Below are 57,671 nucleotides of genomic sequence, written 5' to 3' on the forward strand. Positions count from 1 at the left end.
GCGTCGACCTCGGCACGCCGGGCCGGCGCCAGGCGACCGTCGGCGTAGGCGTGCAGATCGGCTTCGGTGATCGGTAGGATGCTCATTTCACGACTCTCAATGGAACGACGGGCGCGCGGCCGTCCATCAACGCGCGCAATTTCTCGCGCGCGCGAGACAGGCGCGACATCACGGTGCCGACCGGGACGCCGAGCAGGCGCGCCACGTCTTCGTAGCGCATGTCCTCGAGCCCGACCAGCAGCAGGATTTCGCGCTGCTCTTCGGGCAGCAGGCGCAGCGCGGCGTCCAGGTCGCGCAGTTCGAGGCCGGCGCTCACGTGTTCCTGCGCGGCCGGCAACGGCGTGTCGTCGTCCAGCGGTTCGGTGTCCAGGGCGCCGCGCCGGGCCTGGTCGACGCGCAGGTTGTGCATGATCGAGAACAGCCAGGCGCGCATATCGCTGCCGCGCCGCCAGCCGGACAGGGCGGTCCAGCCGCGTTCGACCGTATCCTGCACCAGGTCGTCGGCGGCGGCGCGATCGCCGACCAACGCGCGGGCATAGCGCCGCAGGCGCGGCAGGCAGGCCAGCAGGTGGTCGGCGGGATCGTCCGGCACGAAGGACATCGGCGCGCCGGCTCAGTAGCCGCCGGCCGCCAGTTTAGGGTCGACCTGCCAGGTTTCGTTCACCAGCTTGCCGTCGCGGTAGGTCAGTACGTATCGCACCTTGACTTGGACCTTGGCGTCGAATTGCACGGCAGCCGTCACGGTAGCGCCTTTCGGATTAGCCGACTCGCTCGCGTTCAGGACGGTAACGCGCGCAGGGCCGGCGGCGGCATTGAATTTGTCCCATACCGCGCCGATGGATGCAGTCCCGTCGTAGCTGCCGTCGAGCGGCCCGCCCACCCAGATCAGCCGCGCGTTGTCGGCATAATCGCGCAGGATGGCAGCGCGGTCCGCGGCGCCGATTGCGGTGAAATGCGCTTGCGCGGCGTCCAGCGCCGGGCCGGCCATGGCATGTGCGGCGGTGCCTGTACAGGCGATTGCGAAGATGATGTGCTTGATGGTCATATGGGCTTCCAGTCAGAATATCGCTAAAAAAGGCCGCGAGAAACATGTTCTCGTATGGATAAACGAGTCCGGTCGTGTTTTTATTCCGTTCTCGCGCAACTTTTTTTCGTATATTGCCGATGCAGGCGTGGAACGAAGCAGCTTAGCTCACGCTCTGCGCTGGCGTGCGCCGATGCAGCGTCCGGCTGACGCGATAGCCGATAATTTCATCTTGATCCTCGTGCCGATCTGTTTACGATGCCGCTGCGATTAGGGACCTGCTCATAATCGATACCTTCATCACGGACAAGACCGGCATGCTCACCGTGGGCAGCCCAACGTCTCATTCGGGTATGGCTGCCCCCGATGGCAGCGCGCAGGACGTACCGCGCATCGCGGCCAGCGTTACCGGAATAGCGAGCATCCGCTGGCCCACGCGATCGTCGTCGCGACATGAAAACGTGGCTCGACGCTGTAAAAGCCGGCTCGCTTTGAATCATCCAGCGGCGATGGCGCGCGGATTTGTGGAAGACAGCTGTAAGGGCCGGCTATCCAGCGTGAATCAGCGACGACTACTCGGACGCTTCACATCTGTTCGCCGGGAGGCGACGTTGACGCTAGCCAAGCGGCGAGTACGACAAACGCCAGCAGTACGACAGCTTCTACCCAAAGAATACGCTTGGAACGCGCTGGGAACCAGGAGCGCTGCACGGTAGCGCACCACCCCGGCGCGCAACCCGAGGATGGCGCCCAGCGCCGCCGCCATCCCTACGGCCATCAGCCTGATCGGGCCGGATTGTGCGACGCTTATGTAGCTTCCGAACACGAGCAATGGAACTGCAAATATGCCTCCGCCGGCGCCTATGAGCGACAGGATCATGCCGACTGCCAGGCCGAGCGACAACGGAATCAACATAATGACGCCTCAGGCCGCGCGCAGCCTGGAATATTTATATAAATAAATAGATTGTTTGTGCTTGAAGAGGATGAGAACGACAGGAAGGCCATCGGACGGCGCCGTCAACCACCGCGCCGCTCGTGATCCCTAAGCCCGGCGCAATCAAGTGCTGATGCTCTGCATTCATTTCGTCCAAGTGCCTTGACACGAGCCGCGCTCCGTCGCCGGCAATGGAGATGTGGATGCCACGTCGAAAACGCGCCAGTTCCATGTCCTTACTAAGGCCGATCAGCGAAAGGCTGGGTGGATGAACGGGGAGGGGGCACTTCGGGCGTCATTCGGGACGAAGAATGACAGGTTATGCCGTAAAGCCTCTTTCGATCGGCTTTCAAGGGGGGGCCGGCTTGTCGAGTGAAAGTTGTCGCAGCTTTAGCCGGCATTACGGAAGAGTGACGAGACCGCGTAAGACAGGCGCCCCAAATATCTGACATTATAGAAGTAATGTCAGAAGATTGGAGCGGGGCGCTCGTATTCATACGTTTTACGTAGTATTAAACTACAGTATGGAGATCGAGAAATGGGCGAGCACAATATTGATATGGAATCGCTACACGCTGACGTCGACGCACTTCGTGAACGCTTTCCAAAGACCACTGATCTTTACCGCGAGGCGTGCGCCGTCATGTTCTTTAGGTACGGTATGACCCCAACGACAACAGCGTGAATCGCCCCGGCTTTCGTGGAGGCCGGTTAGTGTGGGTCAGGCCGGGATGGCTTGACCGCTCAACTGCTTGTAATAGTTTGCCTCAGCTTCGGCCGGCGGTATATAGCCCAGCGGTTCAAGGAGCCTGTGGTGGTTAAACCAGGATACCCATTCCAGCGTGGCCAGCTCGACGGCTTCTCGTGTTTTCCAGGGGACGCGGCGGTGGATCAGCTCAGCCGGACCTGTCAGAAATTCTGTGTGCGGGGCCAGAATTCGTAATTAGATAATTGCGTTCGTAAAGCGCTCGCCGAACATGATGGCGAACTGGTTGGCAGCCTGCTTCCAGGTACGCTGCGGCATCTTCCAATCTTTCTCGATATTGCGCAAGGCCAGAAACAACAATTTGGTCGCAGCTTCATCGCTGGGGAAGTGGCCACGATTCTTGACGATCTTCCGAAGGCGCATATGCAGGCTTTCGATGGCGTTGGTCGTGTAGATAATCGTGCGCACTTCCGGCGGGTAGGCAAAGAACGGAATCACCTGCTGCCATTGGCGCCGCCACATGGCAGCCACGGTCTGGAACTTGGTACCCCATGGGCCTGCCGCAAACGCGTCCAGCGCCGCTTCGGCCAGGTCGGCGTTGGCGGCGTGGTAGATCGGCTTGAGCGCCGCTGCCAACTCCTTACGGTCCTTCCACGCCGCAAGCGTCGTCGAATTGCGGATCAGGTGCACGATGCAGGTCTGGATCTGCGCCTGCGGATAAACGGCTTCAATGGCTTCCGGGAAGCCACGCAGGCCGTCGACGACGGCGATCAGGATATCGTCCAGTCCACGGTTCTTGAGTTCGTTGAAAACCTTCAGCCAGAACTTGGCACCTTCGGTCTGTTCGATCCATAGGCCCAGAACTTCTTTGCAGCCATCGGCACGAATGCCCAAGGCCAGGTACACGGCCTTGTTCTTGACCGTGCCTTCGTCCCGAATCTTCAGGCGCAATGCGTCGAAATACACGATCGGATACATCGCTTCGAGCGGCCGTTGCTGCCACTGCGCGACCTCTTCGAGCACCTCGTCGGTGATGGTTGAAATCAGGTCCGGCGATACCTCGGTGCCGTACAACTCCAGCAAGTGCGCCTGGATTTCGCGCACGCTCATCCCGCGCGCGTACATGCTGATCACGTGATCATCAAAACCGGACATTCGGCGCTGATGTTTAGCCACCAACTTGGGCTCGAAGCTCGACAGGCGATCGCGTGGAATGTCCAGATTGAGCTCGCCGCCTGGCGTGAGCACCTTCTTCGGGCTGCTGCCGTTGCGGTGGTTTTTGCTGCCTTGCTCTTCGTTGGCCAGATGGTGATTCAGCTCGGCCGACAGCATGCGTTCGGCCAGCATCTTCTTGAGCTGCCCGGCCAGGCCCGCCTCGCCAAGGATCGATTCGGCATCCTTGTTCTCAACCTGGGCCAACAACTGGTCGATCAGCTCGACAGGGAACGGGTACGCTGCTTTTTGTTTCTTGGGCTTCTTGGTGGTCATCACTTCGGTCATGGAACAGTCCTTTCGGCATTATTTCATGACCCCGTTCCACACAGAAATTCTGACAGGCTCGCTCAGCCTTGTAAAGCCCATTGATCGTCTCGGCCAAAGCGTTATCGTAGCTATCTCCTTTGCTGCCCACAGACGGCTCAATGCCGGCTTCTGCCAGACGTTCGCTGTATTTTATCGATACGTATTGAGAGCCCCTGTCGCTGTGGTGGACCAGCTCGTTTCGTTCGGGCTGACGCGCGTACAGCGCCTGTTCCAAGGCATCGAGCACGAAGTCGGTCCGCATCGAGCTGCTGACCCGCCAGCCGACGATGCGCCGGGCAAAGACGTCGATGACGAAGGCCACGTACACGAAGCCCTGCCAAGTCGAGACGTACGTGAAATCGCTGACCCACAGCTGGTTCGGCCGCTGTGCCTTGAACTGGCGGTTGACCCGGTCGAGCGGACACGGCGCCTTGGCATCGGCAACCGTCGTGCGCACGACCTTGCCACGCATCACGCCGCGCAGGCCGGCCTTGCGCATCAGGCGCTCCACGGTGCAGCGGGCCACGTCGGTTCCCTCACGCCGAAGTTGGCGCCAAACCTTATCAGCCCCGTAGACCTGCATGTTCGCCTGCCAAACCCGCTCGATATCGACGCTCAGCACGTCGTCGCGCTGAACGCGTGCACAGCGCAATGCCGGGTTGCGCTGCCGGGCTGCGTGGCGCTAGTAGCCCGACGGCGCGACCTGCATCACCCTGCAGATCGGCTCGACGCCGTAGACATGGCGGTGGCGGTCGATGAACGCTCTCACGACTTGAAGTGGCGGCCGAGCTCCGCCTGGGCGAAAAAAGCACTCGCCAGACGCAGGATCTCGTTTGCCTTGCGCAGTTCGCGCACCTCTCGCTCAAGCGCCTTGACGCGCTCCTCTTCCGCGGTAGTTGGGCCAGGACGCTGGCCGGTATCACGCTCCTGCTGGCGTACCCAGCGGCGCAGCGTCTCTGGCGTACAGCCGATCTTGGCCGCGATCGACGTGATCGCGGCCCACTGTGACTCGTACTGGCTGCCGGCTTCGCTGACCATGCGCACGGCACGCTCGATGACCTCGGAGGGATACTTGGGTTGTTTCTTCATGACTCCATTCTCTCAAACAATGGAGCCTCTACAAAACCCGGGGCGATTCAATCACTCCTTCCGTTGTAACTGAGTGAGTGCTTTCGATCGCCCAGATTTCCAGCCAGACACTGCCAAAAACTGCGAAGAAAATTGCTCCAATTGCACGCAAGGCTCGAGTGGAGCCTATTGTCATTTCCGTCATTCTATTCGCTCCTAGTGTGCAGTGGCTGTTTTCGGCCTATTTATTTTTCAAACATGACGGTCCGCTTGTGGCCGAAATCGGCCGGTCGAGTCAGCATAGCAGGTTGCCCGGTTGAAAATCCCGCGGTGGCCGCGACAGGCTAGTACCGACCCAGAGTGGACCTAAGGAAAAACAAAATCTGATTCCCACTCTGGCATGCCGATAGAACGTGTCCTTAGAACGATGCCACGAATCGTTTCTATAAAAGCAGTTCGGTTCGATGCTAGCTTGTGCAACTCGGCAGCTCGTTGCGCTAATGCCTTCTCCCATCCGTACTGCATACGATGCGTGGGCACTGACTCGAACGCTGCCCTAGCGCCCGCAATGTCGCCGCCGATGGCCAGCACCACCGCGTAGTAGTAGTCATCCCAAGCTCTCCGACGACCGCTAATTCGGTAATACGAAGCTGCTCCTTCTAGGGTTGCGAACTGCGTGCGCAGCTTTTCGACTTCATCTTTAGCCCGTAGCGCCAGTCCATGCGCATCTTGCTCAAAGCTTTCGCTTCCAGTGGCATCAATGAACGGCACATCGACCCGGCTACCAATATTGAAGGCGCCCACACTTCCCTCGTAGAGAAGCCAATTGATTCCAACGTTCAGATAGCTGCCCTTTGACCATGAGCTTGGCTGAAACTCCACTTGAATGGTCCACCATCCATGATCATCAATCCAGACCCGTGATTTTCCTTGCCGTACCAGACCGAGTGGCTTGAGCACTTGGCGAGCTTGTGAGGTTATCACTGCGTTGTGGTCAGTTGGCATCGTTCGATCCGTTTCATTCTTATCCAAGCCCATGCACCGACGGCCGCTTTTGGCCGATCCACGCCCTCTGGCCAAGCATAGCAGGTTGTCAACGTGGAAAAGTCACGTATAGTCACGAAGGACGGGAATCGACCCTAAGCGGACGTTGATTGACACAGAGTTAGCTCCATCGCTTCAAAACTCGATAGCAATAAAAAGGCATTACCACCCTTAGTTGCCCGTTAGGAAGCAGAGAAACCGCTACCCGGTTTGAATCCCAGCGCATCCAAGCAGATGTGTTCTGGGTATAGAACCGGATGCCGTTGCGATCGAAATATCGAGTAAATTTGAGAGATTTCAAGAAGGAATGAAGTGCATCGCGCGAAAGATCATCCACCACTCCATACACTGGCAAGCAAATCAAAATTGATGGCAACATGCCAGCAAGTCCACATAGTGTCATCGACCGCACCGTGTTGGAATCTACGTGTGCCCACGTCAACAATGCTTTGCTTAAACCCAGGATTCCAACGACCATGCTCGAAACGATTGCCCAGTCACGCTTCGAGGCTAGCGCCGCAAAGCCGACAAACTGCTTGTAAAAAAAACTGGTCTTTACCATGACTTAAAGTTGGGGTTACTGTTAAACGGAAGCAGCTTTGCTGCTCGACGATATGCACCGATCCACTGGCCGGCCCTTATCGATAGCAGATGGTCGGGCCAGCATAGCAGATTGCCAGGGTGAAAATCTCTTGCACTGTCACGAACGTCCGCTACCGACCCAAAGCGGACGGACTGTTTCGATATCAGCTAATCTGCCGCTCACCATGCAACGCTCCAACACATACGTTACGCGAATCGGAAAGCTATGTGAAGCGCAATATGGGCTGAAACGCACGGTCGAAACGTCTAGAAATCGGCGTCGTTTCCCTATCCTTGTCGCAATCTATGCGGAATTTTCGGCGTCTTGACCGGCAGCTCGCGACCCGTAGCGGACACTGCAAAAACGTCCTACCGTGCTTTCGGAAACTACGAACCCTTCAGAAAAAGTGCCATTAACAGCTGAACTACCAGCTGAAGAAGCAGAAGATTGGACAGTCGCTCTCGAGCAGGCCCAGTAAGCAGATGCTTCGTAGCGAAACCTTGATGGAAAAACGAGGCCACGGACCAAATCACTAGCGCAACGATTGGATTTATCAAATGAACTGCTGAGCTACCTACCTGTCCCAGCTATCCGGACGGTTGTCTTGCCCCCAGTGGATTGCTACTTGACCTCCGCTATCCGTCTGATAGATTTCGAAGGCGGCAATAGAGAATATTGCAACTACTAAAAGCCCGTTAAACAAAGTGGCACGTCGATCACTCATAAGCGTTTGTTCATCTGTCATTCGTTATGTCTGCTTCTGGACGAATCCGGCCGGTCGGCCAAGCTTAGCTTAGCAGGTTGCCAGGTTGAAAATCCAGTGGTGGCCGCGACGGGCCAATACCCACTCGAAGCGGACCTTGCCGCTTTTTTTACGTGGTGTAATTAGCAATGTTAAAGTTTCGTTAACTATTCTTTTGATTCGTCTTGCAAGAACCCGAAAGGGCTGGGGATGGTGAAATGTACGTAACACGACCGTCGCAGAGGGAATATGTGACTCGAACAGGAAGAGCATTGCCGCCAATTCGGGCTGTGTGCAAGAGCTTATGTTCGGGTGTATCGCTGTACAACCTAAGTTCCGCTATCGCTGCTTCGCCAGTCGGCGTAGTAATCTCGATTGTTGCGCCGACCATGAACAATGTGTGAACTCGGCCGTTAGAAGGCAATATTCGAGAGGCGGTTTCTATACCGAATTCGTTTTGAACGGAAATTTGATAAGAGGCTGAGGCAACCAGTGGTTTAGAGGTTGAACATGCTGAGAGGGCAATCAAAATAGGCAAAACGAGCATGCGCATAATATCTCCTAAGGAAGTAATTGATGAATCGCCACGAGTTTTCTAGACACTCATCAGCTACCAAGAAGCCATAGTGGCCGCGCCGGCCGATATCGACCCGAAGTGAACTTACGTGTTTAGACTCGTGGGATCATGTACCCACCCGTAGCTGGCCGCTCTTCAAGGCCAGGAACGTTTTGCGTACACTGTTTCAATCTGATCTTTCGCCGACAATTCAATGACCCAAGCGCTGCACAGCCAAGCCCGCACTACTCACCTGATTCGCGAGGAAATTAGGAACTCGACGCTACCGCAAGCCGAACTGGCCAGGCTGTACAACGTTACGCGCCAGACTATCCGGAAGTGGCAAAACCGCGATTCGCCGGAAGACAAGTCGCACGCTCCGGTCAAGATGTACACCACACTTTCACCTGAACAGGAACTCATCGTGGTAGAGCTGCGCAAGACGCTGCTGTTACCGACCGACGACCTACTGGCGATCACGCGTGAATTCGTTAATCCTGCCGTTTCCCGCGCTGGTTTGGGACGCTGCCTGCGTCGTTATGGGGTCTCGGACCTGCGCGACCTGGTCGAGCAGGAAAACGCTGCGCCGGTCACGAAAAAGACCTTCAAGGATTACGAGCCAGGCTTCGTACACATCGATATCAAGTATCTGCCTCAAATGCCCGACGAAACGTCACGGCGTTACCTGTTCGTCGCCATCGACCGTGCCACGCGCTGGGTCTACATCGGCCTGTACGCCGACCAAACCGACAGCAGCAGCGTCGATTTCCTGGCGAAGGTGCAGCAGGCCTGTCCCGTCAAGATCATCAAGCTGCTGACCGACAACGGCAGCCAGTTCACGGATCGCTTCACCGCTGGCAGCAAGAAAAAGGAACCCAGCGGCACGCACGCGTTCGACCGGCTGTGCAAACAGCTTGGCATCGAGCACCGCCTTATTCCGCCTTGTCACCCGCAGACCAATGGCATGGTCGAGCGCTTCAACGGCCGTATCAGCGACATCGTCAATCAAACACGTTTCGGCTCAGCCGCCGAACTGGAATCGACGCTGCGTAATTACGTCAAGATTTACAACCACTGCATTCCGCAGCGAGCCCTCGACCATAAAACACCTGTTCAAGCACTCAAAGACTGGCACGAAAAACGCCCCGAATTGTTCAGGAAACGCGTGTATAACCAGGCGGGTCTTGACACTTACGCAAAGCAGGCAGCGACCTGCAGAAGGTGGACGTGGTACAGGTATTGATCGAGGCCATCGACTGCGCCAACGTCTTTGAAAGCTGCAGCGTGCTGCTGCGCAAGGGCGAAGAGCTGGGCATCATGGCGCGTGCATTGGCCGCGACGATCTGCCGTCGCTCCTGATCGTGCGAGAGGGATTCGGATTGAAGCCGATGGATATCCATAGCGGCTTCGTGTATCGGCGATGAATCACTGAGGCAATCACCTGGGCATTTCTGTCATGGCTGGCCGGTGGCGGATGTGTGCGGCGCCGCTTCGGGCGTTAGCACGACTTCGACGTAATTCTCTTTGTCCAGGAAGCGCTGCGCCGTACGCCGCACATCGGCCACCGTCAGTTTGTCGACCTCGTCCAGGATGGTCAGTAGGCGCGCCGGGTCGGTGCCGTCCAGCAGCGATGCCTGCAAGTTCTGCAGCCAGTAGGTGTTTTCTTGCTGCCATTGACGGTAGCCCTGGCGCCAGTTCGCCTTGACCTTGTCAAGTTCTGCCTGGGAAGAGCCATCGGCCCTGAGCTTGTCGATCTCTGCGAACAGTGCGGTGGTCAACTGTTCGATGTTGTCGGGACCAGTTGTCAACCTAGTGGCGATCTCGTAGTGCTGGTAAGGAATGCGCTGTAGCGAGGCATTGAACTGGCCGCCGTAAATCAATCCGAGTTTCTCTCGCAAGACGCTATTGACGCGCAAGTTCAAGACTTCCTTCAAGGCGTCCATGCGCAGCGCTTCGGCCGGTGACCAGTCAGCCGGACCGCTGAAAGTAAGGGCCACCACGCTCTTGGGGTCCTTGCCGGCCGCCAGCGTTTTCCGTACGACGCCTCTGGAGGGACGCAGGCCGACATCGCGGTAGTCCGTCGCTACGTCGGTGACGGGCAAGGTACCCAGGTAGGCGCCGACCAGCGGCTTGATTGCATCAATCTCGAAGTCCCCAACGATGACGAAGGTCAAGCCCTTGGCGCTGGCGAAGCGCTGGCCATCCATGGCCAACGTCCGGTCCAGGCTGATGCGGGCGATTTCCCGGGATGTCGGTGTACGTTCCTCATACGCATGACCGGCATAGAGCGCGTCGGTGATGGCATCCTCGAAGCGCCCTTCGGGCGTAGCCGCTGCGGCACGGGTCGCCTCCGTGACATTGTCGATGAAGTTCTTGTACATCGTTTCGTCACGGCGGGCGCCGGCAAAGCGCAACGAGACCATCTGGAACATTGTCTCCAGGTCGTCCGGATCGCTGCCAGAACCACCCGCGATGTCGTCCGTATAGCGGTTGATTCCTGCGAACACATCGGCGTTACGGCCCGCCAGGATTTTTTGCAGGTCGAACGGTCTGTAATTCTTTATGCCCATCGACCGTACCGCGGCGCCGGCGAATTTCGCGCCCAGGACATCCGAGGCGTCGAACAGCGTGCGTCCGCCGTAACGTTGGGCGCCGAGTAGCACTTGGTCCTTACGGAAATTGGATGGCTTCAGGATGACCTTGACGCCGTTCGACAGCGTTAGACGTGTCAGTCCGAGTCGCTGGTCGCGTGTTTCTGCAACGATCACGCCTGGCTTAGCCGGACGGTCCATTAGCCGTGACCCCAGGACCTGTTCATCGCGGTTCGCAAAAGTTGCTTTGCCGGTAGCGGCCGAGGCGGCCTCGGCCAGCAACTGCGGCACAGTTGGCGCGGGAGCGGACCGGGTTTCGCCGACGAAGGCGATCAGCTTGGCGGCATCCGCCGGAAAGGCCTTGGCAGCGGCGGCATTGACGTCGGCCACGCCGATCGTCGGCAGGATGTCCTGCACCAAGCGGTATTCGGCCTCGATGCCCGGAATTGTCCCGCCGATCAGGAAGTGCTGCAAGTACTCCGTAGCATACTGCGCGGAATCAGTTGTGCCTCGTTGGTTGTAGGCCTGCTCGTAAGTCTTCAACACCACCTTGCGCGAGCGCTCAAGTTCCGCTGTTGTGAAACCGGATTGGCGTATGCGCTGCTGTTCTTCCTGAAGCGCTGCCAGCGCCGGCTTGGCGCCGCCTGCGCCGAGTTGGGCGCCGAGCAAAAATTGCTTATTGCGTCCCATAAGCTGCATTTCGCCACCCCATGCGCCGATAAACGGCGGGTTCTCCTGTTGCGTGCGCTGGACGAGGCGCATATTCAACAGGACCGAAAACAGCTTGTCGACCGTTTTGGTGCGAAAGCTGCCATAAGTTCCAGGATCTGCTTCGCTGCGCACCGGATAGTACAGGTTCAGGGAGTTGGCGGGAATGTCATTGTCGGCGAAGACGAAGGCGTCGTCGGTTGTCCGCGCCGCGATGGCCGCATAGGTGCGCGGCCGTTCTTGCGCTGGATTGGTCAGGCTTGAGAAATGCGCTTTGATGAGCGATTCGGCCTCGGCCGGATCGATGTCGCCAACCACTACCAAGGCCATCAGGTTGGGACGGTACCAGTCGCGGTAGAAACGCCGTAGTGCCTCCGGCCTGGCGTGGCGGATCGTCTCTTCCTGCCCGATTGGCAGGCGCCGGGCATAGCGCGAACCGTTGAACTGCTGCGGCAGCAGCGCCTTGAACGCGCGCTCCTGTGCATTCTTGTGCACCCGCGCTTCCTCGAGGACGATGGGGCGCTCCTTGTCGATGTCCTCGTCCTTCAACGTGACGCCATGGGCCCAGTCCTCCAGCACGGTGAATGCAGTGTCGATATTTTCCTTACTGTCGGTGGGCACAGGCAGCATGTAAACCGTTTCGTCGAAACTCGTGAATGCGTTCAGGTCAGCGCCGAATTTGACGCCGATAGATTGCAGGTAAGAGACCAGTTCCTGCTTCTTGAAATGCGTGGAGCCATTGAATGCCAGGTGTTCGACCATGTGCGCCAGGCCCTGCTGGTCGTCGTCTTCGAGTACCGACCCCGCCTTGACCACCAACCGCAGTTCGACGCGGTGTGCGGGCTTGCCGTTGCGCTGGATATAGTAAGTCAGACCGTTCGCCAGTTTGCCCACCTTGACTTGCGAACCGATCGGCACCGGTGCTTGCAAATCGAGGGCGGCGTGGACGGGGAGGGAAGACGCGAAGATCGCGGCGAACAGGGCATTACGCAGACGCACTGGCATGTAATCGACTTCGAGATGATGATTGGATCTGTATCCTAGCCGAAGTACCTGCCTGAAAATCATCGGATTGTCACCGACGGCAACAAAATTCGACCGTCAAATCGCCGAGCTGCAGATCTATGCTGCTAATCCTCAATCGGTTCATCCGATTACGTACGCCTACGACAGTGCCGGTGGTCATACACATACCGTAATTGCCTGTGATTTGGGGAATTACGAACTGCGCTGATTTGTGCCATAAAGCCATGGCACATTGCACGATCTTGTTGCTACCTGGACAAGTCGCTCCGGCGCCCTTAGACCGTGATGGTTGTGGCGAACTTTATTAGCGCGCGAAATCCGCAGGTCTAAAACTAGTTCAAAAATCCGACAAATTTTCTACCAAAGCCTTCGGTTCGGTTGGTTTACTCAAGGGTGGCCAAGTAAAGTGGTTTTCGCAACGCATCTTCGTTTTCGGATTCTATCCACATTTTCTGTGGAAAACGTGTCGTTACATAAGCTGGAAACGGCTCTCCAGGCTGCTCTCGCTGGTATGCCAATGAAATAGGCAAAGTGTCGCGTCAAGCTAGCTTCTACTTGCACTGCATAACCGGGATGCTTTTATTTGCAGAACGGCATGCTACCTAGACTGCTTTTTCGCAAAATACTTGGCGCCTTCCTCAACCACACGCCTGGTCTTGGCCTGTACGTAGATGGCGGTGGTGGCACTGTCCTTGTGGCCAAGTACGGACTGGGCGACATCGAGAGGCATGCCATCGGCCACGGCCAGAGTTCCGAATGTGTGCCGTAGAGCATGGGGTGACGCTTTTGATAGGGCAGCCAGATCCTCGAGACTGAACCCTCTCTCTACAGTATGGTCGAGGCGCAAACGCTTGATCGCGCTCTGAAACAGTTTATATAGGCCGTCCGTCGTGTACCCAGCGTCCTTGTGGTTGGCATGTCGTTCCTGGGCCGCATCGTGTGCCGGCACAACGACTGGCGCAATCAAGTATCCCGCCGCGCCTTCCGCATCGAAATCCCGTTGTCGGTCTTGCCAGTGCTTGCGCAGGGCGTCGACGGTGCGGCTGCTTACCGGAACGACGCGATAGGCATCACGTTTGCCGAGGACCGTCAGCTCGTAGACGTCAGCACTCCAATTACTACGTCGCAGGGCGCTGCGCTGTGCACCCGCCGCTTCGGCCCGGCGTACTCCCGAATCACCCAACAGCAGCATCATGGCCAGCGCAATCCGGTCCTGGATGTTAGACGGGTCGTTGCTACGTACGTTCAAGCGCTCAATGACGTCGTCCCAGAGAGGCTGAGAAAGTGCCTTTTCGACCTGGATCGGATTGACCGCGGTCGGTACCTTGGGAAAATCCACGGCCGACCAAGGGTCACCGGCCAGGTAGCGCACCCCAACCAGGTATTCGAAGGCGATCTTGATCACGAGGACAGCTTGCTTTTGTGATGCTGGCGACAGGGTGTTGGTTGAAAACGGCCGCCACCTTGCCGAGTTCCGTGGCGCCTTGACGCCCACGAAGCGCACGCTCGGCGTCTTCAAAAAATCCTTGTACTGCTCACAGTCCGGTACAAGCACAGACGATAGCGGCTTGCCCAGTTCAAGGATGCACCAGAACAAGAACCGCTCGAGCTCCTTGGTGTAGGCACGCAGGGTGTGGGGGCGGTCGCGGAAGCGGTATAAATAATTGTTGATGGCTTCGAGGTCGTTGGCGGCGCCGATGTAATTAAAACGGGTATCGCGGTTGATGCCCTCGGATCCATCGAGCCAGGAGGGCGCCGCCAAGCGATCGATCGGCGCCATCGGGCCGTCCATGCTCGGGGGCACAACCACCTTTGGTAGCCCCGGGATGGCGACCAGATCACTAGCGTAGGTGGTACCAAGGGTCTTTTCGTGTTGTTGTACCCAGGTGTGCATGACTTGGGCGCGTTTGGCACCGATGCGGCGCAGGCCGCGGTACCAACTGGGGCCGCGGTTGGTCATGATGCGGGTGAGGTCGGCTAGGGTATGGATGTGTTCTGACTTGAGGGCTTTGGCGGTCAGGGGTCGGAACCACTGCGATATAGGCTGATTCGGCTGCGGAATCGGCACGGGTGCATCAGCGGCCTTGATCAGTATCTCCAGCGCTTTGGTAGTGATCGATCCGCCGCGGCGCGCGCCCTGCAGGATTTCGGCTGTTGCTGGGTTGTTGACGATGCAGCGCTCGATGAGGTCGGCGCGCATGGCAAGTAAAAAGCGCTCGAGGCCCATCTCGACTTGCGGGCTGTCTTCGCTGTAGTAGAGGTCGGCGATTTTGGCGATAGGGATTTTGAGGCAGTGGGCGCGCAGGGCGGTGTAGTCGCTGCGGTTATAGGCGGCAGGGGCCAGGAGGATATCGGTGTGCTGGGTCATGGGTTGGCAACGTGCAGTGGGCTGAAGCGTGCTGATATGGCGCGGGTCGGCATTGGGAGGCGAATTTGGGTGGATTGGTCGGACAAACGCTGTTTCACGCCAAGATTAGCATAAAGCCTTTATTGATAATTAGGATTATCAGGCAATATATAGACTAAAAGTAATGGCGCGCGGGCCTGTGATGAATGTTACAGGATAACGATTGGGTGGATATATTGAGGTGCTGGGCGCCATCGCCAGCACGTAATTCAAGGGTCGCGCACATAGCTCACATGAACTGCACGGCAACCCTTCAACACCCGTGCGCCCCTTCCTAGAGGATGACTATGCTCTGTGCGGCGTAGCGGTTGCCATGATCTGGCTAAGACTGAGCTGCATAGGCACGACTAATTGTCTATCTTGTCAGACAGGCGCGTAATGTAAAATCCAACAGACTACAAGGAACGCCAAGTATTTCTTGACGAGAATAATTGATTTAAGGAAACTAAGTCATCTGTGCTGACCTGATTTTACTGCGCTCCGCTAATCAAACCCTTGAGATCCTATGTTGAAGTCACTTGTAAATTATACAAAACGAGTTGCAAGAATGACTGTATTGCTGGCAGACGGTACTGTACTTTGGCCTAGCTACAAAATGGGACTTCGCCCAAATCAACTCGTCGTACCCTCTTCGAGGGGCGGATTTGTCTTCTGTAACCAATTATAAATAATAACGTTACAAACTTGCGGTATTCTGAATAAATAGTACTTGTAGTACAAAAATGTTAATCTTAATGAAAGCCGGGATCCATACGCTAACCCTGGCTCCCAAATTATTTCAGCTTATTTGATTCGGAAATCATCGAGTTGTTTTCCACTTGCCAAGCCATCAGCCATCCACCGCGGCTGGCGGCCGCGGCCTGTCCAGGTCTGCGATGGATCTTCCGGATTTTCGTACTGAGGCTGTACCTTTTGATTACCTTCTTTTTTTGACTTCTTTGCTGGATTACCAAACAGAATTTCTAGAGAGACGCCAGCTTCCTTGGCAATTGCAAGGACTTGCTCACGCGCCTTTTGCACTCCTTGGTCTTGACGATCTTTTATCGCCTTTTCGATGTCATGCTGGAGCCCTTTGAGCTCGCTCAGGCTGTAACTTGACAAGTCGATGTTCGCCATCTATATACTCCTTTAGTTGTGCCTAGACTAGGTAGAATATTCTACTATGGAGTCTGCTAAAAGATACAGTAAAAATAAATTCAAATCATGCGTTAAGCCTGATTAAGCACGCCAACTGATTGGCGATCTCCATTCAATCATGAGTTCATTGAAGGAATAAGCCTGGTTACATTGCCATTATTGAGCATAAGGAAGAACCAAAGTGTGAGCTATACGCTCAGCAGCATCATGGTCAAGTACTACAACTGGCAATAGTATTTGGCCCTATGCGCGGCGACATTAGCCACTGATCTGCAGCGCTATTAACTTTGAAAAGATATGATAAATGTCCATGATACTGTTGACGAGCTCAAAGTTTTGATACTACGATCGTGCTGGGCTTTGTTGCACAAATCGGTCCATACAGCGGTCGAGCGTGGGCGCAGGGTAAACTGATGGCATGAGCGCCCCAGCAAAACCAAAGTACCGAACGACCAACTGGAAGGACTACAACACAGCGCTGAAGGCGCGCGGCTCCCTGCTGATCTGGCTCGACAAAGACATGCGTTGGAACGGAGATGCCACCGGCAAGCGGGGGCGCAGCCCGACATATAGTGACGCGTCGATTCAGTTCTGCCTGACGATCAAGGGGTTGTTCAATCTGCCTCTTCGTCAGGCGATGGGCATGGCGCAAAGTCTGCTCAAGCTCGCCGGCGTGGACTGGCAGGTGCCCGACTTCAGCACCGTCAGCCGGCGCCAAAAGCATCTTTCGGTGATGATCGAGGCGCAGCCGACGACAACGAGATTGCACCTGCTGGTCGACAGTACGGGCATCAAGATGCTGGGCGAAGGCGAATGGAAGACCAAAAAACATGGGGCCGACTACCGTCGTCAGTGGCGCAAGGTGCACCTTGGAATTGACGCGGCGACGCTGGAAATCCGGGCCATCGAAGTGACTGACAATGCCACAGGCGATGCACCGATACTACCGTGCCTGCTCGGCCAGATTCCCGCCGGCGAAACCATAGCGAGCGTCAGCGGCGATGGTGCCTACGACACCAAAGGCTGTCACGAGGCGATTGCGCAACGCGGTGCGCAGGCGATTATCCCTACTCGCAAAAACGCCAAGCCATGGAAGGATCAGTGCCCTGGTGCCAAAGCCCGCAATGCTATCCTGACAGCCACGCGCCGGCTTGGCAGGAAAATCTGGAAAAAGTGGAGCGGCTATCATCGGCGCAGCCTTGTGGAGACCAAGATGCGTTGCTTCAAGCTGCTCGGTGAACGTGTCATGGCGCGTGACTTCGACCGTCAAGTCGCCGAGCTCCAGGTCCGTGCCGCTATCCTCAATCGGTTCACCCGGTTGGGCACGCCTACTACTATGCCGGTGGCTATGCCGTAATTCCGCTTGGGGTTTGGGGAATTACGAACTAGGCCAATTTATGCAACAAAGCCGGTCTGATCCACCATTCGGACCGGGGCAGCCAAGGCGGATTCAACCGGTCGTCGCAACACTATATTGTTGTACAGATTTTAGGTACTCGTCCAGTGCTTCGGCCGGCGTCTTCCAACCAAGTGTTTTACGGGGCCTAGAATTGAGTGTATTGGCAATGGCGTGGAGTTCGCGGGCGCTCCACCGAGATAAATCAGTACCTTTTGGGAAGTACTGCCGCAAGAGGCCGTTCGTATTTTCGTTTGTGCCGCGTTGCCATGGACTGTGCGGATCGGCAAAGAAGACCTTTACCCCAGACTCGACCGTGAATCGCGCGTGATCAGACAGTTCTTTTCCACGATCCCAAGTCAATGACTGCCACAAAAGGGCCGGCATGTCAGCGACGGTATTACTGAGCGCGTTGGCCATTGTGACAGCTCCGTAGCCAGCTAGCGCAGGGCCATTCTTTGTCTTGGGTATCAAACCGTAGCCTTCCTCGCGAGGCAGATGGACAAGCATGGTAAATCGGCTTGATCGCTCGACCAGCGTTCCGATGGCCGACCGATTCAAACCGATGATCAGGTCGCCTTCCCAATGTCCCGGCACGGCACGATCTTGGACTTCTGCAGGCCGGTTGGAGATCATTACATCCTCGCTCACGTGTGCCCAGGCTTTGGCTTGTGCTCTCGTCCTCGGCATGCGTAATGCCCGCCCAGTGCGCAGACAACTAACCAGCTCGCGCTTAAGAGCTCCTCGGCCTTGGATATAGAGTGCTTGGTAGATGGCTTCGTGAGAGATGCGCATGGATTCGTCATCCGGAAAGTCAGTCCGCAGGCGGTTGGAAATCTGTTCAGGCGACCAACCAGTGACCCATTTACGGTCGCCGCGATGTGGCTTGTTTCTTCCTATGAACGGTGCCGATTCCGGCCCAGAAATGTCATGGCCATCAGCGTCGCGAACCTGTCCCTGCAAGCGGCCTTGAACATAGTCGTGCAACCGTTGATTCGTCACCAGTTTCGAAGGCTTGGGTCTTCTAGCAACGAGTTCGGCCTTCCACTGCGCAACCGAAGCTCGATACTCAAGTCGGCCGCAGCGTGTAGCAGCATTACGTCTTAGTTCTCGGGAGACCGTTGATGCACTGCGGCCGATCTGGCGAGCAATCTCTCGGATTCCGATACCTTGACACGAAAGAAGGCCAATCTCTTCTCGCTCTGTGAAAGACAGGTATCTTTTAGATATTGGACTCAACATGGAAAGTGGCATGCCGCCATTATGACGAAACCAGCGCGCCCCAACTGCCTGCGATACGCCAACCGCCTCAGCAGCCTTCTCAGTTGTAATACCCGTCGCTATTTGCTCCCAGAATCGCCGCTCGGTTTCTCGGCGATGCGACGGCGCCCCTGGTGAGCGCATTGCTCCTCGCCCTGTCAACTTGTGCATCCATCCTGCTGGTCGTCCCATAAACACCCTCTCGATAAAGGTGTTGCGACGACTGGTTGAATCCGCCTTGGCTGCCCCGGTCCGAATGGTGGATCAGACCCGGCACTGGGCGTTTGTTGGCAACAGCCCTCCACAGCGCTTGCGCCGTCAGATCCTGCGTCATGCGCTCGCTCATCGCGTAGCCGACAATCTCACAGGTGAAGACATCCTTCAGGCCAGCCAGATACAGCCAGCCTTCAGCGGTTGGAATGTAGGTGATATCCGTGACCCAGAGTTCGCCCGGCCGCGTTGGCGTGAACCGCTGTTCCAGCAGATTCTCGGCCACCGGAAGATCGTGCCTGGAGTTGGTCGTCGCCACGAATTTACGCCGCTGCTTGCAGCACAATTCGAGCTCCCTGCGCAGTCGTCCAATACGATCACGTCCGACGTCGTGGCCCTGCGCGGCCAGTTCTTGCTTGACGCGCCGCGTGCCATAGGTCTCGCGGCTTTGCCGGTGCGCAGCCGTGATCAACACTTTCAGTCGACCGTCTTCTTGCGCTCGTGCCGATGGCTTGGCGTCCAGCCAATCATAGAAACCACTGCGCGATACGCCCAAGACCTTGCACAGCATCGTTACGGGAAATTCGAGTCGCACCGTCTTTATCCACGCGTACCTGGCAGCGACTCCTGCGCAAAGTACGCTGCCGCTTTTTTTACGATATCTCGCTCCATTTTCGTCGCGGCCAGCTCCTTGCGCAGCCTCGCATTTTCAGCTTCCAGTTCGGCCACGGTACGGCTGCCGGGCGGCGTCACTTCTGATGGACCACGGCGGGCCGCTGCTACCCAATTAGCAAGCGTCCCCTTGGGAATGCTCACGCTGGCAGCTGCCTGTTCGATCGAAAGGCCCTGCGTCAAAACCAGCTTCACAGCTTCTTCGCGCAGCGCGGTGGAGTACGTCTTCTTCAATTTCTTCATAAAGGCTCCTGTCGGTGCAACTCTACCAAACAAGAGTGTCCGAAAATCTCAGGCTACCTCATACCTTGTCATTAAACGCCTTGCCCTGTTTTTGGACCTCCTGCTGATGCTTGTTTTTAGCGGCGCTGAAAAGTTTGACCATGATCCGGTCGTGCAAATCGATCAGCTCATCGATAACGGTGGCCATGCCCTCGATCACAAGGGCAACCAGGGTCGCGTAACGTCGCTCGTCCTCGAAATCACCCAGATCACGCGGCGTCATCTGGGCGCCTTCCCGCACCATCTTCAGGAGTCGGTTCTGGTGGATCTGGAGGCCGATCCCGTCCGGCAAAGCGAGCGACTGGAATATCTTGAGGCGTTCAATGTGCTCCCGCACATAGCGGGAATTCGGTCTCAACGGCGACTGGCGCAGCCATACCAGCCAGGTGACATTGGTATCCGGTGCGACGTTGAGCAGGTTGTCCAATCCGCGCAGATGGTGCGACTGCAGCGGTTCAAGCAGTTGCCGGTAGATGCGCCGGTTGGCGCGCGTCACCGCTTCCGCGCAGGCCCGTTCGATGACCAACATCGCTGGCAGAATAATGCGGCGCTGCCGTAATATGTCCAAAGCTTGCGCCGCGAGTACCAGCCCTTTGTCGGTCTGCATGGCGAGGTCACCTAGGCTATGGACCAGCGTGCGGAAGTCTGGCAGGCCAAATGCGGACAAACCGAGGTAGACGCGGAGTTCCTGAAGGTGCTCACGTCGCGTTTCATCGCGCGCGCCATACTTCGACCATACGGTGGCGTCGCTGCGTATCTGCCGAGCAATCCAGTCGATTACCGCGTTCGGCACCGGCATCTCGCTGGCCATGGCGTGTCCCGGGTAACGCAGCAGGCAAAGCTGAACAGCGAAGCCAAGACGGTTGGCGTCGCCGCGACGCTGCCGGATCAGGGATAAATCGGACTCGGTAAAGCTGTAGTGCCGAATCAGATCGTCTTCCCCTTCGGGCAAGGCCATCAGGTTGTCGCGCTCAGCGGCGGACAGAATGGAACGGCGGGGCATACGGGCTCCTGGACGATAGACGATTGCGCAAACGTTCGTTTGCGCAATCAAATGGCCGCAGTCGTTTTTACAAGGCGACTGCCCGAATGTCAGGAGTCACTTGCACCGACTGAAACATGTTTGGCCCGCACCCGCATGATGGACTGGCGAGTGGTACCAAAATCACGAGCGACCTTTGCAACGGAGTCCCCCGCTGCCAGGCGGCCGATTGCATCAACTTGCTGCGCCTTAGTCAGCGCTGACGGACGACCCAAAACTTTTCCTTCGGCACGTGCGCGTGCGATACCGGCCTGGGTGCGCTCGATCAACAGGTCGCGTTCGAATTCTGCAACCGCGCTAAGCACGCTCATAGTCATCTTGCCCGCTGCGCTTGTCAGATCTACACCGCCGAGCGCTAAGCAATGCACACGAACAGAATCTGCGGCCAGTTGCTCTACCGTGGCACGCACATCCATGGCGTTACGGCCCAACCGGTCTAGCTTCGTAACAATCAGCACATCTCCAGGCTCCAAGCGGTCAAGCAAACGAGCGAACTGCGGACGCTCAGCGGCGGCAACGCTTCCACTGATGCTCTCGCATACGATTCGCCGTTTATTTACGGCAAAGCCAGCCGACTCGATCTCCCGAATCTGGTTATCTGTGTTCTGGTCAACGGTGCTGACTCTTGCATAAATGAAAGTGCGGGACATACACGAAAACCGTACGAAATAGGAGTACTAATTGTACGGCATGTCCGATACCCTCATCATCTATTTTTCGTACACCAAAAAACGACCATGTATGTAACCGTTGTTTTCGTACTCAGTCGAATTAACTATATGATCGTCACTTGACGGAGGCCCGGCTGACTAAACGCCGGAGTCTGCAGTCTTGCCGAGGTGTACTGCGTGGTCGAAGGATCGCAATCGGCCGTGGCTGTGCAAAAACGCGAGATTCGCGCATTTTCACGGGCCTATTTACTGTTCCGACGTCGGGAAAACGCAGGAGCGGCCGTTTTAAGAGGTCGGGTCCGGCGCTGCGCCTCCCGGTTTGCGTTTTTTGCACAGCCTCGGCCAGCAGCGGACATAATTGGTCCATCACGTCTTACAACGAGCGACATGCCCATCTGCAGAATCATATAGGCGGACGCCGAGGTCGTTGGATTCGCCCTTCGCCGTCCGGCCGATTCGCTCATCCTTTCGCTCCCTCTACTAGTGACATGCATTAGTTCGACTTCTGGTGGCTTTGCCAGACCATGGAAGAAGTGGCTTCAGGAGCATGGACCGATTACCGGACAAAGCTTCCAGCCTTGGCGCTGCTTGTTACCAGTATGTCAATATCTATGCTGCGATCTAACGGCATTTAATTTGCGATTAAGTAGCAAAATAAATTACCTGTTTTGGAAATATTTGTTCAAAAACTATGCCATACTGCGACCATTGAGCTAACGAAAGGACTTCGCGATGAGACGTATCACCCTGCTTGCGACCATGTTCACCGTCTTGGCGTCTTCAACCATGGTTAGTGCAGCCCGTGCGACGAACGCCCAACTTAGCCAAGCGCCAGACCTAATGGTTGACTCACTCTTCGCCGCCTGGGATCGGCCAGGCATGCCAGGTGCGGTGGTCGAAGTGATCCGTGCCGGAAAAGTTGTGTTGAGCAAGGGCTACGGGTACGCCGATCTGGAGCACAATGTACCGATGACGCCAAGCGCAAGCTTCGCCATCGGTTCGAACTCCAAGCAGTTCACCGCGTTGTCGATCTACCTGCTGGCGCAAGACGGTAAACTGGCGTTGGACGATGACATCCGGAAGTACGTGCCGGAAGTGCCGGATTTTGGGAAAGCCATCACGATCCGCCAATTGCTGCACCATACGAGCGGCTTGCGTGACTACTTCGAGCTGATGTTTTTAAAGGGAGCGGGCACGGACGCGGTCATTACGCAGGAAGACGTACTCGCTCTGGTGAAACGTCAGCGCGCACTGAACTTCGCGCCTGGCCACGAATATGCCTATTCCAACACGGGCTATCTACTGCTGGGGCAGATCATCCAGCGCGTGTCCGGCATGCCGCTGGCCGAGTTCGCACGCGTGCGCATCTTCGATCCACTCGGGATGAAGCACACGCAATTCCAGAATGGCTGCGGTACGCTCGTGCCGCAGCGTGTGCTTTCCTATCTGCCGTCCGGGGCTGGCGGCTACGACAACGCGGCGGTCTGCGAGGCGGCCGATGGCGCAGGCGGCGTCGTCACAACAGCGGGCGATCTGGCCCTGTGGGACCGGAATTTCTATGACGGCCGGGTCGGCGGCATCGACCTACTCGCGCAAATGCAAGTGCCGGGCAAGCTCGGCAACGGCCAGTCTAACAACTACGCGTCGGCTCTGGTAATCGATGCCTATCGGGGCCGGCGCATCGTCAAGCATGGCGGTGATATCAGGGGCTTTCACACTCAGCTGACGCGTTTTCCCGACCAGCATTTCTCTGTCGTCGTGCTTGCTAATTCGTCGGATCTCGACAAAGACGAACTGGTGCGCAAAATTGCCGACATCTACCTGGACCACGTAGCACCTGCAGCGCCTGCCGCACCGATGTCGCCAGAAAGAAGGTTCAGGGAAGTCGCATTCGACCCGGCAGGCCTGGATGCGCTAGTCGGGTATTACGCGCTGCCGCCGCAGTCGGGCGTCGAAGGCGTCCATTTCACCAAGGAAAATGGATATCTGTGGGCACAAGGCACGGGCCAGGCCCGGATACGCGTCTTCGCTTATGGTGAGCGCAGCTTCTTTGCGAAGGCAATTAATGCCCAGTTCACCTTCGATGCGCCGGGGAAGGATGGCGTCGTCGCCGGTGGCGTCCTCCACCAGGGCGGAGTTGATATGCCCGTGAACCGCCCCGGCTTTCGTGGAGGCCGGTTAGTGTGAGTCAGGCCGGGACGGCTTGACTGCTCAGTTGCTTGTAATAGTTTGCCTCAGCTTCTGCTGGCGGTATATAGCCGAGTGGTTCGAGCAGCCGGTGGTGGTTAAACCAGGATACCCATTCCAGCGTGGCCAGTTCGACGGCTTCACGCGTTTTCCAGGGGGCGCGACGGTGGATCAGCTCGGCCTTGTAGAGCCCGTTGATGGTCTCGGCCAGGGCGTTGTCGTAACTGTCGCCCTTGCTTCCCACAGATGGCTCGATGCCGGCTTCTGCCAGGCGTTCGCTGTACTTTATCGACGCATATTGGGCGGATTCAACCGGTCGTCGCAACACTATATTGTTGTACAGATTTTAGGTACTCGTCCAGTGCTTCGGCCGGCGTCTTCCAACCAAGTGTTTTACGGGGCCTAGAATTGAGTGTATTGGCAATGGCGTGGAGTTCGCGGGCGCTCCACCGAGATAAATCAGTACCTTTTGGGAAGTACTGCCGCAAGAGGCCGTTCGTATTTTCGTTTGTGCCGCGTTGCCATGGACTGTGCGGATCGGCAAAGAAGACCTTTACCCCAGACTCGACCGTGAATCGCGCGTGATCAGACAGTTCTTTTCCACGATCCCAAGTCAATGACTGCCACAAAAGGGCCGGCATGTCAGCGACGGTATTACTGAGCGCGTTGGCCATTGTGACAGCTCCGTAGCCAGCTAGCGCAGGGCCATTCTTTGTCTTGGGTATCAAACCGTAGCCTTCCTCGCGAGGCAGATGGACAAGCATGGTAAATCGGCTTGATCGCTCGACCAGCGTTCCGATGGCCGACCGATTCAAACCGATGATCAGGTCGCCTTCCCAATGTCCCGGCACGGCACGATCTTGGACTTCTGCAGGCCGGTTGGAGATCATTACATCCTCGCTCACGTGTGCCCAGGCTTTGGCTTGTGCTCTCGTCCTCGGCATGCGTAATGCCCGCCCAGTGCGCAGACAACTAACCAGCTCGCGCTTAAGAGCTCCTCGGCCTTGGATATAGAGTGCTTGGTAGATGGCTTCGTGAGAGATGCGCATGGATTCGTCATCCGGAAAGTCAGTCCGCAGGCGGTTGGAAATCTGTTCAGGCGACCAACCAGTGACCCATTTACGGTCGCCGCGATGTGGCTTGTTTCTTCCTATGAACGGTGCCGATTCCGGCCCAGAAATGTCATGGCCATCAGCGTCGCGAACCTGTCCCTGCAAGCGGCCTTGAACATAGTCGTGCAACCGTTGATTCGTCACCAGTTTCGAAGGCTTGGGTCTTCTAGCAACGAGTTCGGCCTTCCACTGCGCAACCGAAGCTCGATACTCAAGTCGGCCGCAGCGTGTAGCAGCATTACGTCTTAGTTCTCGGGAGACCGTTGATGCACTGCGGCCGATCTGGCGAGCAATCTCTCGGATTCCGATACCTTGACACGAAAGAAGGCCAATCTCTTCTCGCTCTGTGAAAGACAGGTATCTTTTAGATATTGGACTCAACATGGAAAGTGGCATGCCGCCATTATGACGAAACCAGCGCGCCCCAACTGCCTGCGATACGCCAACCGCCTCAGCAGCCTTCTCAGTTGTAATACCCGTCGCTATTTGCTCCCAGAATCGCCGCTCGGTTTCTCGGCGATGCGACGGCGCCCCTGGTGAGCGCATTGCTCCTCGCCCTGTCAACTTGTGCATCCATCCTGCTGGTCGTCCCATAAACACCCTCTCGATAAAGGTGTTGCGACGACTGGTTGAATCCGCCTTGCGAGCCCCTGTCGCTGTGGTGGACCAGCTCGTTTCGTTCGGGCTGACGGGCGTACAGCGCCTGCTCCAGGGCGTCAAGCACGAAGTCGGTCCGCATCGAGCTGCTGACCCGCCAGCCGACGATGCGCCGGGCGAAGACGTCGATCACGAAAGCGACATAGACGAAGCCCTGCCAGGTCGAGACGTACGTAAAATCGCTGACCCACAGCTGGTTCGGCCGCTGCGCCTTGAACTGGCGGTCGACCCGATCAAGCGGACACGGCGCCTTCGCATCGGCAACCGTCGTGCGCACAACCTTGCCACGCATGACGCCACGCAGACCAGCCTTGCGCATCAGGCGCTCCACTGTGCAGCGGGCCACCTCGGTTCCCTCACGTCGCAGTTGACGCCACACTTTGTCGGCACCGTAGACCTGCAGGTTTGCTTGCCAGACCAGCTCAATATCGATGCTCAGCACATCGTCGCGCTGGACTCGTGCACAGCGCAACGCCGGATTGCGCTGCTGCGCTGCATAACGCCAGTAGCCCGACGGCGCGACCTGCATAACCTTGCAGATCGGCTCGACACCGTAGGCATGGCGGTACTGGTCGATAAATGCCCTCACGGCTTGAAGTGGCGGCCGAGCTCCGCCTGGGCGAAAAACGCACTCGCCAGACGCAGGATCTCGTTCGCCTTGCGCAGCTCGCGCACCTCTCGCTCCAACGCCTTGATGCGCTCCTCTTCGGCGGTGGTAGGGCCTGGGCGTTGGCCGGTATCACGCTCTTGCTGGCGCACCCAGAGACGCAGCGTTTCAGGTGTACAGCCGATCTTGGCTGCGATGGATTCGATCGCCGCCCACTGCGAGCTGTACTCGCTGGCGGCCTCACTGACCATGCGCACGGCGCGCTCGATGACTTCGGGGGAATACTTGGGTTGCTTCTTCATGACTCCATTCTCTCAAACAATGGAGCCTCTACAAAATCCGGGGCGGTTCACCCGCGCGCCGGGTGACGCGTCAAGTGCCCCCGGCGGAAGCGCTGGCCAAGTTCGAGGGCGCGTTTTACAGCGATGAGCTGCACGTGCTGTATATGGTCGCGTTAGGGAAGGACGGCTTGACGCTGACTTACCCGCGCGGCATGGTTCTCCTCGATGCGAAGGGAAAGGAAGAATTCAGCGCCAGTTTCCCGTTTGGGGGCGTCAGTCTCAAGTATCAATGCAGCCCGGAGTCCGGTTGCACTGGATTCTCACTTGGCGCCAGCCGGGCATGGAACCTGCAATTCACCCGTGTCGACCTCAGGCCAGCCAAGCCTCGTTGATACCGGCGTCAATCCTGCGCAAGCGGGATCTAAGGTTCCCACGTAAGTATCGTTTCCAGTTCGCCGGAATGACGGAAATTGAAACGATGCGGTTGAACTACAACCTAGTTCCACATCGCGCATTGCCGATAGGCTGGTAAGGGTGGGTTGAGGCCCTTGAGCGATGACCAAACAGAAGTGCACCGTTGTCCAAATCTGTGGAAATTCCGTCATGGGCGTGTTCCACTTCATGTGGCCCATAAGCCTCTGCGGCGTCGTAGAAGGTGACACCCCGGTCGAAGGCGTTCCGGATGATGTCGAGCATTTCGGGACGGCTGGGTACCGTTGTCTGATAGGTGCGGCTCATGTTCTGGACCCCGAGACCGACACTGGATACTTCCAGTCGGCCGAGCTTTCGACGTCCGATCGGCGCCGACGACCCAGGCGAGACGGCGCCCGTTTTGCCCTGTGACGTTTGCCCGGCCGCGTGAGCGGCAAGCGGTGTCGCAGCCAAGGCGCCCGATGTAATCAAAAACCCGCGGCGCCTTGCTAGCAAATCCTTCTGTTTTTCCATCTGAGATTCTCCTGTCATGTGAATCGGTGTCGTTGGTATTCAATCCTGGAGCCGGGCCGAAGACGCATCACGACGTGCGCGTATCGGCAGTCTTTTTCCCTGCAGTGGCAGCAGCGACGAGTAGCGCGACGACAACCATGGTGGCGGCGCACGCCATGGCGTTCCCGATCCTATGGGTGAGCAGTACCTTGCCCGCCAGCGTATCGGCGCCGAGTACCGAAACCGCGATCTGCACGCCCAATCCGAGCGACATGCCAAGCTGGTGCGCTGCGTTGACAAGGCCGGAAGCGGCCCCTGCATCCTTCGGCGCCACGTTGGCGATACCTGAGGAGGTTAGCGGACCCAGCGTGCCGCCTTGTCCTAAGCCGATCAATAACATCGGTATGGCTAGGCCGGTGAGATAGCGTGTCTCTACCGACACGTTGGCGAGGCATGCAAGGCCGAGGAATCCGATGAGCATGCTGCCGAGCATGACGTTGCGGCCGCCGAACCTGGCGATCATGCGGGGAGCGGCGAGCGCGGCGAGAAAGTTCACGATCATCGCCGGCAGAAAGGCCATGCCGGTTCGGGCCGGGCTGTAACCCAATACCCCTTGCATGAACTGGGTGGAAAAGAAGAAGAAACCGACGTTCGCGCCGAGGAACAGCATCCGGACGACGTATGCTCCCGATCGTTCGCGGCTGGCGAAGAGGCGTAGCGGCATGATCGGTTGTTTGGCCCGCCATTCAGTCAAGACAAAGATGGCGAGCAGAACGACACCGAACAGCACGGGCAGCACCGTAGACAGATCCAACCATCCGGTAGCCGCGGAATGGACGATACCGAATACGAGCGCAGTCATGCCCAGGGTCGACGTGACTGCGCCAGCAAGGTCGAAGACGCCAGTGTGTAGTTCGGTCTCATCGATGTTGCGCAGGGCGGCCACGATGAGGCCAATACCAATCGGCACGTTGATGAAGAATCCGACGCGCCAGGACAACCAATCAGCGAGAAATCCGCCCAGCACGAGGCCTATGCTCGCCGAAATACCCGCAGCCGACGCATAGTAAGCGACCGCCCGCGTACGCTCGGGACCCGCCGGGAAGTTGGTTTGCAACAGTGCCAGCGTGGAAGGTGCGAGGATCGCGGAGCCGAACCCTTGGACGGCACGTGCGCCGATCAGCATGACAGGAGTGGTCGCTATGCCGATCAGGAGCGAGGACACCACAAATACAGCCAAGCCAACGATGAACAAGCGGCGTCGGCCAAGGATGTCGCCAGCACGGGCTCCCAGCAGCAGGAAACCTCCGAAAACCAGCGTATATGCATTCGATACCCAAGAGAGGCCCGCATCGGTAAAGCCGAGCTCGGCGTGAATTTTGGGCAAGCCGGCAATGACGACCGACGTGTCAAGAACGATCATCATGTAGCTGATCATGATGATCGCGAGGATGGCACTCCGATTTACTGGGCGCATACTGGTACAGGAAGGAGTTGTTTGGTGCTGCAAGCTGGTGCCAGTGGCGTGGACGGTCATGGTGTGCTGTTCGATAGCGAATGATGGGACAACTATAGGGAAACCTTTGAACATTGATTAGAGTGGAAAATCCGTATGTCTTCATAACCTGTGCTAATCAATCGGCTCATACGCGACGTTTGTTCGTATGCAGTTATTAAGATCTGAGGTGTACTGTCAATAGTGGACACTCTTGTTTCAAGCTGCCTGCTGTTGCCTGCTGAATTCCTCAGCAAATGCAGCCGGCGGAATGTAGCCGAGGCGCGAGTGGCGCCGTTGGCGGTTGTAGAAGCTCTCGATGTATTCCTGTATAGCGGCCTGTGCATCGGCCCGAGTGGCGTAACGCTGATGGTGTATCAGCTCGTTTTTGAGGCTCCCCCAGAAGCTTTCCATCGGGGCGTTGTCATAGCAGTTTCCCCGACGAGACATGGATGCTTGCATGCCAAATTGTTTAACCAGTTCTTGGTAATCATGAGCGCAATACTGGCTGCCGCGGTCAGAGTGATGAATCCAGTCCGGACCTGTCAGAAATTCTGTGTGCGGGGCCAGAATTCGTAGTTAGATAATTGCGTTCGTGAAGCGCTCGCCGAACATGATGGCGAACTGGTTGGCAGCCTGCTTCCAGGTACGCTGCGGCATCTTCCAATCTTTCTCGATATTGCGCAAGGCCAGGAATAACAATTTGTTCGCGGCCTCGTCACTCGGGAAGTGGCCGCGATTCTTGACGATCTTCCGAAGGCGCATATGCAGGCTTTCGATGGCGTTGGTCGTGTAGATGATCGTGCGTACTTCCGGCGGGTAGGCGAAGAAGGGAATCACCTGCTGCCATTGGCGACGCCACATGGCGGCCACGGTGGGGAACTTCGTACCCCATGGGCCTGCTGCAAACGCATCCAGCGCCGCTTCAGCCAGATCGGCATTGGCAGCGTGGTAGATCGGCTTGAGCGCTGCTGCCAACTCCTTACGGTCCTTCCACGCCGCAAGCGTCGTCGAATTGCGGATCAGGTGCACAATGCAGGTCTGGATTTGCGCCTGCGGATAAACGGCTTCAATGGCTTCCGGGAAGCCGCGCAGGCCGTCGACGGCGATCAGGATATCGTCCAGTCCACGGTTCTTGAGTTCATTGAAAACCTTCAGCCAGAACTTGGCGCCTTCGGTTTGTTCGATCCACAGGCCCAGTACTTCCTTGCAGCCATCGGCACGAATGCCCAGGGCCAGGTACACGGCCTTGTTCTTGACCGTGCCTTCGTCCCGGATCTTCAGGCGCAACGCGTCGAAATACACGATCGGATACATCGCTTCGAGCGGCCGTTGCTGCCACTGCGCGACCTCTTCGAGCACCTCGTCGGTGATGGTCGAAATCAGGTCCGGCGATACCTCGGTGCCATACAACTCCAGCAAGTGCGCCTGGATCTCGCGCACGCTCATCCCGCGCGCGTACATGCTGATCACATGATCATCAAAACCGGACATTCGGCGCTGATGTTTGGCCACCAACTTGGGCTCGAAGCTCGACAGGCGATCGCGTGGAATGTCCAGATTGAGCTCGCCGCCTGGCGTCAGCACTTTCTTCGGGCTGCTGCCGTTGCGGTGGTTTTTGCTGCCTTGCTCTTCGTTGGCCAGATGGTGACTCAGCTCGGCCGACAGCATGCGCTCTGCCAGCATTTTCTTGAGTTGCCCGGCCAGGCCGGATTCGCCAAGGATCGACTCGGCGTCCTTGTTCTCAACCTGAGCCAGCAACTGGTCGATCAGCTCGACGGGAAACGGGTACGCAGCTTTTTGTTTCTTGGGCTTCTTGGTGGTCATCACTTCGGTCATGGAACAGTCCTTTCGGCATTATTTCATGACCCCGCTTCACACAGAAATTCTGACAGGCTCGAGTCGCCGCCGGCGAGTCAAAAGCGGCCGTGGCTCGCGATCTCGGTATCAGTAGGGAAACCCTTTACCAATACCTGAAAACAGAATAACCGCATGCCCCGTCGTTCCATCCTATCCGCCACCGAGCTTGACAACCTCCTGACCTTACCCACCGCCAAAGACGACCTGATCCGATACTACGAATTCAGCGAATCCGATCTGTCTGTTATCCGGCAGCGGCGTGGCCCTGCCAATCGCCTCGGCTTCGCGGTACAACTCTGCTATCTTCGCTTTCCTGGCGTCATCCTCGCTGCCGACCAGGCACCGTTTCCGGCTCTGCTCAAATTCGTTGCCGAACAATTGAAGGTACCGGCCGAGTGCTGGACGCAGTACGGCCAGCGCGACCAGACGCGGCGCGAGCACCTTGTTGAACTGCAGAGCGTTTTCGGATACCAGCTCTTTACGATGGGCCACTATCGGCAGTCCGTGCACACCTTGACCGAGATCGCCAAGCAGACCGACAAAGGCGTCATGCTGGCCAACACCCTCATCGAGAATCTGCGACAGCAATCAGTGATCCTGCCCGCGCTGGGTGCGATCGAGCGAATCTGTGCGGAAGCGATCACGATGGCTAGCCGGCACATCTACGCCACGCTGTGTGAGCCTCTATCGTCTCTGCACCGCCGACGGCTGGACGACTTGCTCAATCGGCGGGGCAACGGCAAGACAACGTGGCTGGCTTGGCTGCGCCAGTCGCCGGCCAAGCCGAATTCACGCCACATGCTGGAACACATCGAGCGCCTGAAGGTCTGGCAGGCGATTGGTCTACCTGAGGGGATCGATGTCCTGGTTCACCAAAACCGTCTACTCAAGATTGCCCGGGAGCGCGGTCAGATGACGCCGGCCGACTTGGCGAAGTTCGAACCTCAGCGGCGCTACGCCACGCTGGCCGCATTGGCGATCGAGGGCACGGCAACAGTGATTGATGAAATCATCGACCTACACGACCGCATCCTCGGCAAACTGTTCAACGCGGCCAAGAACAAGCATCAGCAGCAGTTCCAGGCGTCCGGCAAGGCTATCAACGACAAGCTGAAACTGTACGGCCGCATCGGTCAGGCCCTACTGGAAGCCAAGCAATCGGGCGCAGACCCGTTCGCCGCCATCGAAGGGGTGATCTCCTGGAATGCGTTCGCCGAAAGCGTCAGTGAGGCGCAAAAGCTCGCCCAGCCTGGCGATTTCGATTTCCTGCACCGGGTTGGCGAGAGCTACGCGACCTTGCGCCGCTACGCGCCCGCATTCCTCGATGTGCTCAAGCTGCGCGCGGCGCCGGCCGCCCGTGATGTGCTTGCTGCAATCGACGTGCTGCGAACCATGAACGCCGACAATGCCCGCAAGCTGCCGGCAGAGGCGCCGACTGACTTCATCAAAAGACGGTGGGAAAAGCTGGTCATGACCGACGCAGGCCTCGATCGTCGCTACTACGAGCTGTGCGCGTTGTCAGAGCTGAAGAACGCGCTGCGCTCGGGAGACGTCTGGGTACAGGGATCGCGCCAATTCAAGGATTTCGAGGACTACCTGGTACCGATCGACAGGTTCGCGGCGTTGAAGATCGCGGGCGATCTGCCGCTGTCTGTGGCCACGGACTGCGACCGCTACCTGCATGACCGGATCGGCATGCTGGAACAACAGTTGGCCGCGGTCAACAGGATGGCCTTGGCCAATGACTTGCCGGATGCGGTACTCACGGAATCGGGCTTGAAGATTACGCCGCTCGACGCGGTAGCGCCTGACGGCGCTCAGATCCTGGTCGACCAGACCGCGGCCATCCTCCCACACATCAAGATCACAGAGCTGCTGTTGGAAGTGGACGAATGGACCGGGTTCACTCGACACTTCATGCATCTGAAGTCCGGTGACATGGCCAAGGACAAGAATTTGCTGCTCACGACGATCCTTGCCGACGCGATCAACCTGGGCCTGACCAAGATGGCCGAGTCGTGCCCTGGCACGACATACCCGAAGCTGGCGTGGCTGCAGGCCTGGCACATCCGCGACGACACCTATTCCGCTGCGCTGGCCGAGCTGGTCAATGCACAGTCCCGGCATCCCCTCGCGGAACACTGGGGTGACGGCACCACGTCATCCTCGGACGGCCAGCGCTTCAAGGCTGGCGACAAGGCCGAGAGCAGTGGCCACATCAACCCGAAATACGGCAGTGAGCCGGGGCGGCTGTTCTATACCCACATTTCGGACCAGTACGCGCCGTTTCATACCAAGGTTGTCAACGTCGGCGTGCGCGACTCGACCTATGTGCTCGACGGCCTTCTGTACCACGAGTCCGATTTACGGATCGAGGAACACTACACTGACACGGCCGGCTTTACTAATCACGTTTTTGCGTTGATGCACCTGCTCGGGTTCAGGTTCGCGCCGCGCATCCGCGACCTGGGCGATACCAAGCTCTACCTCCCGAGGAACGATGTCAGCTATGACGGACTCAAGTCGATGATCGGCGGGACGCTGAACACCAAGCACGTTAGCGCTCACTGGGATGAGATTTTAAGGCTGGCCACGTCGATTAAGCAGGGGACGGTCACGGCGTCCTTGATGCTGAGGAAGCTAGGCAGTTATCCGCGTCAGAATGGCCTGGCCGTCGCGTTGCGCGAGCTGGGACGGATCGAGAGAACGCTGTTCATCCTCGACTGGCTGCAGAGCGTCGAGCTACGGCGCCGCGTGCACGCAGGGCTCAACAAGGGCGAAGCGCGCAACGCCCTGGCGCGTGCCGTGTTTTTCAATCGCCTTGGCGAGATCCGCGATCGGGGTTTCGAGCAGCAGCGTTACCGAGCGAGCGGCCTCAATCTGGTGACGGCCGCGATCGTACTCTGGAATACCGTATACCTTGAGCGGGCCACGAATGCGCTGCGTGGACACGGCCAGAGCGTTGATACCGGCCTGTTGCAGTACCTGTCGCCGCTTGGCTGGGAACATATCAATCTGACAGGCGATTACGTGTGGCGTAGCAGTGCGAAGGTAGGTGCCGGCAGTTCAGACCACTCAGACCGCGCCAAACGGCTTAGCGTGCTTTATTTTCCGTTTTCTGAGGCGACCCCAACAATGCCAATGCTGGGCTTCAAGTCATTTCTCGCAGCCTGCAGTGTGCTCGCTGGTGTCGAGCTCATGCACATAATTGCAAGGGTCAGTTTGCGATCGACGGCGTCGGCACGTCGGTTGTCGACCAATTCTAAGCCTGGGGGACTGGTCCGTCCGACATGAGCCGGAACTATGCTCGATGCGGAAAAATCCGCTTATCACTCAACAATGCGACAGAACCGACGTCGGCGACGGGCGTCGCCAGCGAGCCACATCGAGCAAATCAAGGCTGGTCGAGGTGGCAAGCCGAGAAATGCGTGGGCGCTATCTCGCGAAGCGCCGGCACCTGTTCGAGACAACGCGCATGGGCATGCCGGCAGCGCGGCGCGAAGGCGCACCCTTCCCGACTTGCCTCCGCCACGCCCGCTATGGCCGGGTTTGCCGTCCCGGAACGCGTCGCTATGCGCTCCGGCAGCGAATCGAGCAATAACTGAGTGTAGGGATGCCTTCCATGCTCGATCAACAGAGCAACCGATCCCGTCTCAACGACGCGGCCACGATACATGATCAGGACGCGATCGCATAAATGACGCACGACACGGACGTCGTGACTGATGAAGAAATAGCCCAATCCGAGTTGGCGACGCAGTCCTTGGAACAGGTTCAGGATTTGTGCCTGCACCGACACGTCCAGCGCGGCCACGGCCTCGTCGCAGATGAGCAGGTCCGGCCCGAGCGCGAGCGCCCGCGCGATCGCCACGCGCGCGCGCTGCCCGCCCGATAACTGATGCGGGTAGGCCGAAATCGCGGCACGCGGGAGGCCGACCGCGTCCAGGTACTGCTCGACGAACGCGCGGCGGTTTGCCGGCAGCGCCAAGCGATGCGCCAGCGCGGCCTCGCCGATAAGGTCTAGCACGCGCATGCGGGGGTTCAGCGACGCATGGGTATCCTGGAAAATCATCTGCATTCCCAAGGGCCGCATTTGCCCGGGTTGGAGCGCCAGCCCTTTCCAGGTGCGGCTGCCGGACGAAGCCTGGAGCATCCCGATCGCCACCCGCGCCAGGGTGGACTTACCGCTGCCGGATTCGCCGACCAAGCCGACCGCCTCGCCGGCGTGGATGGACAAGGACACGCCGTCCAGCGCCGGCGGCGCCACGGCCTGCGCGCGCCCCAGCCAGGCCGCCATGCGCCCAGGCGGGCGCCCACCGAAGGATTTCCGGATGTCGCGCAGTTCCAGGAGCGGACTGCTCGTTTCGCACGGGTTCACGCGGCCTCTTGGACGGAAAGCGGATGGAAGCAGCGCACCGCGTGGCCGTGCCATGCGCTCGTGCCGGGCACCGCGTTGCACCGCTCGGAAGCGTAGTCGCAACGCGTACGAAATCCGCAGCCGGACGGTATCTCGTGCGCCAGCGGCATGCGGCCGCGAATCTGCAGCAGGTCCAGGCCATGGCGTTGCCTGCTTGGCATACAGGCAAGCAAGGCGACGGTGTAGGGATGGCGCGGCTGTCCCAGCACTTGCGCCGCCGTGCCGTTTTCGACCAGGCGTCCGGCATACATGACGCCGATCTTGTCGGCGATCGCCGCCACCAGCTCCAGGTCGTGCGATACCCAGATCAGGGCGGTGCCGTCTTCCCGGCACAGGCGTCGCACCTCGGCGACGATATGGGCTTGCGTGGTTGCGTCCAGCGCCGTGGTCGGCTCGTCGCAGATGATCAGGTCCGGCTTGTTGATCAAGGCCAGCGCAATCGCGACGCGCTGGCGCATGCCGCCAGACAGTTGATGAGGGTACTCTTTGAGGCGCCGGCCGGGATCTGGCAGACCGACGCGGGCAAGCGCCTCGGCAGCCATCCGCAATGACTCCGTCCGTCCCACCCGCGCGTGGGCTTGGACCGCCTCGACCATCTGGGTGTCGATCCGCAACACCGGATTGAGCGTCATCATCGGATCCTGGAACACCATCGCAATGCGGTTGCCGCGCATCTCGCGCATGCGTGCGGGCGCCAGCGCGAGCAGGTCACGTCCGCCCAGCACGGCGGCGCCGGACACCTCATGGCCGTCCACGCCCACCAGTCCCATCAAGGCATAGCCGGTCATCGATTTGCCGGAGCCCGATTCGCCGACGATCCCCATGCACTGGCCGCGCCCGACCTCGAACGAGACCCGGTCGACGACCGTCACTTTGCCCGCTCGGCCCGGCAGGCGGACCGACAGGTCGGTCACGGCCAGCACGCTCCCGCTCACGTCCGCGTCACCTGCCACGCTGGCCTCGCGCGCGCGGGTCGAACAGGTCGTGCACGTGATCGGCCACCAGGTGGATGGAGACGATCAGCAGCAGCAGCGCCAAGCCGGGGAAATAAGATATCCAATAACTGCCCGACAACAAATATTCGAAGCCATTCGCGATCAGCAGCCCGAGTGACGGTTCCGTGACGGGCATGCCCACGCCGAGGAAGGACAATGTGGCTTCGAGCGATATCGCGGACGCCATCTGCACCGTCGCCACCACGATTATCGGCGGTAGGCAGTTCGGCAGCAGATGACGGAACAGGATGCGCCAGTGCGGCAGTCCAAGGACGGCGGCGGCATGCATGTAGTCCTTGGCGCACTCGCCAAGCGCTACCCCGCGGATGGTGCGCGCATAATAGGCCCACTGGACTGTAGCCAGCGCCAGCACGATGCGGCCGGCTCCCGGTCCCCCTAGGGCAAGCAACACCAACGCCACCAGGATCGGCGGAAACGACAACTGCAGGTCGGCGATACGCATCACCAAGCCACCCCATGCGCCCTTGCCGTAGCCCGCCAGCAGGCCCAATGGCAAGCCGACCAGCAGGGCCAGGGCTGTACTGGCCGTCCCCACGAACAAGGAAATGCGCAACCCGTACAGGATCGCCGACAGCATGTCGCGTCCCTGCCCGTCCGTGCCCAGCATGAATCGCTGCCCATCCGCGCCGAGCGCCCCCGCCGCCACGCGCGCGTTCATGAGGTCGAGCTGAGCCAAGTCGTACGGATTCTGCGAGGCGAGCCATGGCGCTCCCAGTGCCGCAACGACCAGCAACGCCAGCAGCAGCACGCCGGCGCCGCCGCGCATGCCCACGCCAGCTTGCCGCAACGCGTGCCAGCCAAAGCGCGACAGCGCGCCCAGTTTATGCGGCGCGGGAAGGGGCGGCAGGATTTTCATGGGACGGTCGAGCGCATGCGAATGCGGGGATCGAGTATTGAGTAAGCAATCTCGATCAGCAGGTTGATGACAATGAAAAGCGCCAGAATGAACATCAGGTAGGCAACCACCACGGGCCGGTCGAGTATGCGGATCGAATCGATGATAAGCTTTCCCATTCCCGGCCAGGAAAACACCGATTCCGTGACGATAGCGAAGGCCACTAGCGAGCCGAACTGCAGGCCGATCACGGTTAGAACCGGGTTCATGATGTTCTTGAGGGCGTGCACGCCAACGACACGCCGCTCACGCAAGCCCTTGGCGCGAGCGAAGCGAATATAGTCGAGCGGCAGTACCTCACGGGTCGTGGCCCGCACTAGGCGGATCACCAGCGCCACGTTGAACAAGGCCAGGTTCGCAGCCGGCAACGCCAGGTGCCGCAGGCCATCGAGGGTGACGAAGCTGAACGGCACCCCGAACAACGCGCGCGTGGCACCCCGCCCGCTTGCCGGCAGCCATCCGAGCCAGACCGACAGCACCATGATCAGCATCAGCCCGACCCAGAACGTCGGCAGCGAGTTGCCCAGCACCGCCACCAGCGAGATTACGCGGTCGGGCCAGCGATTGGCGTGTAGGCCGGCGTACATTCCCAGCGGAATCCCGATCGCCAGCGCCAACAGCATCGCCGACAGTGCCAGTTCGAGGGTGGCCGGCAGGCGCTCCAGTATCAACTGCAACGCCGGGATGCCGTATACGAAGGAACGCCCGAGATCGCCCCTGAACAGATTGTGCAGGAAGCGCAGGTATTGCGCCGGCAGCGGCTGGTCGAGTCCCATTTCCGCCGCAATGCGGGCCCGTTCGAGCTGAGTCGCGTCGGGCGGCGCCAGCAATGCCACTGGATCGCCGATCGCATACAGCGCCACGAATACTATCAGCGACAGCGTGACGATCATGAACGCGCTCAGCACCAGCCGGCGCACGAGGAAGGCAAGCAAGATGGTTTTTCAGCGACGGGGCCGCTCAGTCGGCGGTGAATTCGTGGGCATGGGTACGTTCGTCGGTTCGCGGTACATAATGGATTCCCTTTTTCATCGCCCACGTGGCCACTTGCAGGTGGATCGGTACCAACGCCGCATCCTGGGTCACCAGTGCGGTCGCCTGTTGCAGCAGCGTGCTGCGCTGCCGGTCGTCGCCCGTCGTCAAAGCCTGCTTGAGCAGCGCGTCGACGCGGGGGTTGCAGTAGTTTAGCCAGTTGAAGGGGCCGAAGCCGGTCGCCGCATCCGGGCAGGCAGCCAATGCCCGCAAGGGCGACGAGGCTTCGCCGGTCTGGGCACCCCAGCCGAGCAGTCCGAACGAAAAATCACCCTTGCTGCCGCGCGCGGAGTAGACCGACATCGGCATGCTTTCCACGCGCGCAGCAATGCTGACCCGGCCGAGCATCTGGGCAATCGCCTGCGCCACCTTGTCGTCGTTGACGTAGCGGTTGTTGGGAGTATGCAGCGTGATGCCGAATCCATCCGGGTAGCCGGCCTGCGCCAACAGTCGCTTCGACAGCGCCGGATTGTAGGCCGGCACCGGCAGCGCCGGGTCATAGCCGAACAGCTTGGACGGCACCAGGTTACCGGTGGGCTGTCCCAGCCCGTCCATGATCTTATCGCTGATGGCCTGGCGGTCGATCGCATGTGAGATCGCCTCGCGCACTCGCCTGTCCTTGAGCGGGTTGGCGGCCAGGGGCTTGCCCGCCTTGTCGGTCACGTATGGCGAGCGGTCGCGCGCGGCGTCCAGGTAAAGGAAGATCAGGCGGTACGACACCTTGCTCGCCAGCGTGAGGTTCGGCTGCGTGCGCAAGCGCGCCAAGTCGGCTGGCGGTACGTTGTCCAGGGCCTGCACGTCGCCCGCCAGTAGCGCGGCCAGGCGCGCCGCGTTGTTCGGGATAAAGCGCAAGGTCACCTTGCTCCACGCCGGACGCGGTCCCCAATAAGCGTCGAAACGGGCCAGCTCGACGCGATCGTCGCGCACGAAGCGTTCGAACTTGTACGGACCGGTGCCGACTAGCCCTTTCCCGTTCGAAAAATCCTCACTCGCCAGGCCGTTGGTCGCGCGTTTCGACAGGATTGCGATGGCGGCAAGGTCCGACAACAAAAGCGGATAAGGCTGCCCGGTGGTCAGCTGGATCGTATGCGTGCCGACCGCGCGGGCGCTGACGATAGCCTTGGTATAGACCGCGAAGTTACCGGGACTGCCGACGATCGTGGCGGGCCGCTGCAGCGACCACAACACGTCTTCCGTCGTCAGCAGGCTGCCATCGTGAAAGCGCACGTCAGGCCGCAATTCGAATTCCCAGGTCAGCTTGTCGACCATTTTCCACGACTTCGCCAGCCCGGGCACCGGCTGAACATCCGGATTCATCTTGACCAGTGATTCGAAGATATGTTCGGCCAGGTTCAGGTTGGGCGAAATATTGTAAAAGTGCGGGTCGAGCGAGGTCGGCGCAGCGCTCAGCGCGAGCTTCAGTTCGCCCTGCTGGGCCATGGCGGGTGGCCCCAACGCGATCGCGCAGGCGATCGACACGGCGCGCAAGGCGTGAAATAAACGATGGTATCTAGTCATGCTTTCTGCTCAAGGCTCTCCGTTGCGGCCGAACGCGAGAAAACCGGGACGTACGCTTAACCGTTCGTAATAGTCGGCCACGGCCGGGTACACCGGCCGCTCCATCGGGGTCAACATCCAACGGTTGACGGACAGGCCGAGCACCACGTCGGCAAGGGAAAACCGGTCGCCGGCGACGTAGCGGCTGGTCGCCAGTTGCTGGTCGAGGAGCCCGATGTGCAGGTTCCAGTTGGCGACGCTGGCCTGGATCTGGTCCGGATCCCGGTACGCCGGGCTGGCGCGCACCAGTCCCATGAAGGCGTAGCGCCAGGCATTGTTCAGATCGGTGGCTTGCCAGTCCATCCATTGCTCGACACGCGCCTGCGCCTGTGGTTCGGCCGGCAGCAAACGCCCATCGCCGGCCTTGTTGCACAGATAGCGGCAGATCGAATTCGACTCCCACAGCACGAAATCGCCGTCGACAATCACCGGCACCTGTGCGTTCGGATTGAGTGCGAGGAAGCTGGCCTGCGAGGTGGACTGGAAGCCGGCGCCCCAATCTTCGCGGTCGAACGCGATGTCCAGTTCCGCGCAAGTCCACAACACTTTGCGGACATTGATCGACGTGGCTTTCCCTAAGATTTTCAGCATGAGCGCTCTGGTTAAGAATGACGAGGTGCGGACCGTGATGGCCGGATTGCTGCATGTTACATACGAGCATCAACCTTGTGCAAGATCAAGCCGGGAATAACGCGTCGCAAACTGTTATTTTTGCCAACCATGACAGTTGCGTGGGTGTCCGTACGCATTTCCCGCCCACGTGGCTCACGGCTGGGGCGCGGCCGAATAGCCCGGCGCCAGCGCGGCCAGTACCATACCGTCCCGCACCGTCAGCCGGACCCGGGTACCCGGCAGCGCGTGCGCCGCGGCGGCGTCGGGTGCAGGTCCAATGTCGATGCGGCCGGCGTCGACGTCGATCGCGCTTACCAGCGCCTCCCCAAAGTCGACGAACCTGCGCACGACGCGGTAGACCGCCTTGTAGTAGGCTTCCTTCGCCGCGAACAGCGCGGTCGCTGCCACGTTCGGGTCCGGGCATGCCGCCACCAGCCCGGCTTCATCCTCGCACATGCACAAGCGCTGGATGTCGCGCCGGGTGCGGTCGTCGACGATGTGTTCGGCATCGATACCGATGTCGTAGCGTCCCTGGCGCGCGGCGACGACGGCGAACGCCCGGTTGCCGGTGTGCGAGATGGAACCGCTGAAGCCCTCAGGCCACAGTGCCTCACCCCCGTCCCCTCGTCCGACACCGCCGTCCAGGCGCAGTCCGCAGGCCGCTAGCGCGCGCTCGGCGCACAGCCGTCCTGCGAGATAGGACAGCTGGCGGGGCCGTACGGCGTTGACCGGCATGCCGGGCAGGCCGTCGAGCGGCGTACCGGCCAGGATACAGTCCAGGTGGTCAAGCGCGAGCCCGGCCTGCGCCGTGGCGACGTCAAGACGGAAACACGAGTCGATCGCCGCTTCCGGCAGGCAGCGCGCGACGCGCGGCAGGCGAGCGGCCAGCCAGGTGCTCAACAGCGGCGCCACCTCACGCCTGCCGCGCGGGTGCATTCGGTCGATTCCCGGGCGCTGACGCAATAGGCGGCGTCAGGCCTTTTTCAAGTTCCGCGATCGCGGCCGGCAGGGCATGGCGCATGCTCGAACCGAGCGCATGTAGGGTGCGGAACAGGTTGTGCGCACAGCTCTGCTCGCCCACCTGTCCGATGCGCACGATGTTCAGGTCGAACGCGCCCGAGGTCTCGACGCGATGCGCGCACCACATGTGGCCGCGCACCGCGTCGGCCGCCCCCCCTCGGGTATGCGGACGCCGACCACGGAATTCAGGCGCGCCGGTTGCGGCACCAGCAATTCGAGCCCCATCGCCTCGATGCCGCGCTGTAGCGCCCTGGAGCAGATCCGGTGACGCTCGAACCGATGCTCCAGCGTTTCCTCGCAAACCAGGCGCAAGGCTTCATGCAGCGCGAGAATGCCCGAGACGGGCGCCGTGTAGTGATAGGACTTGCGATTCCAGAACCGGTCCGCCAGCAGCGCGTCGAGGCACCAGTGCGCCATCTTGTGCCGGCACGCTTCGATCCGGTCCCAGGCTGCGTCGGAGAAGGCGAGCAGCGATACGCCGGGGATCGACGACAAACCTTTCTGACCACCGGTGATGACGGCGTCCACCTTCCAGCTATCCATCTCGAACGGCATGGTGCTCAGCGTGCACACCGCGTCCACCACCGAGAGGCAGACCACTTCGCCGCCGACGCGCGAGGCCATCTCGGCCATGCGCCGGCTGAAATAGCTGTTGCAGAAGGACAGCACGCGGTCGCCCGGCGCGACCAGGTTTGCGATCGCCATCTCCATCGCGGCCGATCCGGGTCCGGCAACGCCGAGCACGTGGCTAGACCTGGTCACGTAGCGGCCCATCGCTTTGACCTGTTCGATCACCGTGTTCATCGTGTCGCCCAGGTGATTGATCACGACCGAGTGCGCATGCGCCACCTTGTGCGGAATCGGTACGGGTCCCGCCCCCATCATGAGCAGGAGCTTCTGCCGAAGGATGATATCCAGCGAGGTGACGTTCGGCGGCTGCAGATGTTCTATAGGTGCGTAGGGGTCCGGATGGGCGGTCGGTGGTTGAAGGTTAGCGGAGCACGACATCGTTGTTGCAATCCTCTCCAATCCACGTGCCGTTGACCCTCGCCCCGCTGCGCACCTTGCGGGCGTTTTCGAGCGCCTCGGCATACGAATCGCCGTAGACCATGAAGGTGGCGACGTGGTCGCCCTGGTAATTCGTCGACGCGAGCACCGATCCGGCGTCTTTGAGCAAGCGGGAATTGAGGACCAGGCCGCGATCCAAGTCGATACCCTCCAATACCGCCGTACCCGGGGGCGCCAGCAGCTGCTGCATGCAGGCATAACCCTTGCAGATGAAATCGACCCGCGCCGGTTCGCGGCCGCAGGCGACATCGACCAGCAACTCGTCAACCGCCGCGCCGAACGCATGGTTCATCATCAGCAGGATGTCCGAGCCGCCGAAACGCACGTTCAACTCGACGAGCTCCACCACGCCTTCCCTGGACACCATCAGTTCGGCATGGGTCATACCGTGCACCAGCCCCAGGGCCGCGTGGATCGCGCCGATCTTGCTCTCGATGTCGGCGCGCAGCGGGTGGTCATATGGGAAGGTGGCGCCCATCTCCACGCTCGGGTCGCGCGCCAGCACGGTACGTGAGGTGAGCCCGAGGGCGCGGTAGCGCCCATCCTGGACCCAGCCTTCCAGCGACATCAGCTCGCCTTTAGCCTCCTCTTCCAGAAACAGGTCGCCACCGCGCCGCAAATGCTGGCGCAGGATGGGCCGGCAGCTCAGGGCTTCTTCGTCCCATTCGCGCAGCCCCCTGGCCACGTCCTCGAGGCCGGCGCATTTGGTCACGTGTACGCTGCCCCCGCCGGTTATCGGTTTGAGATAGGCGGTCCTGTCCTCGAACGGCCAGGTCGCGCCGGCCGTGACCTCCCGTGGATTGGCGTCGCCAAGGCGCGACAGGCCGGTCTCGCGCAGCCGCCGGCGTACCCAGCGCTTGTCGAGCAGCCTCTCGATCGCCGCGCGTCCATGCGACGGCAGGCCCAGCTGCTCGCGCAGGGTAGCCTCCACCAGCAGGACGGTCTCGACCGCCGCATAGGTACCGCTCACGGCGCGCCCGTCGAGGTGGCTATGGATGCTCTGCAGCGCCGCTTCCTCGTCGAGCCAGGAACCGATCCGGTGGAATTCGCCGATCGCGTCGAAGCCCTTGGTGTAGCCGCCGCCGACGGCAAGCGGCGCCGCGTGGAAGACCACCACGTGCAAGCCGCGCGCGGCGGCGGTTTCGATCACCTTGTACACATGGTTGACCGGTTCGAGAACGACAAAACACGTCTGCATGATTGAATTACTCCTTATATTGATGCTGCTTCGCTGTCAGCGCCGACACCGTGGCGACCCTATCCGTTCAGGCTGAAAAGGCGACAGAACGGCGGCAGGTTCAGGCGGCGGGCGACCTTCTCGCGCTCCTTGTCGACGCGCAGCCTGACTTCGTGCTCGAGGTCGGCCTCATCGTCCGCGGCCGGCGTTGGCGGCGCTTGCGGCGCCTGCGCCTGGGCCTGCGACGCGGCCGGCGGCGCCGCGTGCGCGCCGCCGCTGGACAGGAACACCACCTCCGCCGATTGGCCAATGTGGACGTTGGCCGCCTGGACCGGATCGTCGATGCGGATCAGGATCGGAATCCGCTGGGCTACCTTGATCCAGGTGGAGTCGGCCGTGTTCCTTTGCACCGCCGAAAAAGTGGCCGCCGTGGCGGGCACTATCGCTTCGACGTGCCCCCGCACGACCTGGTCCTTACCCATGCCGTCGATACGGATGCTGACCGGCTGCCCGATCCAGACCCGGTTGATCTGCGACTCGATCAGGTTGGCCTGGACGCGCATCGTTTCGACTGGGATCACGGTCGCAAGCAGCGCGCCCGAGTCGACCCATTGGCCGGGCAGGACGTGAACCTCCTGGGTGAAGACCTCGTGGTTAACCTTGATCTTGCTGTGATGCTGGTCGATCAACGCTTGCCTGAGCTGGACGATAGCCTGTGTCATCCCGGCCGATCCGGGCACCGTTCGGTTGACATCCATCGCAAGCCGTTTCTGTTCCAGCCTTTCCATCTCGCTCGAGATGCGCGCCTTTTCTTCCTCGTAACGTTGTTCGTCGACCTGGCGCTTCGAGACGAAACCGCGCTCGAACAGCTTCTGTAGGTTGTCGGCTTTGTCCTTCGCCAGGTTAATCGTCAAGTCGGTCAGCTTGACCTTCTCCACCTGGCTGCCCAGCTGCATGCAGACTTGTCCGGCTTCCGAGAATGCGGCGCGCACGGCGTCTTCCGCCGAGGTTACCTTGGCGGCCGCCGTCTGGTGATTGATCAAGAACGCAGTCTCGCCACTGCGGGTGACGCTGAACCTCGCAAGGTTGACCGCCTCTACCTTGCCGGCGACCGGCGAGGTTAGATGGATCACCCGGCCGTCGACGAAGGCGTTGTCCAACTTGAGATCGTTCGACGCCCCGAGCAACGCATATCCAACGATCGCCAGTAGTGCGCCGAATATAAGTACTAACAACAGGCTTTTCCTACGAATCCTCATCTACCCATCCTGATAAAACGATTTGCCTACGAAATGATCTTAAGTGCCAGCGGAACGCCGTCACTGCGCGAGCCTACCCGTGCGCGACACGACCAGGTGCCATACGTTGCGCCGCAGCAGGAGGAGCAGGAGCAGGCATTGGACCGCGATGGCGATCCAGTAGATGACATGCAGCGCGACGGTCGCGCTCAAGGTCGCCAGGACCCCGTGCAACTGGCGCGCCATGCCAAGGTCGTACGCGCCATCGTGCCGCACGCCGAAACCATCGGCCAGCGCCAGGGCGCCGACCAGCAGTGCCAGGCGCCCGAGTCCTTCCGAACCGAACGGCACTAGGATATTGGCGCACATCGTCCGCACAAACATACCGAGGGAGTTCGCCGCCAGCACCCGGTTGGCCTCCAGTTCCGACACCGACAGATAACCCAGCGGCGAACACAAGGCCACGCCGAACCCGGCCACGATGCGCGGCAACGCCAGGTCCGATAGCGACACTTCGGTAGTCAGGCGTGTCACCAGGAAGAACGACGTGATCTGGCACGCCATGCCGGCCGTGACAATCAGCGGCAGCCACCGCTTGTTCTTGATGCAGCCGATCAGCGCCGTCAAGCCACCGGCGATCAGGCTGCCGGCGGCCAGCACCTTGGCAACGTCTAACACGCCGAGTTGGAGGACCACTTGCAACCACATCGTGTAGACCACGGAAGTGCACAGCGTGATCGCACTCAGTATGGAAGCGCTGAGCATGTAGCTGAGGTAAGCGCTGTTACGCAACAGCTGCCAATCGAACAGTGTGGACTTGGTGCGCCGTTGGCGCAGCCAGCTCTGCGCGAGCAGGACGATCGTGCCGCCGGCCCATGGCAGCGGCGCCCAGGGTGCCCGGTACTCGGTGGTCAGAATCTCGCGTAGCACCATTTCCATGCATAGCATCGCGCCGCCGAAGCAGCATAGCGAGACCAGGCTCGGGGCCTTTTCCGGATTTGAGGGTGTCAGCGCGAATTCATCGTGGATCACCATCGCCGCGCCGACCAGGATCGGCACCTGCCCTAGGAACAACCAATGCCAGTCTAAAAAACTGATCACGAAGGCGCCTATGAACGGCCCGAACACTGGCGAGATAGTGATGGCGCTGGTCCACAGGGCGAGCGCGTATGCGCGCCGTTCCGGTCCGGCATAGTTCATCATCAGCTTTTGCATCAGTAGGGCTACACCGCCGGATGTCACGCCTTGCAACAGGCGTGACAACACCAGCAGCGCGAACGAATCCGCCACGCCGCACAACGCGATCGACAGGATCGACAGGCCCAGTACCAGCGTCAGCGTCGTCGCTGCGCCGAGCCAATCGACTACACGCGGCACGAACGGGATGGCGGTGGCCATGCCGACCCCGAAGGCAGTGATCATCCAGTAGCCGTCGTACGCGTCGATCATCAGATTGTTGGTGACCGACAGCAGCGCCACATTGGCAATGGAAGTGTCCATCACGTGCACCAGCAAGATGAGATAGGCGGCTAATAAACGCATGCGGCCAATCCAGGCATTCGACCGGGGCCGCGTTCGAACATGTTCCGGTCGAATGCGTCCGGAAACGGCAGGTGCAGGCGCGCCATGATGAGCTGCCAGCGCGCCAGGTAATGTGCATCCACGTCCGCCTCCAGCCTGGCAGGCGTGCGCACCATCGCCAAGGCGTGGATCGGCTCGCCGCGCCGTCCATCCGGATCGGCGGCGTCGAATGGATAAACGACCATCCGCACTGACCCATACTCCGACAGGGCGGCGTACAGCTTGTCGAGATCGGCGGCGCGGAGTGAAGCGACGGTGCCGTAGGCGCAAGCTCCCGGTTGGGGCGACAGGATGGCCTTGTCCCTGACTACGACCGCGTGTCCGTCCAAGCGTGCCGGCAGCAAGCGCGTGCAATGCACGCCTTTCTGCGCGAGCACGCCGGCATCCATGTTCAATCCATAGAATAAGACCTGCGTCGCAGGCTGCGCGCCATCCCCGGCGGTGTCGGCGCTAGCCATAGCGCACTTCCTTCGCGCTCTGTAGGACTCCCGCCGCCGCCAGATCGGCGTCGATCGCTGTGGCCAGCGCCGCCACGCCCGGCGCTTTCAGGATCGAGTAGTGGTCGCCCTCCAGCAGGGTTGCCGCCGCTACACCGTACAGCGCCGACAGGCAGCTGCGGGAAGCGTCGAATTCCGGGCGCCGCGTCGAAGCGGTCGCATAGTACAAATGGACGTGGGGAATGCCGACCTCAGGCATGAACGTGCACAGTGCCCAGAAGTTGGCCAAGTAGAGTTGCCGGAAAAAGTCATTGTCGGCATCACCCAACCGCCCCGGGATCTGTTCGACGTCGCCGATCACGACCTTTTCCGCGAGCGCCACCACGTCGACCGGCAGTTCCGGCAGGCTTTCGCGCACGCCGCGTTTAGCCCAGGCCTCCAGTCGCATCGGGCGCAGCCGGTCGATTTCTGCCAGCGGCAGCACGGAATCGACCAGCCCCACGTAGCGAACCCGCTTGCCCCGCGCCTGCAAGCGCTCGGCGATGCCGAGGGCGACGATGCCGCCGAAGGACCAGCCGCACAGCAGATAGTCCCCATGCGTCTGAACGCGCAGGATCTGTTCGAGGTAAAGCTCGGCCAGGTCCGGGATCGACAGAAATCTTGGCGCATCCGCGCCGGCAATCTCCGACCGCTGCAGGCCGTAGACCGGTCCGGCGTGCTCCAGTGCCTGGACGAGGTCACGGTAGCCCAGCAAGTGGCCGCCGATTGGGTGAATCAGGAAAAGCGGCGTGCCGCCGTCCGCCGCGCGCAAGCGGACGATGCCGCCAGCGCCCGGCCTCGGCCAAGGTCCCGTGCCATCCTCCGCCAGCGCCGCGGCCAGCGAGGCGACGGTGGGTGCGCCGAAGAAGGACGAGATCGGGACCTGCCGGCCGAGCCGCGCCGCAATCATATTCACCAGTTTGACCACCAGCAGCGAATGCCCCCCGAGTTCGAAGAAATTGTCGTGGATGCCCACTTGCTTCAACTGCAGGATGTCCCGCCACGCTTCGGCTAAGGCGTGCTCCATGGACGTGGATGGGGCCGCGTAGGCAGACTCGGACCGACCCCAGGTGTCAGGCTGAGGCATGGCGTTGCGGTCAATCTTTCCGTTGGGCGTCAATGGCAGGGTTTCCAGCACGACCAGGGCGGACGGCACCATGTAGTCGGGCAAAGCCTGCTTCATGTGGCGCTGCAGTTCCTGGGTTGTCACTGCGCCGGCGCAGGCGACATAAGCGACGATCCGCTTGTCGCCGCGCGGGTCCTCCCGCACCAGCGCGCACACCTGCTGGACCCGCGCGTGGCGTTCCAGGACGGCTTCGACTTCGCCCAGCTCGACGCGGAATCCGCGCAGCTTTACCTGGTGGTCGATACGTCCGATGTAGTCTAGGTTTCCGTCCGGCAGGTAGCGGACTAGGTCGCCGGTCCGGTACAACCGGTCGCCGGGCGCGAATGGACTCGGGATGAAGCGTTGGGCCGTCAATTCGGGCTTGCCCAAGTATCCGCGCGCCAGGCCGGCCCCGCCGATGTACAGCTCGCCGATTGCGCCAACCGGCAATGGCTGCAGGTGCGCATCTAGCACATACACGCGGGTGTTCGAGATCGGCCGGCCGATCAGGGCGCGTTCCGCGTACGGCGGCACCAGGGCGAAGGTTGAATACGTGGTGTCTTCCGACGGACCGTACAGGTTGTAGACCTTACGCACCGCGGTGCGTGTATGGATGTCGGTGACGAGCTGCGGCGACAGCGGCTCGCCGGCCACGTTGACGACCTTGACCGAGGGCGGTATAGCGCCGCTGCGCAGCAATTCCGCCAGCGCCGACGGCACCGTATTGAGCATGGTGGCGCGCGCCGCTTCCGGCGGCAGGTCGATCGGGTTGTTCGCGAGCAGGACGCTGCCGCCGCGGCACAGCGGCCCGAACAGTTCGAAAACAGACAGGTCGAAACACATCGACGTGGCGGCCACCACGCAAGCCATCTCGTCGGGCTGGAAAGCGTCGATCGCCCAGCTCAGGAAGGCGACCGCCCCACGATGCGTCAGATCGATCCCCTTGGGCCGCCCGGTCGAGCCGGAGGTATAGATGATATAGGCACGGTCTTCGGGCGTGGCGCCGCCCGCCGGCGCGCTCGCCGGCTGGCTCGCGATGGCGGCGGCCTGGGCGTCGAGGCACAGAACGCGCAAGCTGTCAGGTAGCTTGTCCCGCAGCGCCGTGTGCGTCACCACCAGGGCGGCGCCGGCGTCGTCCAGCATGTAGCGCAGGCGCTCGCCCGGGTAGTTGGGGTCGAGCGGCAGGTAGGCTGCGCCCGCTTTCATGATGGCCAGCATGGCGATCAGCATGTCCGGCGTGCGCTCGATGCAGACCCCGACGATGCTCCCGCGGGCGACGCCCTGGCCCTCAAGGTGCCGCGCCAACCGGTTGGCGCTCGCCTCCAGCACCGCGTAGTCGAGCTCCTGCTCAGCGTGAATCAGGGCGACCCTATCCGGCGTGCGCGCCGCCTGCGCGCCGATCAGGTCATGGATGCAGCAGGCCGGATACGGTGTCGAGGTATCGTTCCAGCGCTCCAGCTGCAATGCGATCTCGTCCGGCGTCATAACCTGCAGCCGGCTCACGGCGCAGTCGGGCTGCGCGACGATACTCTTCAACAATTCCTGGAAATTCGAGACCAGCCTCTCAATCGTCACTCGGTCGTACAGGTCGGTTGCATACTCGGCATACGCCTGCAATCCGCCGTCCGCCTCGCGCAGGAAGAAGGTCAGGCCGAACTTCGACGTGTGAGTGCAGATGCGCTGCTCCCGCAACGTCAGGCCGTGCAGCGTCAGCGTTGCCTGCGGCATATTCTCGAGGACCAGCGCCACTTGGAAGAGCGGCTGGCGCGCCATGGTACGCTGGCATTTCGCAACCTCGACAAGGCGATCGAAGGGCACTTCCTGGTGCGCGTAGGCCGCTAGCGCCGTCTCGGCAACGTCGCGCAGGAATGCGCGGAACGGTTGGTCCGGAGACACCCGTGCCCGTAGCGGCAGCATGTTGACGAACAGGCCTATCAGGTCTTCGGTCTGGCGGTGCGTACGGCCGGCGACCGGGGAACCGACCACCAGGTCGGTTTGCCCCGACCACCGGTGCAGCAACACGTTGAGCGCCGCCATGAGCCCGGCGAACAATGTCGTGCCCTCGCTCTGGACGAGCGCGCGCAAGCTGCGGCAGGTCTGCTCCGAAACCGCGAACCCGACCTCGTCGCCCCGATGGCTGGCGAGCGCTGGACGCGGATGGTCGAGCGGCAGCTCCGTCGCCTCCGGGCACCCGGCGAGTTGCCGCTCCCAGTAGGCCATGTGCTCGCGCAGAAAATCCTCGCTCAGGCGCTTGCGCTGCCACACCGCATAATCGCGGTACTGGATCGGCAATGGCGCCAGCGGGGACCGTTCCCCCGCGACGAACGCTTGGTACAGGACGACGAGTTCCCTTACCAGCACGGCAATCGACCAGCCGTCCGAGATCGCATGGTGCATCGAGATGAGCAGGATATGCTGGTTCTCGTGCAACGCGAACAGCCACAGGCGCAGCAGCGCGCCGCCATCGATCCGGAACGGTTCGCCAGCCTTTGCCGCCGCCAGGCGTCGCGCGTGGGCCGCGCGCTCGCCGGGCGCGATGTGCGACAGGTCGACACGCTCAAGTGCGACGGATGCGGTGGCGTCCACGACCTGGCGCATCTCGCCGCCTTGCAGTACGAAGCGCGTGCGCAACACGTCGTGGCGCTGCGCGATGGCCTGGAAGCTCCTTTCCAGGGCATCAACGTCCAGGCAGCCATTCAGGTACACGCTCCCCGCCATGTTATACGCGGCGCCCAGGTCCACCGTCTGTTCGACCAGCCACAGGCGTTCTTGGGCAAGGCTCAACGGCGTCCCCAACGCTGCCGTCGCCAGCGCACCGTCGCCAACCTGCGCCATGAGGTGCGCGATCGCTTCCGCCTTGTGGCGGCGAATTAGCTCAATTCGTTCCTTGCTCATCACGCTGGTCGGCGCACGGAACCTGAGCTCTCCATTTTCCAGCCAAAACGAAACGCCGTCTGCCGTCAGTTCGTCGAACAACGCCACGATCTCCGTCATATCGCACCCTCCTCGGCGCCAAGGAGCAGCGTCTCCTCGGCGGGCAGGGCGTCGCGCTCGTTGGACAGGCAGCGCGCCACGCCAAGGATCGTCGGGTCCTGGAACAGTTCGCGCACGGAGATCCCGGTGCCGGTTTTTTCTTGCAGGTGCGCAATGATGCGCATCGCGCACAGGGAATCTCCTCCCAGCGCGAAGAAATTCTCCTTGAGCGGGAGATTGCTTCGCTCCAGTATCGCCTCCCAGGTCGCCTTGACCAGCTGGAGGAGATCCGGATCGACGCTGCGGATCTCCTCTTCGCTCAATGGCTGCTCATCCACGCTCGACATCCCGAACAATTCCATCGAAAAGCGCTTTTCGATCGCGCGCCGATTCAGTTTTAGGCTACGCGTGAGCAATCCGTTCGCCACGGAGAACTGGACGTCGGTGAGTACGAATTTCCCGATCTGTTCGGCGTCCCGCAGGCGGCTATTGATCGCCGCGAGCCACGCGCCCAGCGCTTGCTCGACCTGCGGCGTCGCGGCCCTGCGCAGGGAGATCAGCGCCACCAGCTGCTTGTGCTGGTTGCCAACGACAACCGCCTTGCCGACCTCCGCGTGGGCGTTCAACAAGGTCTCGATTCTCTCCGGATGGATCTTGTGCCCTTGCGACGTGATGATAATTTCCTTTTTCCGCCCCAGCAAGTACAGGTAGCCGTCCTGGTCGAACTTGCCGATGTCGCCGGTCGCCATGGGCGCGCCGACCGGGAATAGCTCTGTGCTCCCGTCCGGATGCAGGTAACCGAACGACGCGTACTGGCTACGCTGGACCATTACCTCGCCGCCCTCGCCCAGAGTGATGATCGATCCCTCGACCGGCTTGCCGACGGCGCCCAGGCGCTTTCCGGCCGGTGTATTCGCCGCGATTACGCCCGTCTCCGTCAGGCCATAAGCCTCGTAGAGGTCGATGCCGAGCTCCTCGAAGAAGTCTAGGGCGGCGCGCTTGATCGGCGCCATGCCGGTAATCATGAGCCGCATCCTCCCTCCCAGCGTCGCGTAGATCCGCTGGAACAACAGCTTGCGTACCGGCGTACCGACGAAGCCGGGCAGCGCCTTGGCCACCGTGCGCAGTGCGCCGACCAGCCGGCGCTTGCCGGGCGCCATATCATCGAGCGCGGCCATGAAGCGTTCGTGGATGCTTTCATACAGCAGGGGCGGTGCCAGGCACAGTGTCGGCTTCAGCTTTTCCAACGCAGGGAACAAGGCTTCGGGCGGGGTCAGGGCAATCGAGGTGCCGTGCCAATAGGCCGCATAAGCCAGAAGGCGCTGCTGCTGATGCGTCAGCGGCAGGAACAGCAGCAGGCGATCGTCCTCCAGTGTCCGGAACGAGGGCACGAAATGCTCGACGTCCCATTCGATGCCGCGGCGGTTGATCATGAGGCACTTCGGGGTCCCGGAAACGCCGGACGAGAACGCCAGCGCGCACACGTCATCGACCGGAAACGGGACGCGCCCCGAGCGCGTGCGCCATTCAATCCGTCCGGTGCCAAGCATATCGATCCACGCCGTGTTCGGATGGGCGCGCAATGCGCTTGGCACTCCGTCCCGCGCGAGCACGATCAGAGACAGGTCATAGCTTTCGAACAGCTTGACGCCCTGCTCCTGTACCATGTCGTCCGGGAAGGCGACGACGGTACAGCCGAGTTCCATGAGCGCCAGGTCCCATACCAGCCAGTCGCGGCAATTCGGCGCGACCATTCCGACCCGCCAGCCGGGCTGGACTCCGGCGGCGCGCAGACGCTCAATCAACGCCTCGGCCTTGTCCGCGAAGTCGGGAAATGATATCTGCCGCGCGACTTGGCTCTCGTCGAGGTAGTGGATATGGCGATCGGCAAACGTCTTGAGTCGAGGACGCAGATTCAGAAAGTTCATGAGAGCAAAATGAAAGCAAATTCGGTGTCGAGTTCGATGGTACGGGCGGCGTCGCGGCCGGCTTACTGGTAATTCCTGTCGAGGTAGATGATTGGCAGGGGCGCCGCCGATGCATAGAACTGTCCCATCTTGTAATGGTCCGCACCGAGTATCAGAGGGTTCTCGAAGCGCTCGCCGATGATCTTGCCCATCGTCGCGTACTCGATGCCCTGGCTGACGACCAGGCTTTCGAAGAAGTCGTCGGAACTGTCGTCGACGTCGAACCAGCGCCGGTACAAGGCCTTGCGCGACTCGGCGATCTCGAGGTACTTCGGATTGCCCCTGATCGGACCGAATTCGAGGGCCTCGAAGCGCTGACGCATGCCGGCGTACTCGCGCTCCCAGCCCATGCGGCCGCCACACAGGTCGGTGAACAGGCCGGTGATCACCGGCGCCGGCGCCGTGGCGGCGATCGACGCGCACGAGCCCCGGTTGCGTTCGACGAATGCCGCGGTGCTCAGCCCGACGCGCTTGGCGTTCTCGGCGTTGAATGCCTCGAAGTCGCCGACGTACATGTGATGCGTGACGTTGGTCAGGCCGAGGTCGGCGAACAGGCGGCGCAACGCGGCCAGGGATTCGAATATCCGTCCGCATGACAGCCCGACGCCAGTGCCAACGCTCTCGAACGTGAACCGGTACTTCCTGGTCTCGCCCTTGGTGGCCGAATAGTCCGGGCAAACCGGCGACACGATCGTGAGCGGCGCGCCGCTCAGGCCCTTGGCGATCCACCGTTCCAGGTTGGCGATGTCGGTGTCCGACAGCGGGCACACGTCCTCCTGCCGGAACACGCACTGGCATTGTTCGATCCCATTGATGTTGATGCCTTCCGAGCCCATCCGGGCCAGGCGCGCGCTGCTGGCGATTTCATTCTTCGGGATCAGTTCCAGAAGATACGAAAGCAGGTTTGGCTTGAAGCCGCGGAAATAGGTCTCGACTTGAATCTGGTTGCCGGTTTCGACCCAGTTGAAATGCGGGTACATGTCCTTGATGAGAAAGTAGTACGGCAAATTGCGGTACTTGATTTCCTCGGTCGCGGCGCCGACTTTCTCCCGGTATCCCTTGTGGATCTTGAAGGCACGATCCCGCAATTCCTCCGGCAGGAGCTCAACGCTATTGAAATCTCCGCTGGCGATCGCTTTCAACATTTGCCGGCTGAGGTCGGTCGGAGGGAGCGAATACGCCTTGATAATGGCCTTGGCTTGTCCTTTACGCATATCTTAGAGTCTCGTTTGGGCTGAAATAATTCGCTGGATACCGCGTATTCGCTATGCGACTCGTTTTCGCTCATCCAGGAGCAAATTGGCGGCCTCGCGATGCTGGCGATCCCACTGATAGATATTGAAGGGATCGTGCTGGCCGCGACACAGGTGATCGCGCAAGATCAGCCAGGATTCCCAGATGCCCCAGGTCTCAGTCATCGGTCCGTATTTCGATGGCAATCCCTCGTTGGCCGAGCGTTCCTGGGCGATCCGCCAGAAGTTCACCCGCGGCGCGCGGTGGTGGAAATCGTGGCTCGGCAAGTCTTGCATGAACGAATAGATCCGGATCGGGATATCGATGAGGAATAGAAGGGCCCACCATTTGACGAGCTTCCATGCATGGTTCAAGCCACGTCCGTTCCCGGGGTGCGGGCGCCCAAGAAAACGCCCCCACGTCAGCGCACCGATAGCGACGAATGGCGAGGTGCCTTCCGGGCAGTCCGGGAACCACAGGTGCTCGGTGGTATGCTGGATCCAAGACGAATGCTGGGTCAGCAAAATCAAGGGAAAGAAGAAGAACAAGGCAAGCTCGGTGCCGACCTGGAAGCGTATCGCCAGCGTGAAGAACACCGCCCAGTACACGGCCCGGAACACGATTTCCTTGCGCTCCGGCTTGATGAAATTCTGCTCGATGCGGAACCAAAAGTGCGCCCACAGGTTCCTGGGCAGCAGCGGCGCATAGACTAGCCTCGTCCAGTAATCCCATTCTGGCATGCCGCGGTAGAAACCATGGGCCGTCATGAATTGCTGATCGGGGTCGCGGTCGGTGCAAAGGTCATGTCGACTGTGATGCGTTTCTGCGTGCAACTGGTGATAATTGCGCCAGGACGTGTGCAGGATCGGGATCGACATGAAAAAGGTTCCGATCCATTTGGCCCGCTTCATGTCAGCCAGCGACGCGCCGTGATTCGTATAGTGGAAAGTGTGCAGAAGCCCGCGCGTCCGATTGACCACGAGGACCCACACGACAATATACACGGGCACCTTGGCCCATAGGCTCAGCTGGGAATGATAGACCGCCGAGCCCACGGTCACCGATGTGATCGTCACTGCCCAGGACCAGGCGATCTGGCACCACAACTGCCATTCCGTCAGCCAAGTCTCGCGCGCCAGCTTGGGATTCCCATCCCACAGGGATTTCCCGGTAACCCATGTCCAGAATGGCTGGAATGGCAGATGGCCGTATGTCTTGCGTACGTCCTTCCGGTAGCCGTAGCGAGACCGTTTGCTGGAAAAATCGATGCCATCCATGTTCATGGTCGTTGAATGAAGAAGCGTTACGAAACGATGCTGTCAGCCTTGCGTGTTCGCGGCGCGTTCCGCTAGGCCGGCAAAGCGGCACTGGTCGCCCGGTCCGCGACGGCGGGCGCGGCGTGCTTGCGGGACGCGACCAGCTGTAGCGCGTTCTTGCGCATCCGGTCGTCGATCCGGAGAATGCACAACACCTGGTCGGAGCGGGTTAGGTGCGTCTGGAAGTGACGATTGACGTCCGCGTCCTTCGATTCCTCCATGCGCGGGAAGAAGTCGGGCGCGACCATCGCCTGCCCTCCTGGCACGACGCCGGTCTCCGTTTGCAGTACGAGCTTCGGACTGATCGCGGTGGCGATGCGTTTGGCGAGCTCGACCATTTCTTCATCCTGCGCCGCGGCCGGCACTATCGGATACACATCGATCGTCGCGCCGCTGGCGAGCGCGTACGACTTGAAGATGCTGTAGACAACCGGGTTGTAGGTTTTCGTGACGATGAGTTCAGGCAGCGCGCCGTCGGCGCAGTGCATGGCCACTTTCTCGAAAAAGTACGCGACGATCCGGTTGAACAGCATGCTGTTGCGGTGCGAGTCGCCGATCATCGCGGTCCACAGGTAGAGGAAGCGGCATTCCGCGCTCCCCAGCCACCGCGCGCCCAGCAGCCCGATCGCCTTACCCGAACCGCTGTCGTAGGCGGTGACCAAGTGGTCATAGTCGACGAAGATGTTCGGCTGCGTCGAGAAATACTGCCTGACATTGAATTCTGGCAGGACCTCGGCCAGATCGGCGGTCACGACCGCCCCCTTCTCGATGCCGAGCGGGCGGGCGCTGTTGTGGTACGCCAGATGGTATTTGCAGAATTGCTTGATGTTGGGTTCAAATTTCGAAATTTCTTGGAACATGACCGTCTACCCCGGGTTACGCCATGGTGGATGCGGAGCTGCCCACGGCGGCTTCACTGAGATAGCGCCGGTTCAGACCGGCGTGGCGGGATACGAAATACACGAGCGAAGTGCGAGTGCCGGCCAGTACGGGCCGCACTTCGTGTGCGAAATCGCAGCGTGTGATCGTGATCGAGCGGAATGTCGGAACGATCACGTTCTGGCTCCCGTCCGGCAGCTGGATGATGAATTCGCCACCGTCGAATGCGCGGCCAAACTGCAGCACGATCGACACCTCGTAGTCGGGGTTGCTGTCCTGATCGACGTGGCGGCCGATGAACGAGCCGGCGTGCATCTTGTTGATCTGCGCGCGACGGACGGACAGCGGCGAAATGCCAAGGAGGTTTTCCATGAACTTGAGACGGCTCGGCGCACAGATAATCTTGAGCATCTTCTTCGAGATCGATTCGTTGACCACCAGCGGCTGCTCGACGTCGGTCATCAGGCGGCCGACTTCGACCTTGTTGGGTTCGCCGGCATCGCCCACGTCCACGGTTTCGTAAGGCAAGCCGCTCAGCAGACCGAAGGTTTCCAGGGCCGCCCATTCTTCATCACTGAAGAATCCGCTCCGGTCGTCGAGAACCACGGCGCCGTTTTGGCAGAGTTCCTGGACGAATTGCTCGATCAGGGATTCGTTTTCCAGCACACCCGCCTTGGTATCGTTACTGCTGTTTTCGTAAGAAATTTCTTGCATGACTTACCTTTCTGACCGTCTGATTACATTCTTAGAAAGACCGTTGGAGTGTTGCCGTGTACGCCTTAACCCGCTCCATCGTTACGGTTCCGGCACGATCGACCGGATCGCCAAGTGCGTCCGATTTGGCGGGCCAGCAATACCGTTCAGACTAGCGTGCGCACCGCGCTTTTAATATTAAATAAGATTCGAATGCCAACAATAATCGCTATCAATCGCGAGAAATGAATCGCGAAAATCCGGTATTTAGGATTACTTGACGTTTAATGAAATCGGCGCCAATCACATTGGCTCCGATATTCGCTGTTGCCAATAAACAGGACTTATCGACGAGCATAGTAAAGGTATTGAGTTTCTTTGACATGTAAGATATTCGACATGGCGTATCGAACTGTAATTTTTCCCCACCATTACAGTTTTTCGCCACCTTTACGCTGATTGACGCGCCATCGATCGCGTTATCCCCGCCCCTCCTTATTCAGAACGCAACCGCGGCCAGCGCTCGTGGAGGTGGGTTCAAGCCATTCGCAACCGTATCTGGAAACCACGCTTTTTTTCGTTCAACATGGTCTTTTTTGATCGAAAGGCCGCGATGCGTGTGCAGGGTTGGAGGAAATGGACGATATATCCACTGATGTGGCTGAGCATTCTTGTGGCGCTGGCCGCGCTGCTCCTGCTGGCCGCCGTGC

35 protein-coding genes, 12 pseudogenes and 2 other annotated features (1 of these 49 running past the window's edge) are annotated in these 57,671 nt (G+C 60.0%); of the genes and pseudogenes, 7 read left to right on the forward strand and 40 right to left on the reverse strand.

Annotation, left to right across the window (positions count from 1 at the left end):
* Nucleotides 1-82 precede the first annotated feature (82 nt).
* The 8 genes and pseudogenes from HH212_RS26365 to HH212_RS26395 all read right to left on the reverse strand — a co-directional run bounded on the left by HH212_RS26365 (nucleotide 83) and on the right by HH212_RS26395 (nucleotide 6,862).
* Complete coding sequence (locus HH212_RS26365) at nucleotides 83-601, reverse strand: RNA polymerase sigma factor (protein WP_141839144.1); 519 nt, start codon at nucleotides 599-601, stop codon at nucleotides 83-85.
* Between the two features lie 12 nt (nucleotides 602-613).
* Entirely contained in the window at nucleotides 614-1,045 is a 432-nt protein-coding gene (locus HH212_RS26370; protein ID WP_141839142.1) for a nuclear transport factor 2 family protein, read from the reverse strand.
* Nucleotides 1,046-1,709: 664 nt separating this feature from the next.
* Nucleotides 1,710-1,940: pseudogene (locus tag HH212_RS27570) on the reverse strand (sulfite exporter TauE/SafE family protein); the annotation flags it as partial.
* A 742-nt stretch (nucleotides 1,941-2,682) separates the two neighbouring features.
* Nucleotides 2,683-2,862 (reverse strand): annotated as a pseudogene (locus tag HH212_RS26375) (IS3 family transposase); the annotation flags it as partial.
* Between the two features lie 42 nt (nucleotides 2,863-2,904).
* On the reverse strand, nucleotides 2,905-4,155 hold the full coding sequence (locus tag HH212_RS26380) for an IS256 family transposase (RefSeq protein WP_170205774.1): 1,251 nt from the start codon (nucleotides 4,153-4,155) through the stop codon (nucleotides 2,905-2,907).
* Between the two features lie 73 nt (nucleotides 4,156-4,228).
* Nucleotides 4,229-5,277: pseudogene (locus HH212_RS26385) on the reverse strand (IS3 family transposase); the annotation flags it as partial.
* Nucleotides 4,883-4,999: a sequence feature (AL1L pseudoknot), on the reverse strand. Its footprint overlaps the pseudogene before it by 117 nt.
* Nucleotides 5,278-5,622: 345 nt before the next feature.
* Nucleotides 5,623-6,261, reverse strand: coding sequence for a hypothetical protein (locus HH212_RS26390; protein WP_170205722.1), 639 nt, complete (start codon nucleotides 6,259-6,261; stop codon nucleotides 5,623-5,625).
* Nucleotides 6,262-6,421: 160 nt separating this feature from the next.
* Entirely contained in the window at nucleotides 6,422-6,862 is a 441-nt protein-coding gene (locus tag HH212_RS26395; RefSeq protein ID WP_170205723.1) for a hypothetical protein, read from the reverse strand.
* 1,533 nt (nucleotides 6,863-8,395) lie between these two features.
* Here HH212_RS26395 and HH212_RS26400 point away from each other — a divergent pair.
* Nucleotides 8,396-9,424 (forward strand): IS481 family transposase, encoded by a 1,029-nt coding sequence (locus HH212_RS26400; RefSeq protein ID WP_170205724.1) that lies wholly within the window; start codon nucleotides 8,396-8,398, stop codon nucleotides 9,422-9,424.
* Nucleotides 9,425-9,635: 211 nt separating this feature from the next.
* On the opposite strand, the gene HH212_RS26405 is transcribed toward HH212_RS26400, so the two are convergent.
* The 3 genes from HH212_RS26405 to HH212_RS26415 all read right to left on the reverse strand — a co-directional run bounded on the left by HH212_RS26405 (nucleotide 9,636) and on the right by HH212_RS26415 (nucleotide 16,029).
* On the reverse strand, nucleotides 9,636-12,485 hold the full coding sequence (locus HH212_RS26405) for a M16 family metallopeptidase (RefSeq protein WP_170205725.1): 2,850 nt from the start codon (nucleotides 12,483-12,485) through the stop codon (nucleotides 9,636-9,638).
* 619 nt (nucleotides 12,486-13,104) lie between these two features.
* Complete coding sequence (locus HH212_RS26410) at nucleotides 13,105-14,874, reverse strand: site-specific integrase (RefSeq protein WP_170205726.1); 1,770 nt, start codon at nucleotides 14,872-14,874, stop codon at nucleotides 13,105-13,107.
* A gap of 822 nt (nucleotides 14,875-15,696) precedes the next feature.
* Nucleotides 15,697-16,029: an H-NS histone family protein gene (locus HH212_RS26415; protein ID WP_170205727.1), complete on the reverse strand. Its 333-nt coding sequence runs from the start codon at nucleotides 16,027-16,029 to the stop codon at nucleotides 15,697-15,699.
* Nucleotides 16,030-16,468: 439 nt separating this feature from the next.
* On the opposite strand from HH212_RS26415, the gene HH212_RS26420 reads away from it, so the two are divergent.
* Complete coding sequence (locus tag HH212_RS26420) at nucleotides 16,469-17,407, forward strand: IS5 family transposase (RefSeq protein WP_170205728.1); 939 nt, start codon at nucleotides 16,469-16,471, stop codon at nucleotides 17,405-17,407.
* A gap of 93 nt (nucleotides 17,408-17,500) precedes the next feature.
* Here HH212_RS26420 and HH212_RS26425 read toward each other — a convergent pair whose 3' ends face one another.
* The 4 genes and pseudogenes from HH212_RS26425 to HH212_RS26445 all read right to left on the reverse strand — a co-directional run bounded on the left by HH212_RS26425 (nucleotide 17,501) and on the right by HH212_RS26445 (nucleotide 21,562).
* Nucleotides 17,501-18,877 (reverse strand): IS30 family transposase, encoded by a 1,377-nt coding sequence (locus HH212_RS26425; RefSeq protein ID WP_170203843.1) that lies wholly within the window; start codon nucleotides 18,875-18,877, stop codon nucleotides 17,501-17,503.
* 67 nt (nucleotides 18,878-18,944) lie between these two features.
* Nucleotides 18,945-19,831: pseudogene (locus tag HH212_RS27580) on the reverse strand (IS3 family transposase); the annotation flags it as partial.
* Nucleotides 19,832-19,892: 61 nt separating this feature from the next.
* A pseudogene (locus HH212_RS26440) lies at nucleotides 19,893-20,873 on the reverse strand (DUF4158 domain-containing protein); the annotation flags it as partial.
* 89 nt (nucleotides 20,874-20,962) lie between these two features.
* A complete protein-coding gene (locus tag HH212_RS26445) occupies nucleotides 20,963-21,562 on the reverse strand; it encodes a recombinase family protein (RefSeq protein ID WP_170205731.1) in 600 nt (199 codons plus the stop codon).
* A 753-nt stretch (nucleotides 21,563-22,315) separates the two neighbouring features.
* Here HH212_RS26445 and HH212_RS26450 point away from each other — a divergent pair.
* On the forward strand, nucleotides 22,316-23,770 hold the full coding sequence (locus HH212_RS26450; RefSeq protein ID WP_170205732.1) for a serine hydrolase domain-containing protein: 1,455 nt from the start codon (nucleotides 22,316-22,318) through the stop codon (nucleotides 23,768-23,770).
* Between the two features lies 1 nt (nucleotide 23,771).
* Here the strand turns inward: HH212_RS26450 and HH212_RS26455 are convergent.
* The 3 genes and pseudogenes from HH212_RS26455 to HH212_RS26465 all read right to left on the reverse strand — a co-directional run.
* A pseudogene (locus tag HH212_RS26455) lies at nucleotides 23,772-24,074 on the reverse strand (integrase core domain-containing protein); the annotation flags it as partial.
* A gap of 4 nt (nucleotides 24,075-24,078) precedes the next feature.
* Nucleotides 24,079-25,455, reverse strand: coding sequence for an IS30 family transposase (locus tag HH212_RS26460; RefSeq protein ID WP_170203843.1), 1,377 nt, complete (start codon nucleotides 25,453-25,455; stop codon nucleotides 24,079-24,081).
* A gap of 63 nt (nucleotides 25,456-25,518) precedes the next feature.
* Nucleotides 25,519-26,448: pseudogene (locus HH212_RS26465) on the reverse strand (IS3 family transposase); the annotation flags it as partial.
* Nucleotides 26,054-26,170: a sequence feature (AL1L pseudoknot), on the reverse strand. (Overlaps the previous pseudogene by 117 nt.)
* 62 nt (nucleotides 26,449-26,510) lie before the next feature.
* Between HH212_RS26465 and HH212_RS26470 the strand changes: the two are divergent.
* The gene (locus HH212_RS26470; RefSeq protein WP_170205733.1) at nucleotides 26,511-26,819 is read left to right on the forward strand and encodes a hypothetical protein; all 309 of its coding nucleotides are present in this window, start codon (nucleotides 26,511-26,513) and stop codon (nucleotides 26,817-26,819) included.
* Nucleotides 26,820-27,039: 220 nt separating this feature from the next.
* Here the strand turns inward: HH212_RS26470 and HH212_RS26475 are convergent.
* The 4 genes and pseudogenes from HH212_RS26475 to HH212_RS26490 all read right to left on the reverse strand — a co-directional run.
* A pseudogene (locus tag HH212_RS26475) lies at nucleotides 27,040-27,372 on the reverse strand (hypothetical protein); the annotation flags it as partial.
* A gap of 67 nt (nucleotides 27,373-27,439) precedes the next feature.
* Nucleotides 27,440-28,789 carry an MFS transporter gene (locus HH212_RS26480; protein WP_229217791.1) on the reverse strand — a complete coding sequence of 450 codons (1,350 nt, stop codon included), beginning with the start codon at nucleotides 28,787-28,789 and terminating at the stop codon, nucleotides 27,440-27,442.
* Between the two features lie 276 nt (nucleotides 28,790-29,065).
* Nucleotides 29,066-29,377, reverse strand: a pseudogene (locus tag HH212_RS26485) (integrase core domain-containing protein); the annotation flags it as partial.
* A 48-nt stretch (nucleotides 29,378-29,425) separates the two neighbouring features.
* Nucleotides 29,426-30,673 carry an IS256 family transposase gene (locus HH212_RS26490; protein ID WP_170205777.1) on the reverse strand — a complete coding sequence of 416 codons (1,248 nt, stop codon included), beginning with the start codon at nucleotides 30,671-30,673 and terminating at the stop codon, nucleotides 29,426-29,428.
* Nucleotides 30,674-30,744: 71 nt separating this feature from the next.
* On the opposite strand from HH212_RS26490, the pseudogene HH212_RS26495 reads away from it, so the two are divergent.
* Together HH212_RS26495 and HH212_RS26500 are read left to right on the forward strand one after the other, a co-directional pair.
* A pseudogene (locus HH212_RS26495) lies at nucleotides 30,745-30,834 on the forward strand (helix-turn-helix domain-containing protein); the annotation flags it as partial.
* Nucleotides 30,835-30,838: 4 nt separating this feature from the next.
* Nucleotides 30,839-33,804: pseudogene (locus tag HH212_RS26500) on the forward strand (Tn3 family transposase).
* Nucleotides 33,805-34,100: 296 nt separating this feature from the next.
* Here the strand turns inward: HH212_RS26500 and HH212_RS26505 are convergent.
* The 18 genes and pseudogenes from HH212_RS26505 to HH212_RS26590 form a co-directional block, all read right to left on the reverse strand.
* A complete protein-coding gene (locus HH212_RS26505) occupies nucleotides 34,101-35,003 on the reverse strand; it encodes an oligopeptide/dipeptide ABC transporter ATP-binding protein (RefSeq protein ID WP_229217792.1) in 903 nt (300 codons plus the stop codon).
* Nucleotides 35,004-35,080: 77 nt separating this feature from the next.
* Entirely contained in the window at nucleotides 35,081-36,058 is a 978-nt protein-coding gene (locus tag HH212_RS26510) for an ABC transporter ATP-binding protein (RefSeq protein WP_170205735.1), read from the reverse strand.
* A gap of 7 nt (nucleotides 36,059-36,065) precedes the next feature.
* Nucleotides 36,066-36,905, reverse strand: coding sequence for an ABC transporter permease (locus tag HH212_RS26515; RefSeq protein WP_229217796.1), 840 nt, complete (start codon nucleotides 36,903-36,905; stop codon nucleotides 36,066-36,068).
* Nucleotides 36,906-36,991: 86 nt separating this feature from the next.
* Nucleotides 36,992-37,969, reverse strand: coding sequence for an ABC transporter permease (locus tag HH212_RS26520; RefSeq protein ID WP_170205737.1), 978 nt, complete (start codon nucleotides 37,967-37,969; stop codon nucleotides 36,992-36,994).
* Between the two features lie 25 nt (nucleotides 37,970-37,994).
* Complete coding sequence (locus tag HH212_RS26525; protein WP_170205738.1) at nucleotides 37,995-39,584, reverse strand: ABC transporter substrate-binding protein; 1,590 nt, start codon at nucleotides 39,582-39,584, stop codon at nucleotides 37,995-37,997.
* Between the two features lie 9 nt (nucleotides 39,585-39,593).
* Nucleotides 39,594-40,214, reverse strand: coding sequence for a glutathione S-transferase family protein (locus HH212_RS26530; protein WP_170205739.1), 621 nt, complete (start codon nucleotides 40,212-40,214; stop codon nucleotides 39,594-39,596).
* Between the two features lie 174 nt (nucleotides 40,215-40,388).
* Entirely contained in the window at nucleotides 40,389-41,135 is a 747-nt protein-coding gene (locus HH212_RS26535) for a 4'-phosphopantetheinyl transferase family protein (protein ID WP_170205740.1), read from the reverse strand.
* Nucleotides 41,136-41,148: 13 nt separating this feature from the next.
* Nucleotides 41,149-42,263, reverse strand: a pseudogene (locus HH212_RS26540) (pyridoxal-phosphate-dependent aminotransferase family protein).
* Nucleotides 42,247-43,521 carry an ATP-grasp domain-containing protein gene (locus HH212_RS26545; RefSeq protein ID WP_170205741.1) on the reverse strand — a complete coding sequence of 425 codons (1,275 nt, stop codon included), beginning with the start codon at nucleotides 43,519-43,521 and terminating at the stop codon, nucleotides 42,247-42,249. The pseudogene HH212_RS26540 and the gene HH212_RS26545 overlap by 17 nt, the downstream one beginning before the upstream one ends.
* A gap of 59 nt (nucleotides 43,522-43,580) precedes the next feature.
* Nucleotides 43,581-44,660, reverse strand: coding sequence for an HlyD family secretion protein (locus HH212_RS26550; protein ID WP_170205742.1), 1,080 nt, complete (start codon nucleotides 44,658-44,660; stop codon nucleotides 43,581-43,583).
* A 159-nt stretch (nucleotides 44,661-44,819) separates the two neighbouring features.
* The gene (locus HH212_RS26555; protein WP_170205743.1) at nucleotides 44,820-46,280 is read right to left on the reverse strand and encodes an MFS transporter; all 1,461 of its coding nucleotides are present in this window, start codon (nucleotides 46,278-46,280) and stop codon (nucleotides 44,820-44,822) included.
* Entirely contained in the window at nucleotides 46,268-46,777 is a 510-nt protein-coding gene (locus HH212_RS26560) for a gamma-glutamylcyclotransferase family protein (protein ID WP_170205744.1), read from the reverse strand. The genes HH212_RS26555 and HH212_RS26560 overlap by 13 nt, the downstream gene beginning before the upstream one ends.
* Nucleotides 46,770-50,894, reverse strand: a complete 4,125-nt coding sequence (locus HH212_RS26565; RefSeq protein WP_170205745.1) for a non-ribosomal peptide synthetase — start codon at nucleotides 50,892-50,894, stop codon at nucleotides 46,770-46,772. The genes HH212_RS26560 and HH212_RS26565 overlap by 8 nt, the downstream gene beginning before the upstream one ends.
* Entirely contained in the window at nucleotides 50,891-52,801 is a 1,911-nt protein-coding gene (locus HH212_RS26570) for a non-ribosomal peptide synthetase (protein ID WP_170205746.1), read from the reverse strand. Before HH212_RS26570 ends, HH212_RS26565 begins: the two co-directional genes overlap by 4 nt.
* 62 nt (nucleotides 52,802-52,863) lie before the next feature.
* Complete coding sequence (locus HH212_RS26575) at nucleotides 52,864-54,054, reverse strand: hypothetical protein (protein ID WP_170205747.1); 1,191 nt, start codon at nucleotides 54,052-54,054, stop codon at nucleotides 52,864-52,866.
* 51 nt (nucleotides 54,055-54,105) lie between these two features.
* The gene (locus HH212_RS26580) at nucleotides 54,106-55,350 is read right to left on the reverse strand and encodes a hypothetical protein (RefSeq protein ID WP_229217794.1); all 1,245 of its coding nucleotides are present in this window, start codon (nucleotides 55,348-55,350) and stop codon (nucleotides 54,106-54,108) included.
* A 71-nt stretch (nucleotides 55,351-55,421) separates the two neighbouring features.
* Nucleotides 55,422-56,249 (reverse strand): hypothetical protein, encoded by an 828-nt coding sequence (locus tag HH212_RS26585; protein ID WP_170205748.1) that lies wholly within the window; start codon nucleotides 56,247-56,249, stop codon nucleotides 55,422-55,424.
* A 16-nt stretch (nucleotides 56,250-56,265) separates the two neighbouring features.
* Nucleotides 56,266-56,982: a 2OG-Fe(II) oxygenase family protein gene (locus HH212_RS26590; RefSeq protein ID WP_170205749.1), complete on the reverse strand. Its 717-nt coding sequence runs from the start codon at nucleotides 56,980-56,982 to the stop codon at nucleotides 56,266-56,268.
* A 634-nt stretch (nucleotides 56,983-57,616) separates the two neighbouring features.
* On the opposite strand from HH212_RS26590, the gene HH212_RS26595 reads away from it, so the two are divergent.
* A protein-coding gene (locus HH212_RS26595) for a penicillin acylase family protein (protein WP_229217795.1) crosses the window boundary here: on the forward strand, nucleotides 57,617-57,671 show its start. Its footprint extends 2,348 nt past the window's final position; only the first 55 of its 2,403 coding nucleotides appear in the window; its start codon is at nucleotides 57,617-57,619; its stop codon lies beyond the right edge, outside the window.

Source organism: Massilia forsythiae (assembly GCF_012849555.1).
Lineage (GTDB): Bacteria > Pseudomonadota > Gammaproteobacteria > Burkholderiales > Burkholderiaceae_D > Telluria > Telluria forsythiae.

Excerpts from the sequence above, each read along its gene's own strand:
- HH212_RS26530 (WP_170205739.1), bottom strand. The coding sequence starts at position 40,214 with ATGCTGAAAATCTTAGGGAAAGCCACGTCGATCAATGTCCGCAAAGTG.
- HH212_RS26585 (WP_170205748.1), bottom strand. The coding sequence starts at position 56,249 with ATGTTCCAAGAAATTTCGAAATTTGAACCCAACATCAAGCAATTCTGC.
- HH212_RS26505 (WP_229217792.1), bottom strand. The coding sequence starts at position 35,003 with ATGGCGGCCTGGCTGGGGCGCGCGCAGGCCGTGGCGCCGCCGGCGCTG.
- HH212_RS26450 (WP_170205732.1), top strand. The coding sequence starts at position 22,316 with ATGAGACGTATCACCCTGCTTGCGACCATGTTCACCGTCTTGGCGTCT.
- HH212_RS26570 (WP_170205746.1), bottom strand. The coding sequence starts at position 52,801 with ATGAACTTTCTGAATCTGCGTCCTCGACTCAAGACGTTTGCCGATCGC.
- HH212_RS26405 (WP_170205725.1), bottom strand. The coding sequence starts at position 12,485 with ATGCCAGTGCGTCTGCGTAATGCCCTGTTCGCCGCGATCTTCGCGTCT.
- HH212_RS26545 (WP_170205741.1), bottom strand. The coding sequence starts at position 43,521 with ATGCAGACGTGTTTTGTCGTTCTCGAACCGGTCAACCATGTGTACAAG.
- HH212_RS26590 (WP_170205749.1), bottom strand. The coding sequence starts at position 56,982 with ATGCAAGAAATTTCTTACGAAAACAGCAGTAACGATACCAAGGCGGGT.
- HH212_RS26365 (WP_141839144.1), bottom strand. The coding sequence starts at position 601 with ATGTCCTTCGTGCCGGACGATCCCGCCGACCACCTGCTGGCCTGCCTG.
- HH212_RS26565 (WP_170205745.1), bottom strand. The coding sequence starts at position 50,894 with ATGACGGAGATCGTGGCGTTGTTCGACGAACTGACGGCAGACGGCGTT.
- HH212_RS26390 (WP_170205722.1), bottom strand. The coding sequence starts at position 6,261 with ATGCCAACTGACCACAACGCAGTGATAACCTCACAAGCTCGCCAAGTG.
- HH212_RS26420 (WP_170205728.1), top strand. The coding sequence starts at position 16,469 with ATGAGCGCCCCAGCAAAACCAAAGTACCGAACGACCAACTGGAAGGAC.
- HH212_RS26425 (WP_170203843.1), bottom strand. The coding sequence starts at position 18,877 with ATGCACAAGTTGACAGGGCGAGGAGCAATGCGCTCACCAGGGGCGCCG.
- HH212_RS26555 (WP_170205743.1), bottom strand. The coding sequence starts at position 46,280 with ATGCGTTTATTAGCCGCCTATCTCATCTTGCTGGTGCACGTGATGGAC.
- HH212_RS26560 (WP_170205744.1), bottom strand. The coding sequence starts at position 46,777 with ATGGCTAGCGCCGACACCGCCGGGGATGGCGCGCAGCCTGCGACGCAG.
- HH212_RS26395 (WP_170205723.1), bottom strand. The coding sequence starts at position 6,862 with ATGGTAAAGACCAGTTTTTTTTACAAGCAGTTTGTCGGCTTTGCGGCG.
- HH212_RS26480 (WP_229217791.1), bottom strand. The coding sequence starts at position 28,789 with ATGATCAGCTACATGATGATCGTTCTTGACACGTCGGTCGTCATTGCC.
- HH212_RS26410 (WP_170205726.1), bottom strand. The coding sequence starts at position 14,874 with ATGACCCAGCACACCGATATCCTCCTGGCCCCTGCCGCCTATAACCGC.
- HH212_RS26415 (WP_170205727.1), bottom strand. The coding sequence starts at position 16,029 with ATGGCGAACATCGACTTGTCAAGTTACAGCCTGAGCGAGCTCAAAGGG.
- HH212_RS26575 (WP_170205747.1), bottom strand. The coding sequence starts at position 54,054 with ATGCGTAAAGGACAAGCCAAGGCCATTATCAAGGCGTATTCGCTCCCT.
- HH212_RS26580 (WP_229217794.1), bottom strand. The coding sequence starts at position 55,350 with ATGGATGGCATCGATTTTTCCAGCAAACGGTCTCGCTACGGCTACCGG.
- HH212_RS26460 (WP_170203843.1), bottom strand. The coding sequence starts at position 25,455 with ATGCACAAGTTGACAGGGCGAGGAGCAATGCGCTCACCAGGGGCGCCG.
- HH212_RS26525 (WP_170205738.1), bottom strand. The coding sequence starts at position 39,584 with ATGACTAGATACCATCGTTTATTTCACGCCTTGCGCGCCGTGTCGATC.
- HH212_RS26400 (WP_170205724.1), top strand. The coding sequence starts at position 8,396 with ATGACCCAAGCGCTGCACAGCCAAGCCCGCACTACTCACCTGATTCGC.
- HH212_RS26490 (WP_170205777.1), bottom strand. The coding sequence starts at position 30,673 with ATGACCACCAAGAAGCCCAAGAAACAAAAAGCTGCGTACCCGTTTCCC.
- HH212_RS26380 (WP_170205774.1), bottom strand. The coding sequence starts at position 4,155 with ATGACCACCAAGAAGCCCAAGAAACAAAAAGCAGCGTACCCGTTCCCT.
- HH212_RS26515 (WP_229217796.1), bottom strand. The coding sequence starts at position 36,905 with ATGCGCGGCGGCGCCGGCGTGCTGCTGCTGGCGTTGCTGGTCGTTGCG.
- HH212_RS26445 (WP_170205731.1), bottom strand. The coding sequence starts at position 21,562 with ATGTCCCGCACTTTCATTTATGCAAGAGTCAGCACCGTTGACCAGAAC.
- HH212_RS26370 (WP_141839142.1), bottom strand. The coding sequence starts at position 1,045 with ATGACCATCAAGCACATCATCTTCGCAATCGCCTGTACAGGCACCGCC.